The following is a 41201-nucleotide window of genomic DNA, read 5'->3' as shown; positions in this document are numbered from 1 at the left end:
TGTGGGAGCGAGTTGTTAGTTAGAAGAAGCCCAGCGGATTGATGTCGTAGCTCACCAGCAGGTTTTTGGTTTGCTGATAGTGATCAAGCATCATCTTGTGAGTCTCACGGCCTACACCGGACTTCTTGTAACCACCGAACGCGGCATGCGCCGGGTACAGGTGATAGCAGTTGGTCCACACACGCCCGGCCTTGATCGCCCGGCCCATGCGGTACGCGCGGTTGATGTCGCGGGTCCACAGGCCGGCACCCAGGCCGAACTCGGTGTCGTTGGCGATCGCCAGGGCTTCGGCTTCATCCTTGAAGGTAGTGATGCTCACCACCGGGCCAAAGATTTCTTCCTGGAACACCCGCATCTGGTTGGTGCCCTTGAGCAGGGTAGGCTGGATGTAATAGCCGGTGGCCAAATCGCCGGTCAGCTTCTCGACCTTGCCGCCGGTCAGCAGCTCGGCGCCCTCGCCCTTGGCGATTTCGAGGTAGGACAGGATCTTGTCGAACTGCTGCTCGGACGCCTGGGCGCCGACCATGGTGTCGGTGTCCAGCGGGTCGCCGCGTTTGATCGACTCGACCTTCTTCATCACCACTTTCATGAAGTCGTCGTAGATCGACTCTTCCACCAGTGCGCGGGAAGGGCAGGTGCACACTTCGCCCTGGTTGAAGAATGCCAGCACCAGGCCTTCGGCGGCCTTCTCGATGAATTGCGGCTCGGCTTTCATGATGTCGGCGAAGAAGATGTTCGGCGATTTTCCGCCCAGCTCAACGGTGGACGGAATGATGTTCTCTGCCGCCGCATGCATGATGTGCGAGCCCACTGGCGTGGAGCCGGTGAAGGCGATCTTGGCGATGCGCTTGCTGGTGGCCAGGGCTTCGCCGGCTTCTTTGCCGTAACCGTGCACCACGTTCAGCACGCCCGGCGGCAGCAGGTCGCCGATCAGTTCCATCAGCACGTTGATGCCCAGCGGGGTTTGCTCGGCGGGCTTGAGCACCACGCAGTTACCGGCGGCCAGGGCTGGCGCGAGTTTCCAGGCGGCCATCAGCAGCGGGAAGTTCCACGGGATGATCTGGCCGACCACGCCCAGCGGCTCGTGGAAGTGGTAAGCGGCGGTGTGTTCGTTGATTTCGGCGCTGCTGCCTTCCTGGGCGCGGATGCAGCCGGCGAAGTAGCGGAAGTGGTCGGCGGCCAGCGGGATGTCGGCGTTCAGGGTTTCGCGAACAGCCTTGCCGTTGTCCCAGGTTTCGGTGATGGCCAGCAGTTCGAGGTTCTGTTCGATGCGGTCGGCGATTTTCAGCAGCACCAGCGAGCGGTCCTGGGCCGAGGTCTTGCCCCAGGCGTCAGCGGCGGCGTGGGCGGCGTCCAGGGCCTTGTCGATATCCTTGGCCGTGGAGCGCGGGAATTCAGCAATGGGCTTGCCGTTGACCGGCGAGGTGTTGGTGAAATAGTTGCCATCGACCGGCGCGACAAACTCACCGCCGATGTAGTTGCCGTACTTGGCCTTGAACGAAACGATAGCGCCTTCAGTACCGGGGTGTGCGTAACGCATGGTGAGTATCTCCTGGCTTTTTGTGTTTATTGGAGGACGCACGGTTGTGCTTGTTAAAGCGTAGAGCAAAGGTTGGGCCAGTGCCTCGCAGTGCCCGTAAATCAAGGGGTTGGAGGTTGTTGCAAACCGTTGCTGTGACACACTTGATACAACCCGAGTGACAGTTTGTGCCACAAACGGTACAGCCTGTGACCGGTGGGTCTGCCCGGGATTGCAATGGTCGGGAGGCTGGAGGATGCTGGGCACTCGCGCGCGGTTTGTAGTTCACGCAGGGAGAATAATAAGAACATGCAAAACGATCATTTCAGTCGCCATGCCCAGCAAGTCTTGACCGTCACCCGTGGCCAGGACCCGCTGCACGGCCCCGGCAGCGATCCGTCCATCGCCCGCTCCTGGCTGCGTTGCCTGGAGGACTATCACCTCGACCCCGCGCTGACCATGGCCCCCACGGTGCTCGAACATGGCCGGCTGCTGGAAAGCCGCGAACGCCTGCAACAAGTGCTGAGCATCGCCGGCAGCGAAATGAACAGCCTGCATCAACAACTCTCCGGTGCCGGCCACGCGGTGCTGCTCACCGATGCTCGCGGGGTGATCCTCAACTGTGTCACCGCTCCCAGCGAGCGCAAGATTTTCGAGCGCGCCGGGTTGTGGCTGGGCGCGGATTGGAGCGAGGCCTGCGAAGGTACGAACGGCATCGGCACCTGCCTGGTGGAACGCCAGTCCCTCACCATTCATCGCGATGAACACTTCCGTGGCCGCCATACCGGCCTTACCTGCTCGGCCAGTCCGGTGTTTGATCCCCATGGTGAGCTGCTTGCGGTGCTGGATGTGTCGTCGGCGCGCGAGGCGGTGTCGCGCCAGAGTCAGTTCCACACTATGGCGCTGGTCAATCTTTCGGCGAAGATGATCGAGAGTTGTTACTTCCTGCGGCATTTCGAGAATCACTGGTTGCTGCGTTTTCATTTGCAGGCCGAATCCGTGGGCCTTTTCAGTGAAGGGCTGCTGGCGTTCGATGGCGAAGGGCGCATTTGTGCGGTGAACCAGAGTGCATTGAACCTGCTTGGGCAAATTCGTGGTGGGTTGTTGGGGCAGCCGGTGGAGGCGTTTTTCGATTGCTCCCTGGATGAGTTGCTCGGGCGTGCCAGCGCGAATGCCAGCGCCAGTTGGCCCCTGCGTACCCGCGATGGCCGTGGGTTGTTCGCGGTGTTGCGCGGCCAGCCACGCAGTGTGCCGGCGCCGGTTCCTCAGCCGATGCCCGAGCGGGCGCGGCTGCCGGGCATTTGCCTGGGGGACGCGGCGCTGCAAAACGATTTCCGCAAGGCGTTGCGTGTGTTTGAGCGCGACGTGCCGTTGCTGGTCAATGGCGAAACCGGCTCTGGCAAGGAGGCATTTGCCAAGGCGGTGCACCATGCCAGCCTCAGGGCCGACAAAGCGTTTATTGCACTGAACTGTGCAGCCATCCCGGAAAGCCTGATCGAAAGCGAGCTGTTCGGCTACCGCGGCGGCAGCTTCACCGGCGCCCGCAAGGAGGGCATGCGCGGCAAGCTGCAGCAGGCGGACGGCGGCACGTTGTTTCTGGACGAAATCGGCGATATGCCCTTGGCGTTGCAAACCCGGCTGTTAAGGGTATTGGAAGACCGGCTGGTAGTGCCTATCGGCGGCGAGCCACAGGCGGTGAACGTCAGAATCATCAGCGCCACCCACCGTAATTTGCTGGAGCGGGTACAGGACGGCAGCTTTCGCGAGGACCTGTACTACCGGCTGAACGGTCTGGAAATCGCCCTGCCACCCCTGCGTGAGCGTAGCGACAAGTCGCAGTTACTGGATTTTCTGCTGGCGGAGGAGGCGGGCGATCAGTCGGTGTTGCTTGACAGTCCCGCGCGGCAGGCACTGCTGGCATTTGCCTGGCCGGGCAATGTGCGGCAGTTGCGCACCGTGTTGCGCACGTTGGCGGCGTTGTGTGACGACGGACGTATCGGGCTTGAAGACTTGCCGGCAGTGATTCGCCAGGCGCGCCCGCAGCCCGCGAGGGCGGACGAGCTTTCGGACTCGCCCCTGGACGACGCAGAGCGCCTGGCGCTGCTCAATGCCTTGGAGCAACAGCGCTGGCATATGAGCCACACGGCCGAGCAACTGGGTGTCAGCCGTAACACCCTGTATAGAAAGCTGCGCAAACACGGGATTGCCCGTTAGCTAAAGGGTGCGATTTGTTCCTCCCTACGCTAACCTGCCTCGATGTTTTACGAGGTCGACTATGCACATTCATATTCTCGGTATTTGCGGCACGTTCATGGGCTCAATGGCAGTGTTGGCCAAAGAACTGGGCCATCACGTTACTGGCTCCGACGCCAACGTTTACCCGCCCATGAGCACGCAACTGCAGGCCCAGGGCATTGAGCTGACCCAAGGTTACGACCCGGCGCAATTCGACCCGGTTCCGGACCTGGTGGTGATCGGCAATGCCATGGTGCGCGGCAACCCGGCGGTCGAATATGTACTGAATAAAGGTTTGCCGTACGTGTCTGGTCCTCAATGGCTGGCCGACCATGTGCTGCAAGGCCGTTGGGTGCTCGCCGTTGCCGGTACCCACGGCAAGACCACCACCAGCAGCATGCTGGCTTGGGTGCTGGAGCATGCGGGCATGAGCCCGGGCTTCCTGATCGGCGGTGTGCCACAAAACTTCTCGGTGTCGGCGCGCCTCGGTGACACGCCGTTTTTTGTCATCGAGGCGGATGAGTACGACAGCGCGTTCTTCGACAAACGCTCCAAGTTTGTTCACTACCGCCCGCGCACGGCGATCCTGAACAACCTGGAGTTTGATCACGCTGACATCTTCCCTGATCTGCCAGCTATCGAGCGGCAATTCCACCACTTGGTACGTACCATTCCCAGCGAAGGCCTGGTGATTCACCCGACTACCGAACCGGCCTTGCAGCGGGTGATCGAGATGGGTTGCTGGACCCCGGTACAAACCACGGGCGCGGGCGGGCAATGGCAGGTCAAGCTGCTGAGCGAAGACGGCTCAAAATTTGAAGTCCTGTTCGAAGGCGTCGCCCAAGGCATCGTCGAGTGGGACATGACCGGCCAGCACAACGTCGCCAACGCCCTGGTCACCCTGGCGGCCGCGCGGCACGTCGGCGTGGTGCCGTCCATGGGCATTGCCGCCTTGAGCGCGTTCAAGAGCGTCAAGCGCCGCATGGAAAAAGTCGCTGAAGTGAACGGGATTACCATCTACGACGACTTTGCCCACCACCCGACGGCCATCGCCACCACCCTGGATGGCTTGCGCAAGCGCGTGGGGGACGCCCAGGTAATCGCGATTATCGAACCGCGCTCCAACTCCATGAAGCTCGGCGCCCACCGTGACGGTTTGCCCGAAAGCGTCAACGATGCCGACCAAGTGGTGTGGTATGCACCGGCCAACCTTGGCTGGGACCTGCCCGCCATCGCTGCGCTGTGCACCGTGCCGTCGATTTGCTGCGACTCGCTGGACGGCATCATCGAGCACGTGAAACACCAGGCCAAGCCCGGCACCCATGTGGTGATCATGAGCAACGGCGGCTTCGGCGGCCTGCACGGCAAGCTGGCCGAGGCCCTGAAGTGAGCGGCCCGGAGCGCGTCACCCTGGCGATGACCGGTGCGTCCGGCGCGCCCTATGGCTTGCGCCTGCTTGACTGTTTGGTGCGCGAAGACCGCGAGGTGCACTTCCTGATCTCCAAGGCGGCGCAACTGGTGCTCGCCACCGAGACCGACGTTGCGTTGCCGCCCAAGGTGCAGATGATGCAGGCCTTCCTTACCGAGTACACCGGTGCGGCGGCGGGGCAGATCAAGGTCTATGGCAAGGAAGACTGGATGTCGCCGGTGGCCTCTGGCTCCGGCGCGCCGGCCGCGATGGTGGTGGTGCCATGTTCCACCGGGACCCTGTCGGCGATTGCCACCGGGGCCTGCAACAACCTGATCGAACGTGCGGCGGACGTGACCTTGAAGGAGCGTCGCCAGTTGATTCTGGTGCCGCGCGAGGCGCCGTATTCGAGTATCCACCTGGAACACATGCTCAAACTGTCGAACATGGGCGTGACTATCTTGCCTGCGTCGCCGGGCTTTTATCACCAGCCGCAAACCATCGATGACCTGGTGGACTTTGTGGTGGCGCGGATTCTCAACCTGCTGAATATCCCTCAGGACATGCTGCCGCGCTGGGGCGAACACCATTTGAGCAGTGATGAATAAATTTCTGATGCTGTTGCTGGCGTTGCATCTGACCGGTTGCGCCACTGCGCGCACGCTGGACGCGGCGCAACCCGGCGCGCCGGTGGTGTATGCCGGGACGCGCCTGGATATGTATGCGATTCAGGGCGGGTGCTGCGCGATGGACCGTTTCGGAGCCGAGGCGCCGAGCTATCCCCATGTCGATCTACCGGCCAGCGCCTTGCTCGACACGCTGCTGTTGCCACTGTCGGTGCTGACGGTGCTGGGGGTTGGATTTAACGCGACGGGCGGGCTTTAGGGGCTGAAAGGGGCGGCTGGCCTCATCGCAGGCAAGCCAGCTCCCACATGAGACTGGGTTCGCCATGACAGCGCGGTCAGTGTGGGAGCCGGGCTTGCCCGCGATGAGGCCAGCCGGCCCACTGCAAAACTACTTGCCGAGCTTGCGCAACTCATCCGACTCCACAACCCGCACCCCATCCTGCTCTTCCAGCGCCAGCCGCCACATCGCCCGCGCCAGTTCGCACACTTCAATGCCGTGGTACTTGCCCGGAATCAGTCGCGACAATGGGCCAGCCAGTTGCTCGGCCAACCTTGGCTCCAACCGTTCACCCAGCAGCAACGAAGGCCGGACAATGGTCAGTTGTGGCCAACCCTGAGCTTTCAACGCCTGTTCCATCTCACCCTTGACCCGGTTGTAGAAGATCGAGGATTTCGGGTCGGCGCCAATCGCGCTGATCACGATCAGGTGCCGCGCGCCCATTTCCCGAGCACGCTTGGCGAAGGCCACGACCATGTCCAGGTCGACGGCACGGAAGGCTTCTTCGGAGCCGGCCTGTTTGATGGTGGTGCCCAGGCAGCAGAAGGCGATGTCCACCTGGCCGCTCAGTTGCGGCAGGAACACCGCCGGGTCACCCACCGGGTTTTCCAGGTGTGGATGCTCGGCCAGCGGTTTGCGGCTGGGTGCCAGCACGCGGGTCACGGTCGGTTCGTTGAGCAGGCGGTCCAGCAGGTGTTCACCGGTCAGGCCGGAGGCTCCGGCGAGCAAGATATGCTGAGGCGTCAGGTACATGATGTTTCCCCCTTGGTACAGATTCAGCTTAGTTGCTCTTGGCTTCCTTGCTATTCATTGAGACGCTTTCCAGCGCTTTTCGTGCCTGCTGTTTGCGTAATAATTGCCAATGGGCAATGACGCCTTTGGGGGCCCAGATCTGCGGCTCGGAGGCTTCGAAGTTATCCGCCTGCTCGCGTTCGGCCACGTGGGTTTGCGCCAGCTTGAAGGCTTGCTGCAAATCATCGGTCTGGTTGAAGGCCTGGGCGAAGAGGGCGTCGCCGAAGTAGGTGAAGTCGGCCTCTTCGGAGCAGCCGAACGACACGCGGTCGGCGCGTGAGGCGGTCATGATCAGGGTGTGTTCGTCTTTGAGGGCCGGGATGAAACCCCCGGAGTAGCAGGCTGAAATCACCACGATCTTGTCGCGGTTTTTCAGCGGCGCCATTACCGCGGCCAGCTCATCGGCGGGCAGGTCGGCCAGTTCCATGCGCGGCTGGTCGAGCACCAGTTCGTGTTCGTGGGTGCCATGGCTGGTCAGGTAGATGAACACCAGGTCTTGCGGGCCGCTGCGTTCGGCGAGGGTCTGGACCGCACGGCGCAGGCTTTCGCGGGTGGCCATGGGGCGGTCGGCGATATGGTCGCGGTGGTTGACCAGGCGGATCTGGCCATAGGCTCCGAATCGTGTGGCGAGCATGTTGCTGACGTAGTCGGCTTCACGCAGGAATACGCTTTGTTTGCCGTCGCCGGCCACCACCAGGGTGTACAGCTCCACCCCTGATTTGGAGGCGGGCACCGCGGCGAGGGCCTCATCCAGCAGGCGGCCCTGGGCAAACAGGCCGATCTCCAGCGGGTCAGGCAACAATTTGCCATCGGCGTCGCGCACCCGCATGCCGTTGACCCAGGTGCCGGCCTGCACCGTGCCGTCGGTCAGCACCAGGGTGCCGCGCCCTTGATAACTGTCGCTGTCGAAGCCGCCAATATAGAAGCTGCCGTCAGTGAGGTTCAGGCGGCCCTGGCCGGTGAAGCGCCAGTCGACGAATTGGCCCACGTAATGGCTGCCGTCCACCCCAATCAGTTCGCCCTTGCCGCTGAGGGCGCCTTCCTTGAACTCGCCGATCCACACGTCGCCGTCGGCGTTTTCATAGCGGCCCTTGCCGTTGAGCTGGTTCTGCTTGAAGTGGCCTATGTACATGTCGCCGTCGGCGCTGTTGAAGGTGCCGTTGCCCTCCAGCTGGCCATCGACGAAGTGGCCGCTGAACTGGTTGCCGCTGTCGTCGTTGCGCTGGCCTTCACCGTTGGGTTTGCCGTGGGCGAACTGGCCCTGGTACTGGCTGCCGTCGGCCAGTTCGAGGCGGCCGAGGCCGGAATACTGGTCGTCCTTGAATTCGCCGCGATAGGTCATCTGCCCTTCTTTGAGGGTGCCTTCGCCGTTGCGCTTGCCTTGCTTGAAACCGCCGACGTAGCTGTTGCCCGCCGTGGTCAGGCTGCCTTGGCCGTCGAACAGGCCTTGCTGGAACTGGCCTTTATAGACTTCGCCGTTGCTGCCATGCCATTCGCCCTGGCCGTGCCACTGGCCTTTGTCGAACTGACCGGCGTACCAGCTGCCGTTGGGGTAATCCACCCGGCCCTGGCCTTGCAGCAAGCCATTGACCACATCGCCCCGGTAACGACCGCCATCGGGCAGCCGCGCATCGGGCGGCAACAGCGATTCGCCGTCGCCGCACGCGGTGAGCAAAAGGACAAGAGCAAGGGGAGCGAGTGGGCGCATAGCGGGATCCGGATAATTGAGCGCCGAGTATGCCGCAGCTGCGAGATCTATACATAAATTTACATGAAATGTGGTGAGCAGACGGGCTCACCACGGCCCGGCTCAGACGAAGCAGAGTGACAACGACTCCGCAATGTACGCCGGTTTTTCCTGGCCATCGATTTCCAGGGTGCAAGTGGCTTTAAGCAGCCATTGCCCGGGCTTTTTCTCGGTGGCGTCGGTCAGGGTCACGGCCAGGCGCACCCTGGAATCCACCTTCACCGGCTGGATGAAACGCACGCTGTCCAGGCCATAGTTGACCGCCATCTTCAGGCCCTCGGGCATGATCAGGATGTCTTCGATCAGCTTGGGTATCAGCGACAGCGACAGGAAACCGTGGGCGATGGTACCGCCGAACGGGGTCTGGGCGGCTTTCACCGGGTCGACGTGGATGAACTGAAAATCGCCGGTGGCCTCTGCGAACAGGTTGATGCGCTCCTGGTCGATGGTGAGCCATGCGGAACGTCCCAGTTCCTTGCCGACATAATCCTTGAGTTGCGCTACGGGTACTGAGGGCATTGCGACTCTCCTTAGTTCGTCATTTTGTATTTTTTGGACAGGTCCAGAGAACCAATGTAGATCATCATGGGCACTTGGCCCGGTCAACCCACCATGCTTTTGGCGAATGCCGTTCCATAGAGGCGGCGTGCTTATAATGCCGACACGCTTTTGGGGAGAAGAACGGATGCTGTTACGCGGTCTGACATGGCTGGTGCTGTTTCAATTGCTCGGCACGGCCATCAATCATTTGTTTGTCCCGGTGTTGCCGGGGCCGATCATTGGCCTGTTGCTGATGCTGGCATACCTGGTTTGGCGCGGCGAAGTCGGTGAGCCCCTGAGCCTGGCGGCCAGCAGCCTGCTGCGTTACCTGCCGTTGCTGCTGGTGCCGCCGGCGGTGGGGGTGATGGTGTATGCCAAGGACATCGCTGCCGACTTCTGGGCCATCGTCGGCGCGTTGGTGTTGTCGCTGGTGGTGGCCATGGGCTTTGTCGGTGTGCTGATGCAAAAGCTGGTCAAGCGTCAGGCGCAGCGGGAGGAGGGCCAATGACCGTGGATTGGCAGGGCGCCTGGGCTGCGGTGATTCATCATCCCCTGTTCGGCATCGGCATCACCCTCGGCGCCTATCAACTGGTGCTGGCCGGTTTCGAGAAAACCCGCTGGATCTTCCTGCAACCGGTGCTGGTGTCGATGCTGCTGGTGATCGGCGTGCTGCTCGGTTGTGGTTTGACCTACGTCGAGTACCGCAAGAGCACCGAGATCATGAGCATCCTGCTCGGCCCGGCGACGGTAGCCCTGGCGGTGCCGCTTTACCTGAATCTGCGACGGATTCGCCAATTGTTCTGGCCGATTTTTACTACGCTGGTGATAGGTGGCGTATTGGCCACCGGCCTGTGCGTGCTGTTGGGCTGGTGGTTTGGCGCGGAACACATGATGCTGATGACCATGGCGCCCAAGTCGGTAACCTCGCCGATCGCGATGCTGGTGGCTGAGCAGATCGGTGGTGTGGCCGCCTTGGCGGCGGTGTTTGTGCTGATCACCGGGGTGATCGGCGCGATGATCGGGCCGGCGTATTTGTCGCGCCTGGGCGTACACAGCCCCGAGGCGCGCGGCATGGCCCTGGGCATGACCGCCCACGCCGTGGGTACGTCGGTGGCCTTGCAGGAAAGCGAAGAGACCGGCGCCTTTGCCGCGCTGGCCATGAGTCTGATGGGCGTGGCCACGGCAGTGTTCCTGCCGTTGGCCGTGTCGCTGGTTATTTAAGTCGGGTTTAAGGAAACCTTTATGAGTCTGGCGCTTTTCCCGCTCAATACCGTGCTGTTTCCCGGGTGCACCCTCGACCTGCAACTGTTCGAGGCGCGTTACCTGGACATGATCAGCCGCTGCATGAAAAAGGGCGAAAGCTTTGGCGTGGTGTGCATTCTCGACGGCAAGGAGGTCGGGCTGGCACCGGATGGTTATGCGTTGATTGGCTGCGAAGCGCTGATCCGTGACTTCAAGCAGCAGGACAATGGACTGCTGGGGATTCGGGTCGAGGGTGGCCGGCGTTTTCGCGTGCGTGACACCGGTGTGCAGAAGGACCAACTGTTGGTGGCCGAAGTGCAATGGCTTGACGAACACCCGGAGCAGCCCTTGGAAGAAGAAGACGCCGACTTGCTGGCGTTGCTCCACGCCCTGGCCGAGCACCCGATGGTGGCGTCCCTGGACATGGGCACCCACGCCGATGGCCAGCAAGCCTTGGGCAACCAACTGGCGTACCTGCTGCCCTTCACCGAAGCCGACAAGATCGACCTGTTGCAGCTCGATGACCCGCAGCAACGGCTGGATGCGATTCAGCTATTGCTGGATGAGCTGCAGGGCGAGCTGTTCACCTGATCAGAGAGTTTTCCGCTGCGATCTTCAGATTTTTCGTCGTTGTCCTGATCCCGTTGCCTGAAATAGTTGGCAATCACGTAACGATGATCAGGGGAAAAGGATGATTCGGCTTTCGCAGGCAGAGCAGGTGGTATGGGATGCGTTTTTTATGGCCATCACCACGCAGATACTTCATTTGAACGACAGTCGCGGCGCGGAGTACATCGCCGAACGCGCCGCGGATATTGCTGACGAAATGCTTCTGGAGCGGCGCGAGCGCAGTGTGGAACGCCGCGCTGCCCCATCGGATTGGCTGGGCCCTGCTTAGTAGGCATACCTGAGTAGCGCGTGGGACGTGCCGGTAAACGCAATGAAGCCGAGCACCGCCCCACATACCGGCAATATCAACCACCAGACTTTCGGCGGCATCGGCGGCAACAGGCTGCGGTGCTGGCTGAAGTGCAGGCTGAAGGCGCATACCGTCATCGCCAGCAGGGTGCCCGCGAGGATGTCCGTGGGCCAGTGGGCGCCCAGGTACACCCGGGACACGGCGATGGTGGCGGCGGGGATGCAACCCAGCACCAGCCAGGTCAGGCGCAGGCGGGTAGGTTGACCGCGACCGGCCAGCACCGCCAACGCCAGGAAGAACGCAAACGAACCGGACGCATGGCCACTGGGCATGCTGAAGCTGGTGAGCGGGTCGGTCAGCACTTCGGGGCGCATCCGCGCAAAAAACAGCTTGGTGCCGGTATTGATCAGCGCGGCGCCCAGCAGGGTGGCGCCGACAAAGATTGCCTGGCGCCATTGCCGCGCCACTACCAGCAGGCCAGTCAGCACCGCGCTGGCGACGAACATCTTCTTGAACTCACCGAGCTGGGTCACCATCACCATCGCCCGGTCGATCGCCGGGCCGCGGTGTTCCTGCACCAGGGCCATCAGCCCCTGGTCAAAGTCGTTCAGGTAGGGATAGCCGATAAACAGCGCAATCAACAGTGTGCCGCCGATACAACCCATCCACAGGGTGGCGCGCCGGTGACCGCGCAGGCTGCTGTTGAGGCTCACGCCGATCAGCACCGCAAGGCACGCGACGACAATCCCGGCCTCCGGCCAGAACCCTTCGGGCAACGGCAGGCGGAAGGCCGCGCCGGTGGCCCAGCCCGGCAGCAGATACGCCACCGACCAGCCCGCGCCGGCCAACAGGCTCACGGCTGCAAAACGCGGGAAGGGCATGTCGCACATGCCGGCGACCATCGGCAGCATTGGCCGCAGCGGGCCAATGAAGCGTCCTACCAGCAGGCTGGCGATGCCGTACTTCTGGAAGTAGGTCTCGGCGCCGCTCATCCATTCAGGGTGATGCCGCAGGCCCGGAAGGCGCCGGATGTTCTGGTGGAAATGGCGACCAAGGAAGTAGGAAACAACGTCGCCCAGTAGGCCGCCAAGGAAGCCCAGCAACAGCGTTTCCCCCAAGGACAACGCGCCGCTGCCGGCCAGTGCGGCGATGGCAAACAGCAACACCGTGCCCGGGACAATCAGGCCGGCAATAGCCAGGCACTCCACGCACGCCACGATAAACACCGCCACGGCCAGCCATTGCGGGTTCAGGGTCAGCCAGCCGGTAATGCCATCGAGCCATGGGCCCATACAATCAACTCCCTTTTGTAGATCGTCCTTGTAGGAGTCCGGCTTGCCGGCGATGGCGTCCTTGAGTCCGCTATCGCCGGCAAGCCGGGCTCCTACAGGTTTATGTAGGTTTTCAAATCAAAAAATAGTCGCGGCCTTCGACCTGGCCCCGGCGCAGCGGGTTCCGTGTGCAATACGGCGCATAGCCGGCATCGACGAAGCGGTACATCAGGTGTTCATCGCGACCGCCGGGAATGCCCAGGCGGGTGGTCTGGATAACCTGGCCGGGCGCCAGGCCTACGTCTTCGACGTACAGCAACTCTTGATCAAAGCGCTTGGCGTCCCACATCGGCACCTTCAAACCCAGGGCCTTGCACAGCAAGGTCTGGCCGGCACACAGCTTTTGCGAGGCGCGTGGCCTGCCGCTGGCGTCCGGGTTGTTCAACAGCATCTGCGCCAGGCTGGCCGGGCCGGACACTTCATCGACCCATGGATAGGCCGATTTGATCAGCACCGCATTTCCCGGGCCGTGAGCGCTGAAGTTCAGCGAGTCACCGCCGCGGGCGTAGTACATATAGATGTGGCCGCCGTCCAGAAACAAAGCCTTACGCTTTTCTGTGTAGCCCAGCGACGCGTGGCTGCCTTTTTCGGCGAGGTAATAGGCTTCGGTTTCAATAATTCGCGCTGACAGCCACAAATCGCCGACGCGATGGCGAATGACTTTTCCGAGCAATTCCCGCGCGAGCAATTGCGCGTCACGGTCGAAAAAGCCGTCGGGCAGGGCGTTGGGGGGGATCAGCGGGGCAAAACTGGACATGGCGATCAAAGGTGACAGGGCTAAATGTGACAGGATGATAACAACTCCAGCCTTAATTCCCGCTGAACGTCAGGTTTTTACAGTTCATTTCGACCATCCGCCCCTCACCGCTGTCCGTAGGACGGCGTCACAGCTATAATCTGCCGCTTTCCTCTTTGCCAAGACCCCACCAGACCATGACTGAGTCCGTTCTTGACTACATGACCCGCCTGGGTCGCGCTGCCCGTCAGGCCTCGCGGTTGATCGCCCGTGCGAGCACCGCGCAGAAGAACCGCGCCTTGCTGGCGGCCGCCGACGCTCTGGATGCTTCGCGCTCCGAGCTCAGCGCGGCCAATGAACAGGATTTGGCCAACGGCCGGGCCAATGGTCTGGAGCCGGCGTTGCTGGATCGCCTGGCGCTGACGCCGGCCCGTATCGACGACATGATCGAAGGTTTGCGTCAGGTGGCCAAGCTGCCTGACCCCATCGGTGAAATCCGCGATATGCGCTACCTGCCGTCGGGCATTCAAGTCGGCAAGATGCGCGTGCCCCTGGGCGTGATCGGCATCATCTATGAGTCGCGCCCGAACGTGACCATCGACGCGGCGAGCCTGTGCCTCAAGTCCGGCAACGCTACCATCCTGCGGGGCGGTTCCGAGGCGATCAATTCCAACCGCGCCATTGCCGCGTGCATTCAGCAGGGCCTGGCCGTGGCCGAACTGCCGGCCGAAGTGGTGCAAGTGGTGGAAACCACCGACCGCGCCGCCGTTGGCGCGCTGATCACCATGCCGGAGTTCGTCGACGTGATCGTGCCGCGCGGCGGCAAGAGCCTGATCGAGCGCGTGAGTCGCGATGCCAAGGTGCCAGTTATCAAGCACCTGGATGGCGTCTGCCACGTGTTCATCGACGTCGCCGCTGACCTCGACAAGGCGATCCGCATTGCCGACAACGCCAAGACTCATCGCTACGCCCCGTGCAACACCATGGAAACCCTGCTGGTGCACGCCGGCATTGCCGAGCGCGTGCTGCCGCCGCTGGCTGCCATCTACCGCGACAAGGGCGTCGAGCTGCGCGGTTGCGAACGTACCCGAGCGATCCTCGGCAGCGACGTGATCGAAGCCACCGAGCAGGATTGGTACACCGAGTACACGGCGCCGATCCTGTCGATCCGCATTGTCGACGACCTGGACCAGGCCATCGACCACATCAATAAATACGGCTCCAAGCACACCGACGCCATTGTCACCGAGCATTTCAGCGATGCCCGGCGTTTCCTCAACGAAGTGGATTCCGCTTCGGTAATGGTCAACGCCTCGACGCGCTTTGCCGACGGCTTCGAATATGGCCTGGGGGCGGAGATCGGTATCTCCACCGACAAGCTCCACGCACGCGGCCCGGTTGGCCTGGAAGGGCTGACCAGCGAGAAGTACGTGGTCTTCGGTGACGGTCATGTGCGCACTTGATGGGTAAACGCATCGGGCTGCTCGGCGGTACCTTCGACCCCGTGCACATCGGCCATTTGCGCAGCGCCCTGGAAGTCGCGGACGCCCTCGGGCTGGATGAGCTGCGCCTGGTGCCGAATGCCCGGCCGCCCCATCGCGACACGCCGCAGGTGTCTGCGCAGCAGCGCCTGGAGATGGTCCGCCTCGCTGTGGACGGCATTGCACCGCTGGTGGTGGACGACCGCGAACTCAAACGCGACAAACCGTCCTACACTGTCGACACCCTGGAACTGATGCGGGCCGAGTTGGCTGCGGATGACCAGTTATTTCTACTTTTGGGCTGGGACGCGTTTTGCGGCCTGCCCACTTGGCACCGCTGGGAAGAGTTACTCCAGCATTGCCACATCCTGGTGCTGCAACGCCCGGATGCCGACGCAGAATCGCCGGATGCCTTGCGCAACCTGCTGGCAGCGCGGTCGGTAAGTGACCCTTTGGCCCTGACCGGGCCGAGCGGGAATATTGCATTCGTCTGGCAAACCCCGCTTGCGGTGTCTGCCACCCAGATCCGTCAACTGCTGGCCAGCGGGAAGTCGGTACGTTTCCTGGTGCCTGACGCGGTCCTGGCCTACATCGATGCGCACGGGCTTTACCGTGCGTCGAACTGAAAAGGCGCGCTTGAACGCACGAACAGTCGTGCAGCGAGCGCCCGAACATACGAGCAAAACGAGTTTTATATGACGAACAAAGACGTAAGCAAAGTTAAGCGCAAAGGCACGTTCAAGAGCGCTCCTCTGCCAGTAGAAGCCCACACCGGCCCTGAGCTGGCTGGCGAAGAGCTGGTCAAGGTTGCCGTGGCTGCCCTGGAAGACGTGAAGGCCCAGGACATCCAGGTCCTGGACGTGCGCGACAAGCAGAGCATCACCGACTTCATGATCATCGCCACCGGTACCTCCAACCGCCAGATCGGCGCGATGCTGGACAAGGTTCGCGAAGCGGTCAAAGCCCAGGGCGTCAAGCCATTGGGTGAAGAAGGCAAGGGCGACAGCGACTGGGTTCTGTTGGACATGGACGACGTGATCGTTCACATGATGACCAGCAACGCCCGTCAGTTCTACGACCTGGAGCGTCTGTGGAAAGGCGCCGAGCAGAGCCGTGCCGCTGATGGCAAGCACCACAGCCCTGAAGTTGGCCACGCGCACTTCGACAAGCTCAATAAAGACCAGGAATAAGGAACGGCTGTGCGCCTGCGTCTGATCGCTGTCGGTTCACGCATGCCCAAGTGGGTGGAAGAAGGTTGGCATGAATATGCCAAGCGCCTGCCATCCGAATTGGCGCTTGAATTGGTGGAAATACCGCTCAACACCCGGGGCAAGAATGCCGACGTGGCCCGCTTCATCCGTCAGGAAGGCGAAGCCATGTTGGCCAAGGTCGGGCCCAACGAGCGGATCGTGACCCTCGAAGTGCACGGAAAGCCCTGGAGCACCGAGCAGTTGGCGGTGGAACTGGATCGCTGGCGCCTGGATTCGCGCACGGTCAACTTCATGGTCGGCGGCCCCGAAGGGCTGGCGCCGGAAGTGTGCGCGCGGGCGGACCAGCGCTGGTCGCTGTCGCCCCTGACACTGCCGCACCCGTTGGTAAGAATCCTGATCGGTGAACAGCTGTATCGCGCCTGGACAGTTCTGTCCGGGCACCCTTACCACAAATAATCTGCGCCCTGCCTGATGACCCAGCCGATCCGCATCAAGGACCACGAGAAAGACGCACGTCTTGTACGCGCGCGGGTGGTGTTCGGCGCGATTTTGGTGGTGGTACTGCTGGGCGTGTTGATTGCCCGCCTGTATTTCCTGCAGGTGATCCAGTACGACTATCACTCCACGCTGTCGGAAAACAACCGGGTGCACGTGCAGCCGATTCCGCCGACCCGTGGGCTGATTTTCGACCGCAATGGCGTGGTGGTAGCGGATAACCGGCCCAGCTTCAGCCTGAGCATGACCCGCGAGCGTTCCGGCGACTGGCAGCAAATCCTCGATGTAATCGTCGAAGTGCTGCAACTGACGCCGGAAGACCGAGTGATCTTCGAAAAACGCATGAAGCAGGGGCGCCGGCCATTCGAGCCGGTGCCGATCCTGTTCGAGCTGACCGAAGAGCAGATCGCCCGGATCGCGGTGAACCAGTTCCGGCTGCCGGGTGTGGAAGTGGTGGCACAGTTGGTGCGGCACTACCCGCAAGGGGCGCACTTCGCACATTCGGTGGGCTACATGGGCCGGATCAACGAGAAAGAGCTGAAGACCCTCGACCCGGTCAACTACAGCGGCACCCACCATATCGGCAAGACCGGCATCGAGCGTTTCTACGAGCCGGAACTGCACGGGCAGGTGGGTTACGAGGAAGTCGAGACCAACGCCCGTGGCCGCGTGCTGCGGGTGCTCAAGCGCACCGACCCGGTGCCCGGCAAGGACATCGTGCTGAGCCTGGACATCAAGTTGCAGGAAGCGGCGGAGATGGCCCTGGGCGGTCGCCGGGGTGCCGTGGTAGCGCTGGACCCAAGCACTGGCGAAGTGCTGGCGATGGTCAGCCAGCCAAGTTTTGACCCGAACCTGTTTGTCACCGGGATCAGCTTCAAGGCCTATGCCGAGTTGCGTGATTCCATTGACCGGCCGTTGTTCAACCGCGTGCTGCGCGGCCTGTATCCGCCGGGCTCGACCATCAAGCCAGCGGTGGCGATTGCCGGCCTGGATTCCGGTGTGGTCACGGCATCGAGCCGCGTGTTTGACCCCGGTTACTACATGCTGCCCAACTACGATCACAAATACCGTAACTGGAACCGCACCGGCGACGGCTATGTGGACCTGGACACGGCGATCATGCGTTCCAACGACACCTACTTCTATGACCTGGCCCACAAGCTGGGGATTGATCGGCTGTCGGCCTACATGGGCAAGTTCGGCCTCGGTCAGAAAGTCTCCCTGGACATGTTCGAAGAATCTCCGGGCCTGATGCCTTCCCGTGAATGGAAGCGTGCGACCCGCCGCCAGGCCTGGTTCCCGGGCGAAACCCTGATCCTGGGGATCGGCCAGGGTTATATGCAGGCCACGCCGCTGCAACTGGCCCAGGCCACTGCGCTGGTGGCCAACAAAGGTGTGTGGAACCGTCCGCACCTGGCCAAGACCATCGAGGGCGAACGCCCGCTGGATGAAAACCCGATTCCCGACATTGTGCTGCGCGACCCGTCCGACTGGACCAAGGTTAACCACGGCATGCAGCAAGTGATGCACGGCGCCCGGGGTACAGCGCGTAAAGCGGCAGTGGGCGCGCAGTACCGGATTGCCGGCAAGAGCGGTACGGCCCAGGTGGTCGCGATCAAGCAGGGCGAGAAATACGACCGCTCCAAAGTTCAGGAACGTCACCGTGACCACGCCTTGTTCGTCGGCTTTGCCCCGGCCGACAACCCGAAAATCGTCGTGGCGGTGATGGTCGAAAACGGCGAGTCCGGCTCCGGCGTGGCCGCGCCCGTGGTGCGCCAGGTGATGGACGCCTGGCTGTTGGCCGACGACGGCAGGCTCAAGCCCGAATATGGCGGCCCCCCTTCAAGCACCGAGGTTACGGCCAGTGAAGAGTAATTTTGATCGCATCCTTTCCAGCGAGGATGTGATGCGCCGACGCGCCACCTTGCTGCAGCGCATGCACATTGATGGCCCGTTGCTGATCCTGCTGCTGACCCTGGCGGCGGGCAGCCTGTTCGTCCTGTATTCGGCCAGTGGCAAGAACTGGGACCTGCTGATCAAGCAGGCGTCCTCGTTTGGCCTGGGCCTGTTGTCGATGGTGGTGATTGCCCAGTTGGAGCCGCGCTTCATGGCGCGCTGGGTGCCGCTGGGTTACGTCGCCGGCGTGTTGCTGCTGGTGGTGGTGGACGTGATGGGCCACAACGCCATGGGCGCCACTCGCTGGATCAATATCCCGGGGGTGATTCGCTTCCAACCGTCGGAATTCATGAAGATTTTGATGCCGGCGACCATCGCCTGGTACCTGTCAAAACGCACACTGCCGCCCCAGCTCAAGCACGTGGGCATCAGCCTGATATTGATTGGCGTGCCGTTTATCCTGATCGTGCGCCAGCCCGACCTCGGTACCTCGCTGCTGATCCTCGCGGGCGGCGCGTTCGTGCTGTTCATGGGCGGCCTGCGCTGGCGCTGGATCCTCAGCGTGCTGGCTGCAGCGGTGCCGGTGGCCGTGGCCATGTGGTTCTTTTTCATGCACGACTATCAGAAGCAGCGAATCCTCACGTTCCTCGACCCCGAGAGCGACCCGCTGGGCACCGGCTGGAACATCATCCAGTCGAAGGCGGCCATCGGTTCCGGCGGCGTATTCGGCAAGGGCTGGCTGCTGGGCACCCAGTCGCACCTGGACTTTTTGCCGGAAAGCCACACCGACTTTATTATCGCGGTGATGGGCGAGGAGTTCGGCCTGGTAGGCATCTGCGCACTGTTGCTGATTTACTTGCTGCTGATCGGTCGCGGCCTGGTGATTACTGCCCAGGCGCAGACGCTGTTCGGCAAATTGCTTGCCGGCAGCCTAACAATGACGTTTTTTGTTTACGTTTTCGTCAACATCGGTATGGTCAGTGGCCTGTTGCCGGTGGTTGGGGTGCCGTTGCCGTTCATTAGCTACGGCGGAACTTCGCTGGTGACATTGCTGTCAGCGTTTGGGGTTTTGATGTCGATCCATACCCATCGTAAGTGGATCGCACAGGTTTGAATAAGGTGAAGATGTCAATGCAAGTAATGCGCGGCTGGGCTGCTCGGCACGTGTCCTGGATGGGCCTGCTGGGCCTGCTGGGAGCCGCTGTGCAGGAAGCGCAGGCCGGCGACTACGACGGTTCGCCCCAGGTTGCCGAGTTCGTCGGTGAGATGACCCGTGACTATGGTTTCGCCGGTGAACAGCTGATGGGCGTGTTCCGCGAGGCCCAGCGCAAGCAGGCGATCCTCGACGCCATTTCCCGGCCCGCCGAACGCGTGAAGCAGTGGAAGGAATATCGCCCGATGTTCCTGACCGACGCCCGCGTGGCGCGTGGCGTGGACTTCTGGCGCCAGCACGAGGCCGTGCTGGCCCGCGCCGAGCAGGAGTACGGCGTACCGGCCCAGGTGATTGTGGCAATCATCGGCATCGAAACTTTCTACGGCCGCAACACCGGCAGCTACCGGGTGATCGACGCCTTGTCGACCCTGGGCTTCGATTACCCGCCGCGCGCCGAATTTTTCCGCAAGGAACTGCGCGAGTTCCTGTTGTTGGCCCGTGAAGAACAGGTCGACCCGTTGACCCTCAAGGGCTCCTACGCCGGGGCCATGGGCCTGCCGCAATTCATGCCAAGCAGCTTTCGCGCGTATGCCGTGGATTTTGACGGCGACGGCCATATCAATATCTGGAGCAACCCCGATGATGCCATCGGCAGCGTTGCCAGCTATTTCAAGCGTCACGGCTGGGTGGGCGGCGAACCGGTGGTGATTCGTGCCGAGGTGACCGGTGACCGTGCCGACGAAGGCCTGACCCAGGGTATCGAACCCGTCAAGACGGTCGGGGAGTTGCGGGCGCTGGGCTGGTCGAGTCAGAATGCGCCACGCGATGATATGCCGGTGACGGCGTTCCGCCTTGAAGGCGAGAACGGCCCGGAATACTGGATGGGCCTGAAGAATTTCTACGCAATCACGCGTTATAACCGCAGTGTGATGTACGCCATGGCCGTGCATCAGCTGTCAGACATGCTGGTCCAAGCACGGGGCAACAAGTAATGCGGGCATCGCCGTTCAATAAACCGCTCAAGCTGGTGGCGTTCGCCGCGTTGTCCTTGCTGGTTGTCAGTTGCTCCACCAGTCGCGGTCCGGCACAAAAGTCCGGTGGTACCGCGATCCGTTCCCAGCCGGGCCTGGACATCAACCGCGCCCACAAAGACGGCGCGCCGTGGTGGGACGTGGATGTTTCGAAAATCCCGGATGCCACGCCGACCCTGCACACCGGTCCTTACAAGGCCAACCCCTATACCGTGCTGGGCAAAAACTACTTCCCGCTGCAAGACTCCAAAACCTACGTGCAAACGGGCACGGCGTCCTGGTACGGCACCAAGTTCCATGGCCAGAACACCGCCAACGGCGAAGTGTATGACCTGTACGGCATGAGCGCAGCCCACAAGACCCTGCCGTTGCCCAGCTACGTTCGCGTGACCAACCTGGACAACAACCGCACGGTAATCCTGCGGGTCAACGACCGCGGGCCATTCTATTCGGACCGGATCATCGACCTGTCCTACGCGGCCGCCAAGAAACTCGGTTATGCCGAGACCGGCACCGCGCGCGTGAAGGTAGAAGGGATCGACCCGGCGCAGTACTGGGCCCAGCGTGGCAAGCCGGCACCGTTGATGCTCAACGAGCCGCAAACCCCGCAACCGCAAGTCACCGCGTCGGCCGGCAAGATCGAGCAGTGGACACCGCCACCGGCGCAGCACGCCCCGGACACGGTCGTCGTACCCCATGCAGCGCCTGGGGCTTCGACAGTGGGCGGGCAGTACCTGCAAGTCGGCGCTTTCGCCAACCCGGATGCAGCAGAGCTGTTAAGGTCCAAGCTCAGCGGGATGGTCAGCGCGCCGGTATTTATCAGCTCTATTGTGCGTAACCAGCAGACCCTGCACCGTGTGCGGATGGGCCCGATCGGCTCGCCGAGCGAAGTTGCGCAAGTGCAGAACAGCGTGCGCCTGGCCAACCTGGGGCAACCCAGCGTGGTCACCGCCGAATAAGCAAGACAAAGGATTGATGGTTCAGGCTCGCATGCGGGTTTGAGCCCTGGTTGTTGGCTCGTTGAACAATAAAAACCCAGGGGCAAGGGGTGGGCGTACAACCGAACACGCGACAGTCTGGCGACGGGCTGTCTGAATAGTTTTGCCCGCGAGGGCAAGTTTCCATAAGCAATTTCGAGAGACGGATGAACATCACCACCTTAGCCAAACGCACGTGCCTGCTTCTTTCGCTGATCATCACCCCGGCCGCCTGGGCGGTTGAAATGGTGCCGGCTTCCCCGCAACTGGCTGCCAAGGCCTGGGTCCTCATGGACGCCGCCAGCGGCAACGTGCTGGTGGAGAACAACGGTGACCAGCGCCTGCCCCCAGCCAGCCTGACCAAGCTGATGACGGCCTACATCGCGACCCTGGAAATCCGTCGCGGCCAGATCGGTGAAAACGATCCGGTGACCGTCAGCGAAAACGCCTGGCGCACCGGCGGTTCGCGGATGTTCATCAAGGTCGGCTCGCAGGTGACTGTCAGCGACCTGCTGCACGGCATCATCATCCAGTCCGGTAACGACGCCAGCGTGGCCCTGTCCGAGCACATCGCCGGCAGCGAAGATGCGTTCGCCGACATGATGAACAAGACAGCCGGCGATCTGGGCATGACCAACAGCCACTTCATGAACCCGACCGGCCTGCCGAACCCTGAGCACTACTCTTCGGCCCATGACATGGCGCTGCTGGCTCGCGCGATCATTCGTGTCGACCCGGTGCACTACGCGATCTACTCCCAGAAAGAGTTCTTCTGGAACAACATCAAGCAGCCTAACCGCAACCTGTTGCTGTGGCGTGACAAGACCGTCGATGGCCTGAAAACCGGTCACACCGACGAAGCCGGCTACTGCATGGTGTCGTCTGCTGTGCGTGACGGGCAGCGCCTGATTGCCGTGGTATTCGGTACCAACAGCGAGCAGGCCCGTGCGGCCGAGACGCAGAAGCTGCTGACTTATGGCTTCCGTTTCTTCGAAACCCAGACTTTCTACCAGAAGGGCACCGAGCTGGCTCAAGCCCCTGTATGGAAAGGCGCGACCCATCAAGTCAAGGCCGGCCTGGCTGAAGACCTGACCCTGACCATGCCTAAAGGCCAGCTCAAGAAGCTCGCTGCCAGCATGACCATGAACCCGCAACTGGTCGCACCGATCGCCAAGGGCGATGTCATCGGCAAGGTCGAAGTGAAACTGGACGATAAAGTGATCCACAGCGCCGACCTGATCGCTCTGGACGCCGTCGACGAAGGTGGTATCTTCCGACGCGTGTGGGATAGCATCCGTCTATTCTTCTACAGCTTGTTCAACTGATAGTGTGCACCTGCATGACCCTGCGCTGATCCGGCGCGGGGTTATGCCCGTCGCCACGGCTTACGCTTACGAGGCCGTTACGCCATGACCGATACCGAAGTAAAGGCGCCAAAGATCGAATTCCCGGTGAAGGATTACCCCATCAAGGTAATCAGCGACACGGGCGTGGGTCGCAAGGACACGATCATTGAGATCGTCAAGAAACATGCGACGATCAATGATGAGCGCGTGGATGAGCGTTCCAGCTCCAGTGGCAAGTACACCACCATTCAGTTGCACATCGTGGCGACTGACCAGGACCAGCTCTACAACATCAACAGCGAACTGCGGGCTACCGGCTTCGTGCACATGGTGTTGTGATGTCACAGACCCTGGGCTTTCGCGAGCTCGGCCAAATGGCATACGAACCGGTGTGGCACGCCATGCAACGGTTTACCAACGAGCGCGGCACGCAAGCCCCGGATGAGATCTGGCTGGTGGAGCACCCGCCGGTTTTCACCCAGGGCCAGGCCGGCAAGGCCGAGCATTTGCTGCTGCCGGGAGAAATCCCGGTGGTGCAGGTCGACCGCGGCGGGCAGGTGACTTACCATGGCCCAGGCCAATTGGTGGCTTATCTGTTGCTGGACGTGCGCAGGCTGGGTTTTGGCGTGCGTGAGCTGGTCAGCCGCATGGAGTCATGCCTGATCGAGCTGCTGGCCAGCTACGGTGTGACCGCAGTGGCCAAGCCGGACGCACCGGGGGTTTACGTCGATGGCGCGAAAATCGCCTCCCTGGGCCTGCGGATTCGCCACGGGTGTTCCTTTCATGGCCTGGCCTTGAACGTGGACATGGACCTGGCGCCGTTTCGACGGATCAATCCCTGTGGTTACGCCGGTTTGGCGATGACCCAGTTGAGTGATCACGCAACACCACTAGAATTTGCCGAGGTAAGTGCCCGGCTGCGCGCGCAGCTCGTCAAACACCTCGACTATGCTGAGCAGACGACCCTAACGGGCGGAATCGACTGATTATGACTACTGATGCAGTGCAAACCATGATCCCGACGCTGGATATCACCGAGCGTCCGGCCCCGCGTGCCAAGGTAGAAGCCGGCGTGAAGCTGCGCGGCGCCGAGAAGGTTGCACGCATCCCGGTGAAGATCATTCCGACCACCGAACTGCCGAAAAAGCCTGACTGGATCCGCGTGCGCATCCCGGTTTCGCCGGAAGTCGACCGTATCAAGGCCCTGCTGCGCAAACACAAACTGCACAGCGTTTGCGAAGAAGCGTCCTGCCCGAACCTGGGCGAATGCTTCTCCGGCGGCACCGCCACCTTCATGATCATGGGTGACATCTGCACCCGTCGCTGCCCGTTCTGCGACGTTGGCCACGGCCGGCCGAAGCCACTGGACGTCAATGAACCGGAAAGCCTGGCCATCGCCATTGCCGACCTGAAACTCAAGTACGTCGTGATCACCTCCGTAGACCGCGATGACCTGCGTGACGGCGGTGCCCAGCATTTTGCCGACTGCATCCGCGAGATCCGCAAGCTGTCGCCGAACGTGATGCTCGAGACTCTGGTCCCGGACTACCGTGGCCGCATGGACGTCGCGCTGGAAATCACCGCTGCCGAGCCGCCGGATGTGTTCAACCACAACCTGGAAACCGTGCCGCGCCTGTACAAGGCTGCGCGCCCGGGTTCGGATTACCAGTGGTCGCTGACCCTGCTGCAGAAATTCAAGCAGATGATGCCGCACATCCCGACCAAATCCGGCCTGATGCTGGGCTTGGGCGAAACCGACGAGGAAGTGATCGAAGTCATGAAGCGCATGCGCGAACACGACATCGACATGCTGACCCTCGGCCAGTACCTGCAGCCGTCCCGCAGCCACTTGCCAGTACAGCGCTTCGTGCACCCGGACGTGTTCGCCTGGTTTGCCGAAGAAGGCTACAAGATGGGCTTCAAGAACGTCGCTTCCGGCCCGCTGGTACGTTCCTCGTACCACGCCGACGAGCAGGCGAAACTGGTCAAGGCCAGCCTGGTCTCGTAAGCCTCGCCCTCACTGTAGGAGCGAGCTTGCTCGCGAAGAACTCAAGAGCACCGCGCGCATCCAGGATGCGCGCGTTATCGTTTACGACCTTCGCGAGCAAGCTCGCTCCTACATGTTGCGGTTAAGTCATCCTCTTCTGTTTGCAACCATTGCTGTTTAGAGTGCCTTGGGCAATCCACACGAGGAGAACCATGGATGACGACTCAATTAACCACTTGTGCGGTACCTGCGCTGCGCGCCGAAGGCGTGATCGGGCTGATTGCCCCTGCCGGGCCGGCCGAGCTGGATATCGACAAGGCCACGCAATGGATGCGCGCCCGGGGCTACACACTGCGGATTTTCCCCGGTGTGGGGCAGCGTGATGGCTACCTGGCCGGCAGTGATGATGTACGCCTGAACGACCTGCACGCGGCGTTCGCCGACCCGTCCATCGACGCGATTTTTTGCCTGCGGGGCGGCTACGGCACCCCACGCCTGCTGGACCGCCTGGACTTTGACCTGCTGCGGGCCAACCCCAAGCCATTTGTAGGCTACAGCGATATCACCGCGTTGCACCTGGCGATCAACCGTTACGCCGGCTTCGTCACCTTTCACGGGCCGATGTACAACGCTGACTTGTTAGGTGAAAAGCAACAGCCTACCGAGTCATCGCTGTTCAGTATGCTGCGCGGGCAGGTGAAGGCCGGTACCCAGCTGACTCACCCTGTGGCCTATCCATTGACCACCGTCGAGCCTGGCATCGCCTGCGGGCGGCTGCTGGGTGGCAATCTATCGATGATCGCCGCGGTAATGGGCACGGATTACGAGATTGATGCCGAGGGCATCATTTTGTTTATCGAGGATGTGAACGAGCCGCTGTACCGCATTGACCGGTTGCTGACCCATTTGCGCCTGGCGGGCAAGCTCGCCCAGGTGGCGGGGGTTGTAGTGGGGGATGTGGCCGGGGTTGATAGCATTGCGCTTGAGCGCCTGCTGAAGCAGACCTTCGAACCGTTGTGCATTCCTGTGCTGTCTGGCTGGCGCAGCGGGCACTGCAACCCGAACCTCACGTTGCCGATGGGCGCGAGGGTGCGGTTGGATGCGGGGGAGAAGCGGTTGGTGTTGGAGCAGGATGTGGTGTTTAAGGCCTGAGCCTTCAGTTGTTTCTGAATGCCTCATCGCAGGCAAGCCAGCTCCCACAGTTGACCGCGTACATCATGAACGACGTGGTCAACTGTGGGAGCTGGCTTGCCTGCGATGGCGATAGTCGCCATACAACGATCTAGCGGCTCTGCAACGACTCCAGTAACTTCACCGTCGGATACCCATCCGCCGGCCAGCCCAGGGACTGTTGCGCTGCACGAATCGCCTTGCGGGTATTGGCGCCGATGATGCCGTCCGGGTTGCCGGCATCGTAACCATTGGCACTGAGCACTGTCTGCAAATCCATCCGCTGCGAGCGAGTCAATGGCAGCTCGTCCTTCGGCCAACTCCCACGAATCACGCCGCCACCGCCGAACCGTTCCGACAACAAGCCAACGGCCAATGCATAGGACGACGAGTTGTTGTACTTGAGGATCGCGCGGAAGTTATCCAGCACCAGGAACGCCGGGCCACGATAGCCGGCCGGCAGCAGCAGGGCTGCGGAAAGCTGGTCCACGTTGGCCGGGACGCTGGCGCCCGGTGGCACCTGGATCCCCAGTTTCAACCATTCGCCAACGGTCTTGCGCACGCTGCCGTCGGCCAGGGCGTAGTCGAAGTTCAACGGCAGTTGCTGCACCTCGAAGCCCCACGGCTGGCCCTTCTGCCAGCCGGAGCTTTGCAGGTAGTGCGCGGTGGAGGCCAGGGCGTCGGCGGGGCTGTTCCAGATATCGCGGCGACCGTCACCGTCGAAGTCCACAGCGTGGGTGTTGTAAGTGGTCGGGATGAACTGGGTCTGGCCCATGGCGCCGGCCCAGGAGCCTTTCATCTGGTCGGCGGCGATATCGCCATGCTGGATGATTTGCAGCGCCGCCAGCAGTTGTGCCTGGGCGAACGCGGGGCGACGGCCCTCATAGGCCAGGGTCGCCAGGGAGCGGATCACCGAGTTGTTGCCCTGGAACTGGCCGAAGTTGCTCTCCATGCCCCACACCGAGACCAGCGCCTGGCGGTCAACGCCATAACGTTCCTCAATGCGTTGCAAAATGTCGGCGTATTTCACCAGCAGCGACTGGCCGTTGCGCACCCGTAGCGGCGACAGTGCGCCATCGAGGTATTCCCACACCGGGCGGGAGAACTCCGGCTGGCTGCGGTCGGCGCGAATCACTGCCAGGTCGGGTACGACGTTGGCGAAAGCGGTGTCGAACACCTGAGGCGTGATACCGGCCTTCAGGGCTTCCACGCGAAACCCCGCCTGCCATTCGGCAAAGGTCTGGGTCGGCTGGATATCAAGATTGTCCACCGCCAGTGGCGCAACGACGGCAGGCGCAGCTACCGGTGCAGTCTGGAGCGGGGGCAGGGGTTGGGCATCGGCGGCGGTAGGTTTTTCTGCGCAGGCGACTAATAGAATGAGGCTGGAGGCAGCGATCAGCTGGCGAAGGTGCCAACGACGGGAAAGACTAGAGGGCATGCACGGGTCCAGGGAATACGAATCAGGTACAGACCTTATCATGCCGGAGGGGCGCTTGCCTTCAGGCAGCCAGAAAGTAAGAAGCCTCCCAGCTATTAGACTGGAAGGCTTCGCGGCGGTAGCTGCCTTTGCCTTTGCCGGCTCGTTCCTGGCGACTGCGGAACAACGGCTGGGCGATGATGGATTTGGCCTTGTTGGGGCCATGCTTGGATGGCTTTTTGCTCATGATGGGTACTCTTTGGCGGGTTGATGATGCGGTGCGAATCATCGGCCGAAGTTTGGATTCTGTCCAGCCCAGTGATACGTAGGACTATTCAGCAGGCAACGCCAGGCGCTGTCCTGACATCAAAAGTGACAAACGACTCAAGCTCATCCAGGGTGAACCCGCGGCCTGGCCCTTGATCTGCGCGTCAATGCGCTGGGCTTCCAGCAGCAATTGCGCCCAGCGTTGTGCCGAGTGCCGTTGCAGGGCTTTGCTGATCAGCGGCTTGCGCTTGTCCCAAACCGGTGGCCGGGCCTGGCTGAAGGCCTTGTCCAGCGGGATACCCTGGCTGTATTGCAAGGCAATGTTGGCCAGCAGGCGCAGTTCCCGAGCCAGGGCCCAGAGTATGACCGGCGGCTCCACGCCTTCGCCCCGCAGCCCTTCGAGCATACGCAGGGCGTGGGCGGGTTCGCCGTTCAGGATCGCATCCACCAGGCCAAATACGTCAAAGCGCGCGCTGTCAGCCACGGCGCCTTGTACGGTTTCAACCGTGATCTGGCCGCCTTCAGCCATCAGCTTGAGCTTTTCGATTTCCTGGGCCGCCGCCAGCAGGTTGCCTTCCACCCGCGCCGCAATCAGCTCTACCGCGTCATGGCTGGCGGTGAGTCCGGATTGGGACAGACGCTGACGAATCCACTGTGGCAGTTGATTGCTGTCCACCGGCCAGATCTGGATGAACTGGGTCTGTGCCCCTTCCACCAGTGCCTTGCCCCACTTGGTCTTCTGCGCGCTGCCATCGAGCTTGGGCAGGCTGATCAGCAGCAGCGTGTCTTCGGCAGGACGTGCGCAGTACTCCATCAACGCCGCCGCGCCTTTGTCGCCGGGCTTGCCCGAAGGCAGGCGCAGTTCCAGCAGGCGTTTCTCGGCGAACAGCGACATGCTTGCCCCGGCTTGCAGCAGCGTACCCCAGTCGAAACTGGCGTCGGCGCTGAACACCTGGCGTTCATCGAATCCCTGTTGGCGGGCGGCGGTGCGAATCGCGTCCGCGGCCTCCTGGCACAGCAGCGGGTCATCACCGCTGACGATGTAGACGGGCGCAAGGCTGCCTTGCAGGTGCTTGGCGAGTTGGGCGGGGGCGAGTTTCATAGGCAGGGCGAACGGGGCGCCAGTGGCGCCCCGTCTGGCTTACTCAGCTGGGACTTCGACAGGCGATTGTTTCGGCTGGCTGTTTTCATACTCTTGCGCAGCTTTCAGCGCATCGGCATCTGCCTTGGCCTTGTTATCTGCCGTCTGTTGCAGTTGATCCAGTTTTTCCGGGGTGATCAGTTGCAGGCGCAGAAGCATGCGCTGCACCAGCTCACGACGCATTTCCTTGCGCACCTGGATGGTTTCGGAGTCCGAACCCACCAGGTTGTTGCCGTCGTGGCTCACGACTTTCTGTACCTGGATCTTGTCGCCCATCAACGGCAGGTGGTCGTGGCCCTGGATTTCGAAGAAGAGCGTGGTGCTCAGCTCGATGTCCGAAGCACGCCCGGCACTGGCATAGCTGAGGTTGCGCTGCTCTTCTTTCTCATCCAGCAGGTTCAGTTTGTAAGCCGCGCCTGAATAGACTTTGACACCACTGCTTTCCAGGACCTGGCGCAGCTGTTGCACGGTCTCGCCGTAGGAGTTACGGGCGGTGACGTCCAGTTCCTTGATCGCCAGTTCGGTGGTGCCGGTGCCGCGCAGCTGGAAGCCGCAAGCGCTCAGTAGCACGGCAAGGCCCATAACCAGCAGATTGCGTTTGATCATTTTGATGCTCCCCTTGAAACCATGTGGGCCTTATCGAGGCCCTGGAGGTTTTGTTCGGCGCCAGGGTAATGCCCTGGCGCCCGATCCGATTAGCTAGCGACGATATTGACCAGTTTGCCGGGCACCACGATCACTTTGCGGATCGTCAGGCCTTCGGTGAAGCGCAGCACGTTTTCATTGGTACGGGCAGCGGCTTCGACGTCTTCACGGCTGGCGCTGGCCGGCATGTCGATCTGGCCACGCAGCTTGCCGTTGACCTGAATTACCAGTTGCAGCGTGTCTTGTACCAGCGCGCTGTCATCCTGTACCGGCCAGCCGGCATCGATGACGGCACCGCTGTGGCCCAACCGGCTCCACAGGTCGTGGCTGATGTGCGGCGTGATTGGCGCCAGCAGCAGGACGACGGTTTCCAGGCCTTCCTGAATCAGTGCGCGATCCAGGTCGGTGGCTTGCGGCGCTTTTTCCAGCACGTTCATCAACGTCATCACCTGGGCAATGGCGGTGTTGAATTTGTGATTCTGGCCCACGTCCTGGCTGGCCTGGCGGATGGCCAGGTGTGTGCTGCGGCGAATGGCTTTCTGTTCATCGCTCAAGGACGCTACGTCCAGCTTGTCCGGCAAGCCCTGGCTGACATGGGCGTGCGCCAGGCGCCAGACGCGCTTGAGGAAGCGGTGCGAGCCTTCAACGCCGGAGTCGGACCATTCGGCGCTCATGTCAGGCGGCGAGGCGAACATCATGAACAGGCGGCAAGTGTCTGCGCCGAACTGGTCGATCATCGACTGTGGGTCGACGCCGTTGTTCTTCGACTTGGCCATCTTCTCGGTGCCGCCGATTTCCACCGGCAGGCCGTCGCTGATCAGTTTTGCGCTGATGACCTTGGCCTTGCTGTCACGCACCAGTTCGACGTCCGCCGGGTTGAACCAGGTGTAGGCGCCATTGGCTTCGCGACGGTAGTAAGTCTCGGCAATCACCATGCCTTGGGTCAGCAGGTTCTTGAACGGCTCGTCGGAGCTCACCAGGCCTTCATCACGCATCAGCTTGTGGAAGAAGCGCGCGTACAGCAGGTGAAGGATGGCGTGCTCGATACCGCCGATGTACTGGTCTACCGGCAGCCAGTGGTCGGCTGCGGATTTTTCCACCAGGCCACCTTCATAGTGCGGCGAGGCGTAGCGGGCGTAGTACCACGAGGACTCGACGAAGGTGTCCATGGTGTCGGTTTCGCGCTTGGCAGGCTGGCCGCATTTCGGGCAAGCGCACTCGTAGAACTCGGGCATGCGCGCCAAGGGCGAACCGGCGCCGTCCGGCACCACGTCTTCTGGCAGTACCACCGGCAGTTGGTCTTCCGGCACCGGCACGTCACCGCAGGTTTCGCAGTGGATGATCGGGATTGGGCAGCCCCAGTAGCGCTGGCGGCTGATGCCCCAGTCGCGCAGGCGGAACTGGGTGCGCGAGGCACCGAGGTTTTTCTTGATCAGCGCCACTTCGATGGCGTCGAAGGCACCTTCGAAATCCAGGCCGTCGAACTCGCCGGAATTGATCAGGGTGCCGTGTTCGTTGTACGCGTCCTGCCACGGAGCCGGGTTGGTGTCACCGGAACTGGTGCGCACCACGGACTTGATCGGCAGGTTGTATTTCACGGCGAATTCAAAGTCGCGCTCGTCGTGAGCCGGCACAGCCATTACCGCGCCATCGCCATAGTGCATCAGCACATAGTTGGCGACCCATACCGGCAGCTTCTCGCCGCTCAGCGGGTGCTCGACGAACAGGCCGGTCGGCAGGCCTTTTTTCTCCTGGGTGGCGACGTCGGCTTCGGCCACGCTGCCGCCTTTGCATTCGGCAATAAATGCCTGCAGCTCGGGGTTGTTCTGTGCGGCCTGGGTGGCCAGCGGGTGTTCGGCGGCCACGGCGACGTAGGTCGCGCCCATCAGGGTGTCCGCACGGGTGGTGAAGACTTTCAGTACGCCCGCCGCGCCGATGGAATCGACGTTATACGGGAACTGTACTTCCATGCCCTTGGACTTGCCGATCCAGTTGCGCTGCATGGTCTTGACCTGCTCGGGCCAGCCCGGCAAATCGTCGAGGCTCGACAAGAGTTCATCCGCGTAGGCGGTGATCTTGAAGTAGTACATCGGGATTTCGCGTTTTTCGATCAGCGCGCCGGAACGCCAGCCGCGACCGTCGATCACTTGTTCGTTGGCCAGTACGGTCTGGTCCACCGGGTCCCAGTTCACGGTGCCGCTCTTCTTGTAGATCACACCTTTTTCGAACAGGCGAGTGAACAGCCATTGTTCCCAGCGGTAGTAATCAGGCTTGCAGGTGGTCACCTCGCGGGACCAGTCCACCGCCAGGCCCAGGCTGCGCAGCTGGGTCTTCATGTAGGCGATGTTTTCGTAGGTCCACTTGGCGGGCGCTACGTTGTTTTTCATCGCGGCGTTTTCCGCCGGCATGCCGAAGGCGTCCCAACCCATGGGTTGCAGGACGTTCTTGCCGAGCATGCGCTGGTAGCGGGAGATTACGTCGCCGATGGTGTAGTTACGCACGTGCCCCATGTGTAGCTTGCCGCTGGGGTAAGGGAACATCGATAGGCAATAGAAAGTCTCCTTGCCTGGCTGTTCACTGACTTCAAAGGACTTTTGCTCATCCCAGAACGACTGGGCGGCATTTTCTATTTCACGGGGCTGATATTGTTCGTGCATGGCTACTTTTGAACTGAATAGGGGTGGCCTAATCCTCTTCGGTGCAACGTTCAGGTTGATCGACACCAAAAAGTGGCGCGTCCGTGCCCAAACCCTGCGGGAAGTGGAGTTACAGGAAGCGCCGTAGCATACATGACCCCACTCTATCGAGGGAAACCCTGATTGCGCCGCCGAGGCCGTTGGTCGCGGCGTCAGGCAGGCAGGGCCAGCAGGACTACGCTGTTTAGTGGGGAGTGAGTCTTATCTTCAATGAGGTGAGGGATGGTTGATTCGCAGCGAACTTTAACGAAACCGCAGGTGTACGAAGGACTGATCGACCGTTTGGGTCGAGCACTGGATGCAGCAAAAACCGCAGGCCGATTGTGTGATGAACGGCCTCTGGAGTTGGAACTGCGTGGCTTGAGCCAGGCAGAGCTGGAAGTGATCAGGGTGTATCTGGAGTTAAATGAGCATCGCGCGTCCCATGGCATGGCCTCCCCGCCGGCGCAGGAGCCTTCACGCTCGGCCAAGGTGGTATGGCTCAAGGATTTGTCGGCCGGCCGCAGCCCGGAAAAACTCCGGTCCGTGCGTTTCAAGTGAATACCGCGTAATCGGTAGCCTTCTCGAACGTGTGTTCTTGTAAAGATTGTCGCTAAACCCCGTTACACCTTAGGCTTCGGGCATCTTTGGAGATGCCCGATGCCTATTCGTTATTTCATTAAACAATTGCTGTTGCCGCCCGGCATTCTGTTGCTGTTGCTGGCCCTTGCCTGGTGGTTTCGTCGCAGTCGCCCACGACTGGCGGGGGTGTGCTTTGCCTTGGGCTTCGGCGGGATGTGGCTGATGAGCCTGCCGGTGGTGGTGCAGTGGGGGGCAAAGGCCTTGGAGACCGAGCCGCCCTTGGCCCGTGACGCATGGGCGACCCTGGCGCAGCGGGCTGATGCAATCGTGATATTGGGTTCGGGGCGTGAACGCGGGGATCCGGCGTGGGGCTCTGATCAGCCTACGGGTGTCGGCCTTGAACGCCAGCGTTACGCGGCGAGATTGGCCAAGGCTTCGGGCTTGCCGGTGCTGACCACCGGAGGCTTGCATTACGGTACGCCGCCCAGCGAGGCGGAGTTGATGGCGGTGTCGATGCAGGATGACTTTGGCGTGAGCGTGCGCTGGAAGGAAGAGCGCAGCCGCACCACGTGGGAAAACGCGCAGATGAGTGCAGAGATTCTGTTGCCGCAAGGCATCAAGCGTGTGGTCGTCGTGACCCAGGCCTGGCACATGCCGCGTTCGCGCTGGAGTTTCGAAAAGGCCGGGTTTACGGTCGTTCCGGCGCCGGTGGGGTTTCTGGGCGTAGACAATGCCCGGCCACTGGGTGGCTGGATGCCGGAATTCAAGTCGGTATGGCAGAACGGTCAGTTGCTGAACGAAGCGGTGGGGCAGGTGGGTTACCGGTTGTTTTACAGGTAACACCGCAACGCAAATGTGGGAGCCGGGCTTCTGTGGGAGCCGGGCTTGCCCGCGATGCAGGCACCTCGGTGTGTCAGTTACACCGAGGTGATGCTATCGCAGGCAAGCCAGCTCCCACCTTCAGACTGTTTTCGACATCCGGCCCGCCAGCAAGGCCCAGCCAAACAGGCCAAGGCACAGGATGATCAACGGCCACGAGCGCCATTGCAGGTACGGCGTGAGGTTGTGCATCGGTACCACCTCACCGTAGAGGATCCCGCGTTCAAACTGCGGGATCTGCACGGTGATCTGCCCGTACGGGTTGATCAGGCCGGTGACGCCGTTGTTGGTGGCGCGGATCATCCAGCGACCGGCCTCCAGGGCGCGCATCTGGGCCATCTGCAAATGTTGCAGCGGGCCGATGGAGCGGCCGAACCAGGTGTCATTGCTGATGGTCAGCAACAGGTCGCTGCGGGCCGACAGGCCGGCGGCGAATTCCGGGTACACCACTTCATAGCAAATGAACGGCGCAATCTGATAGCCCTTGGCTTGCAGCAGCGCCTGGTCGGCCGGCCCGCGGGCGAAGTCCGACATCGGCAGGTCGAAGAAGGCGATCAGGCCACGCAACATGTCCTGCAACGGCACGTACTCGCCGAACGGCACCAGCTTCTGTTTCAGGTAAGTGCCATCGCCTTCACCCACCACGGTGATGCCATTGAAAAAGCGCTTGTGGTGGTGCACTTCCTGACGAATCGGCACGCCGGTGATCAGCGCGGTGTGCCGGTCAGCGGCGAACTTGCCCATCATGGCCAGGTAGCCTTCGACGGACTCCTTGAGTACCGGCACCGCGGTTTCCGGCCATACCAGCAGGTCCACGGGCTTGGAGGTGAAGCTCATGTCACGGTACAGCGCGAGCTGCGCATTGAGCTGCTCGGGGTCCCATTTCATGCTTTGTTCGACGTTGCCCTGGACGGCCGCTACGGTCAGCGGTGCGCCGGCGGGGGTGGTCCAGGCGTGATGCTTGAGTGCCAGGCCGATGGCCCATGGCGCCACCAACAGCAGCAAACCGGCACCGATGAACAGGTTGCGTTTACCCGCCAGCAGGCGCGGCAGGTTGCAGATCAGCGCGGCGGTCAGCGCCAGGGCAAAGGAAATCAGCCACATGCCACCCAGTGGCGCGAGGCCGGCAAGGGGAGCGTCGAGCTGGCTGTAACCGGAGTAGAGCCAAGGGAAACCGGTGAGGAACCAGCCGCGAAACGCTTCCTGGCCCACCCACAAGGCCGCGAAGGCCAGGGCGTCGGCCAATGGCGCCTCATTGCGCCGCAGCCAGCGCGCCCAGAGCCAGGCAGGCAGGGCAAAGAACCAGGCAATGGCTGCGGTAAACGCCAGCATCAGCATGCCCGCCAGCAGCACCGAAGCGCCGCCGAAGTGGTGAATGCTGTAGTAGATCCAGCTGGTGCCGGCGCCAAACAGACCGAAACCGAAACACCAGCCACGCCACAAGGCCTGGCGTGGTGTCAGCTCACGCAATCCCGCATAAAAGAACCCGACCGCCACCAGCGCAAACGGCCAGAGATCGAACGGCGCCAGCGCCAGGGTAGTGATGGCGCCGGCCACCACGGCCAGCAGGTTACCGGGCCAGCCGGGTGCAATCATACGGCGCATGTCAGTCCTTAGCGGGCAATAGGTGTCAGGCGAATGAGGTGGATCCGGCGGCTGTCGGCATTCAGGATGCGAAAGCGATAGGCGCCGATCTCGGTGGTCTCATTCCGCTTGGGCAGATGCCCGAACGCGCTCATTACCAGGCCGCCGACGGTGTCGAATTCATCATCGGAGAATTCGCTGTCGAAGAACTCGTTGAAGTTCTCGATCGGCGTCAGGGCCTTGACCAGGAAGTCACCGCTGGGCAGCGGCTTGATGTAGCTGTCTTCTTCCACGTCGTGTTCGTCTTCGATATCGCCGACGATCTGTTCCAGCACGTCTTCGATGGTCACCAGGCCAGCCACGCCGCCGTATTCGTCAATCACGATGGCCATGTGATTGTGGTTCGCACGAAATTCGCGCAGCAGCACATTCAGGCGCTTGGATTCGGGGACGAAGGTGGCAGGACGCAGCAGGTCCTTGATGTTGAAGCTGTCGCCGTTCTCCTTGAGGATCAGCGGCAGCAGGTCCTTGGCCAACAGGACGCCCATGACGTCGTCATGGCTTTCGCCGATCACCGGGTAGCGCGAGTGCGCCGAGTCGATCACGGCCGGGAGGAATTCCCGTGGGGTCTGTGTCGCCTTGATGCTGATCATTTGCGAGCGCGGAACCATGATGTCCCGTACTTGCAGGTCAGCCACCTGGATGGCGCCTTCGACGATGGCCAGCGCTTCGCTGTCCAGCAACTTGTTCTGGTGTGCCTCGCGCAGCAGCTCCAGCAGCTCCTGGCGGTTTTTCGGCTCGTGGGCAAAGGCCTGGGTGAGTTTCCCCAGCCATGACTTTTGCCCGTTGCTCGATCGGTCTTCGCTCATAGCGATTACTCTAAATCCTTTATTGTTTCAGTTAGGTGTAGTTGCAATTTCGTCGTCTGCATACGGGTCACGATGACCCAATTCTGCAAGCAACGTTCGTTCCAGCGCTTCCATTTCTTCGGCTTCGTCATCGTCTATATGGTCGTAACCCAAGAGATGCAAGCAGCCGTGGATGACCAGGTGGGCCCAATGGGCCTCAAGTTCCTTGCCTTGTTCCTTGGCTTCGCGCTCGACCACCTCGACGCAGATCACCAGGTCGCCCAGCAATGGGATATCCAGTAACTCATCGGGTACGTCGGCGGGAAACGACAGCACGTTGGTCGCGTAGTCTTTTTGTCGCCAGGTGTGATTCAGCTCACGGCCTTCAGGTTCGTCCACCAGACGAATGGTCAGTTCCGAGTCGGCGGTGCGCTGGCGCAGGGCCAGGGTGCACCATTGGCGGAACTGCGCTTCGCTGGGGGCAGGCGCATCGGTGGCCAGCTGCAGGTCAAGCTCAAGCATCGCGGCGAGTGTCCTTGGCCGGTTGGTCGTCGCGGTGTTCGAAGCGCTCGTAGGCTTCGACAATGCGCTGCACCAGCGGGTGACGTACCACGTCTTTGGGCATGAAGTGGGTGAAGCTGATCCCCGGCACGTCCTTTAGCACGTCGATCACCTGGGCCAGGCCCGACTTGGTGCCTTTGGGCAGGTCGACCTGGGTGACGTCGCCGGTGATCACGGCTGTGGAGCCGAAGCCGATCCGGGTCAGGAACATTTTCATCTGTTCGACGGTGGTGTTCTGGCTTTCGTCGAGGATGATGAAGCTGTTGTTCAGCGTACGGCCGCGCATGTAGGCCAGCGGGGCGATCTCGATCACCTGGCGCTCGATCAGCTTGGCCACGTATTCGAAGCCGAGCATCTCGTAGAGCGCGTCGTAGAGAGGGCGCAGGTACGGGTCGATCTTCTGGGCCAGGTCGCCGGGCAAAAAGCCCAGTTTCTCGCCGGCTTCCACCGCCGGACGCACCAGCAGGATGCGTCGCACCTGCTCGCGCTCCAGGGCGTCGACCGCACAGGCCACGGCCAGGTAGGTCTTGCCGGTACCGGCAGGGCCGATGCCGAAGTTGATGTCGTTGCCCAGAATCTCTTTGACGTAGCGCTGCTGATTCAGGCCGCGGGGGCGAATCATGCCTTTCTTGGTGCGCAGGGCCACGCTGGCTTCGGCCACCGGGTTGTTCGCCAGGTCTTGTACCGCAGATTCCTGCAGGTACAGGTGCACCGTTTCCGGCGACAGCTCGCTACCTTTGGTTTCCCGGTAGAGGCGGCGCAGAAGGTTTTCTGCCGAGGTGGTGTGTTGGGGTTCACCAATGAGCTCGAATTGATTGCCGCGGTTGCGGATCTCGATGCTCAGGCGTTGTTCGATCAGGCGCAGGTGCTCGTCGAACTGTCCGCACAGATTGGCGAAACGGCGAGCCTCAAAGGGCTCGAGGAGAAAACGATGTGGTTCTATGGGTGCGTTCAAGGTCGCTTTTAGCCGCCCTGGGGCAATTAAGATGAAATCAAGGATAACGCCAGCAGGCGGTGTGCGAAAGCACTTATATAGCCCGGACCCGCTCTCAAGAACAAACGCGATCCAGTGTGGGAGCTGGCTTGCCTGCGATGAGGCCGGCACGTCCAAAAGAGAGGCTGCCTGTTATATCGCTATCGCAGGCAAGCCAGCTCCCACATTTGATCTTCATTTGCCTTGAACGCCGGGCTCTCAGTTAACCAGCGAGCCGCGCAGCGAGTGCGGTTGCGCCGCGTCGATGTGTACGTCGGCGAACTGCCCGATCAGCGTCGGATTATCGCAGCGGAAGTTGACGATCCGGTTGTTCTCGGTGCGGCCCTGCAATTCGCCAGGATCCTTTTTCGAGTAATCGGTGACCAGGATGCGCTGGGTCGAACCCACCATCTGTCGGCTGATCTCGAAACCCTGCTGGTTGAGGCGGTGTTGCAGGGCGTTCAAACGCTCCTTCTTCAACGCTTCCGGGGTTTCGTCGAGCAGGTCGGCCGCCGGGGTGCCCGGGCGCTGGCTGTAGACGAAGGAGTAGGAGAAGTCGAAACCGACGTCTTCAATCAGCTTCATGGTCTGCTGGAAATCTTTCTCGGTCTCGCCCGGGAAGCCGACGATAAAGTCCGAACTGATGCAAATCCCCGGCACTGCCGCACGCAATTTTCGCAGTTTGGATTTGTATTCCAGGGCCGTGTGGTTGCGCTTCATGGCCGAGAGGATGCGGTCGGAGCCCGACTGCACCGGCAAGTGCAGGTGTTTGACCAGCTCCGGCACTTCGGCGTGGGCCTGGATCAGGCTGTCGGAGAATTCCAGCGGGTGCGAGGTGGTGTAGCGAATCCGCTCGATCCCGTCGACGGCCGCCACCACGCGGATCAACTCGGCGAGGTCCGCCAGGCGTCCGTCGTGGGTCTGGCCGCGATAGCCGTTGACGTTCTGCCCCAGCAGGGTCACTTCACGCACGCCGTTCTCGGCCAGGTGAATGATCTCCGCCAGCACGTCATCGAACGGGCGGCTGACTTCTTCGCCGCGGGTGTACGGCACCACGCAGAAGGTGCAGTACTTGCTGCAACCTTCCATCACCGACACATACGCGCTCGGGCCGTCGATGCGCGGCTCGGGCAGGTGGTCGAATTTTTCGATTTCCGGGAATGAGACGTCGACCTGCGGCAGCTTGGTGATGCGGGCGGCGTCGATCATTTCCGGCAGGCGGTGCAGGGTTTGCGGGCCGAAGACCACATCCACATAGGGCGCGCGGTCGCGAATCGCGGCGCCTTCCTGGCTGGCCACGCAACCGCCGACGGCGATCACCATGTCCGGGTTGGCCAGCTTCAGTTCGCGCCAGCGGCCCAGCTGCGAGTAGACCCGGTCCTGGGCCCGCTCGCGGATCGAGCAGGTATTGAGCAGGATCACGTCGGCATCTTCAGCGCGGGCGGTGACTTCCAGGGCCTGATGTTCACCCAGCAGATCGACCATGCGCGAGCTGTCGTACTCGTTCATCTGGCAACCGTGGGTTTCGATGTAAAGCTTCTTGGCCATGGGGATCGTCAACTGGTGGTAAAGAACCGCGCATTATAGGGGGCATGCCGATAGGTTCCTAGCACTGTGCATCGGGTGCCATGCTATAGTTCGCGCCCTCTTTTATATCCCCCGATGTGTTACCCGCCCACCATGACCAAACGTGAAGCTCCAATCTACAAGGTGATTTTCCTTAACCAGGGCCAGGTGTTCGAAATGTACGCCAAGCAGATCTATCAAAGTGATCTGTGGGGCTTCCTGGAAGTGGAAGAGTTCGTCTTTGGCGAGCGCACACAGTTGGTCGTCGACCCGGGCGAGGAAAAACTCAAGGCTCAGTTCGAAGGCGTGGTGCGCAGTTTTGTGCCGATGCATTCGATCGTGCGCATCGACGAAGTCGAGCGCCTGGGCACGCCGAAAATCAGCGAAGCCCGTGGCATGAGCAATGTCATGCCGTTTCCGATGCCGATGCCAGAGAAGTAAGACAGTTGAAGGCTCCCATGCCTGGCACGGGAGCAGTCAGTCAGCGTGAAGGATCAGGCAGTGGCGAGAATGGCGAGCTGCCATCTGCGCTCTGCAGTTCCTGCAGGTAGTTGCGGAAAATCTGCCCCAGTACCTGGGTCGCCACTTCCAGTTCGTCCCGCTGCATGTGTTCGGCCACTTCATCGGCCGTGTCCAGCGCATCTTCAGCGCCATTGACCGCCGCCATTTTCAGCACGATGTACGCCTGAACGTTATTGGCCGGTACGCCTTCGCCATGGAAAAACATGGTGCCCAGCTGGAATTGCGCCTGGGCATGGCCCTGCAACGAGGCTTTCTCGAAGTAGCTCAAGGCCTTGTTGAGGTCGCGTGCGGGATTTTTACTGTCGTAGAAGTACTCGCCCAACTCGTATTGCGCCTGCGCATCCCCGCCGTCGGCCTGTTTCTGGCACGCGCTCAGGGCTTCGGCCTGGCTTTCTGGCTGGGTATTGAGGGTGCAACGACCCATCGCTGGGATTAACAACGAGTTGCCGCCTGCCTGGGCAAACGCCAGCAGCGGCTGAAGGAGCAACAGGCAGCCCAGAACCAGGGTGCGGCCGGTGCGTTTCATGGGAATCGACTTACCTCTGACGGGGCGCGGGACCCACGGGGGGATCCAATAAGCGCGCATTATGAAATAAGCAGGCACCTGCTTACAAAGTCTTTACTCGTTTTTCTGCTGCGTGGGCAAGTTATCTGCCGGATTGCAGGTAAATTCTCGAAAAAAGACGGAAATGTGTGTAAGCAAAGTAGCAAATCTGACGCCGCCAGTGGCAACGTCAGATTTTTGAGGCGCTTATTTCAAGGCAGCGAAGGCGCGTTCAGCGGCATCGAGGGTCAGTTTCAGCTCGGCATCACCATGGGCGATCGAGGTAAAACCGGCTTCAAAGGCGCTCGGTGCCAGGTATACGCCACCTTCCAGCATCAGATGGAAGAAGCGCTTGAACAGATCGGCATCGCTGCCCATCACGTCGTCGAAGGTGACGATGTCATCGGCGCCACTGAAGTACAGGCCGAACATGCCGCCCGCCTGGGTGGTCACGAACGGAATGCCGGCGGCATCGGCGCGCTGTTGCAGGCCGTCCAGCAGGCGGGTGGTGTAGTCGGTCAGCTCGGCGTGGAAGCCCGGGCGGCTGATCAGGCGCAGGGTGGTCAGGCCGGCGGCCATAGCCAGCGGGTTACCCGACAGCGTGCCCGCCTGGTACACCGGGCCCAGCGGCGCGATGTGCTGCATGATTTCGCGCTTGCCGCCGAAGCAGCCCACTGGCATGCCACCACCGATGATCTTGCCGAAGGTGCTCAGGTCCGGCGTCACGCCGTAGTAAGCCTGGGCGCCGCCGAGGGCAACGCGAAAACCGGTCATCACTTCATCAAAAATCAGCACCACGCCGTGCTTGTCGCACTGTTCCCGCAGGCCTTCCAGAAAGCCCGGTGCAGGCGGCACGCAGTTCATGTTGCCGGCCACCG

General features: G+C 61.6%; 42 protein-coding genes (1 of these 42 only partly in view). 24 read left to right on the top strand and 18 right to left on the bottom strand.

What is annotated here, in order from left to right:
- Positions 1-19: 19 nt before the first annotated feature.
- Positions 20-1540 carry an acetaldehyde dehydrogenase ExaC gene (gene exaC, locus V3W39_RS27930; RefSeq protein WP_177043289.1) on the bottom strand — a complete coding sequence of 507 codons (1521 nt, stop codon included), beginning with the start codon at positions 1538-1540 and terminating at the stop codon, positions 20-22.
- 288 nt (positions 1541-1828) lie between these two features.
- On the opposite strand from exaC, the gene V3W39_RS27925 reads away from it, so the two are divergent.
- From V3W39_RS27925 to V3W39_RS27910, 4 genes are all read left to right on the top strand, one after another.
- On the top strand, positions 1829-3733 hold the full coding sequence (locus V3W39_RS27925) for a sigma-54-dependent Fis family transcriptional regulator (protein WP_330213773.1): 1905 nt from the start codon (positions 1829-1831) through the stop codon (positions 3731-3733).
- A gap of 61 nt (positions 3734-3794) precedes the next feature.
- Positions 3795-5144 (top strand): UDP-N-acetylmuramate:L-alanyl-gamma-D-glutamyl-meso-diaminopimelate ligase, encoded by a 1350-nt coding sequence (mpl, locus tag V3W39_RS27920; RefSeq protein ID WP_177078036.1) that lies wholly within the window; start codon positions 3795-3797, stop codon positions 5142-5144.
- Positions 5141-5770: a flavin prenyltransferase UbiX gene (gene ubiX, locus V3W39_RS27915; RefSeq protein ID WP_003219402.1), complete on the top strand. Its 630-nt coding sequence runs from the start codon at positions 5141-5143 to the stop codon at positions 5768-5770. The genes mpl and ubiX overlap by 4 nt, the downstream gene beginning before the upstream one ends.
- A complete protein-coding gene (locus tag V3W39_RS27910; RefSeq protein WP_177043292.1) occupies positions 5763-6047 on the top strand; it encodes a YceK/YidQ family lipoprotein in 285 nt (94 codons plus the stop codon). The genes ubiX and V3W39_RS27910 overlap by 8 nt, the downstream gene beginning before the upstream one ends.
- Positions 6048-6176: 129 nt before the next feature.
- On the opposite strand, the gene V3W39_RS27905 is transcribed toward V3W39_RS27910, so the two are convergent.
- From V3W39_RS27905 to V3W39_RS27895, 3 genes are all read right to left on the bottom strand, one after another.
- Positions 6177-6818 (bottom strand): oxidoreductase, encoded by a 642-nt coding sequence (locus V3W39_RS27905; protein ID WP_010174756.1) that lies wholly within the window; start codon positions 6816-6818, stop codon positions 6177-6179.
- A 28-nt stretch (positions 6819-6846) separates the two neighbouring features.
- A complete protein-coding gene (locus V3W39_RS27900; protein ID WP_177043293.1) occupies positions 6847-8565 on the bottom strand; it encodes a C13 family peptidase in 1719 nt (572 codons plus the stop codon).
- A gap of 102 nt (positions 8566-8667) precedes the next feature.
- Entirely contained in the window at positions 8668-9123 is a 456-nt protein-coding gene (locus tag V3W39_RS27895) for a MaoC family dehydratase (protein WP_010174760.1), read from the bottom strand.
- Positions 9124-9289: 166 nt separating this feature from the next.
- Here V3W39_RS27895 and V3W39_RS27890 point away from each other — a divergent pair, with 166 nt between their 5' ends.
- The 4 genes from V3W39_RS27890 to V3W39_RS27875 all read left to right on the top strand — a co-directional run bounded on the left by V3W39_RS27890 (position 9290) and on the right by V3W39_RS27875 (position 11284).
- Entirely contained in the window at positions 9290-9652 is a 363-nt protein-coding gene (locus V3W39_RS27890) for a CidA/LrgA family protein (RefSeq protein WP_177043294.1), read from the top strand.
- Positions 9649-10365, top strand: a complete 717-nt coding sequence (locus V3W39_RS27885) for an LrgB family protein (protein ID WP_177043295.1) — start codon at positions 9649-9651, stop codon at positions 10363-10365. Before V3W39_RS27890 ends, V3W39_RS27885 begins: the two co-directional genes overlap by 4 nt.
- A 21-nt stretch (positions 10366-10386) precedes the next feature.
- A complete protein-coding gene (locus tag V3W39_RS27880; protein WP_177043296.1) occupies positions 10387-10977 on the top strand; it encodes an LON peptidase substrate-binding domain-containing protein in 591 nt (196 codons plus the stop codon).
- A gap of 100 nt (positions 10978-11077) precedes the next feature.
- A complete protein-coding gene (locus V3W39_RS27875; RefSeq protein ID WP_177043297.1) occupies positions 11078-11284 on the top strand; it encodes a hypothetical protein in 207 nt (68 codons plus the stop codon).
- On the opposite strand, the gene V3W39_RS27870 is transcribed toward V3W39_RS27875, so the two are convergent.
- Together V3W39_RS27870 and V3W39_RS27865 are read right to left on the bottom strand one after the other, a co-directional pair.
- Positions 11281-12597, bottom strand: a complete 1317-nt coding sequence (locus V3W39_RS27870; protein WP_177043298.1) for a bifunctional DedA family/phosphatase PAP2 family protein — start codon at positions 12595-12597, stop codon at positions 11281-11283. The genes V3W39_RS27875 and V3W39_RS27870 overlap by 4 nt on opposite strands.
- A 112-nt stretch (positions 12598-12709) precedes the next feature.
- Entirely contained in the window at positions 12710-13393 is a 684-nt protein-coding gene (locus V3W39_RS27865; protein ID WP_330213772.1) for a DNA-3-methyladenine glycosylase, read from the bottom strand.
- A 176-nt stretch (positions 13394-13569) separates the two neighbouring features.
- Here V3W39_RS27865 and V3W39_RS27860 point away from each other — a divergent pair, with 176 nt between their 5' ends.
- The 13 genes from V3W39_RS27860 (at position 13570) to V3W39_RS27800 (ending at position 26101) form a co-directional block, all read left to right on the top strand.
- Positions 13570-14835, top strand: coding sequence for a glutamate-5-semialdehyde dehydrogenase (locus V3W39_RS27860; protein ID WP_259196730.1), 1266 nt, complete (start codon positions 13570-13572; stop codon positions 14833-14835).
- On the top strand, positions 14835-15479 hold the full coding sequence (gene nadD / locus V3W39_RS27855; RefSeq protein WP_177043301.1) for a nicotinate-nucleotide adenylyltransferase: 645 nt from the start codon (positions 14835-14837) through the stop codon (positions 15477-15479). The genes V3W39_RS27860 and nadD overlap by 1 nt, the downstream gene beginning before the upstream one ends.
- A gap of 69 nt (positions 15480-15548) precedes the next feature.
- Positions 15549-16043 carry a ribosome silencing factor gene (rsfS, locus tag V3W39_RS27850; RefSeq protein ID WP_003215432.1) on the top strand — a complete coding sequence of 165 codons (495 nt, stop codon included), beginning with the start codon at positions 15549-15551 and terminating at the stop codon, positions 16041-16043.
- Positions 16044-16052: 9 nt separating this feature from the next.
- Positions 16053-16520, top strand: a complete 468-nt coding sequence (rlmH, locus tag V3W39_RS27845) for a 23S rRNA (pseudouridine(1915)-N(3))-methyltransferase RlmH (RefSeq protein WP_003185785.1) — start codon at positions 16053-16055, stop codon at positions 16518-16520.
- Positions 16521-16535: 15 nt separating this feature from the next.
- Complete coding sequence (gene mrdA, locus V3W39_RS27840) at positions 16536-18434, top strand: penicillin-binding protein 2 (protein ID WP_010174783.1); 1899 nt, start codon at positions 16536-16538, stop codon at positions 18432-18434.
- A 31-nt stretch (positions 18435-18465) separates the two neighbouring features.
- Positions 18466-19569: a rod shape-determining protein RodA gene (rodA, locus tag V3W39_RS27835; RefSeq protein WP_050442794.1), complete on the top strand. Its 1104-nt coding sequence runs from the start codon at positions 18466-18468 to the stop codon at positions 19567-19569.
- Between the two features lie 17 nt (positions 19570-19586).
- Positions 19587-20600 carry a lytic murein transglycosylase B gene (gene mltB, locus V3W39_RS27830; protein WP_177043511.1) on the top strand — a complete coding sequence of 338 codons (1014 nt, stop codon included), beginning with the start codon at positions 19587-19589 and terminating at the stop codon, positions 20598-20600.
- Positions 20600-21598, top strand: a complete 999-nt coding sequence (locus V3W39_RS27825; RefSeq protein WP_177043302.1) for a septal ring lytic transglycosylase RlpA family protein — start codon at positions 20600-20602, stop codon at positions 21596-21598. Before mltB ends, V3W39_RS27825 begins: the two co-directional genes overlap by 1 nt.
- A 185-nt stretch (positions 21599-21783) precedes the next feature.
- Positions 21784-22941: a D-alanyl-D-alanine carboxypeptidase family protein gene (locus V3W39_RS27820; RefSeq protein WP_177043303.1), complete on the top strand. Its 1158-nt coding sequence runs from the start codon at positions 21784-21786 to the stop codon at positions 22939-22941.
- Positions 22942-23025: 84 nt separating this feature from the next.
- A complete protein-coding gene (locus V3W39_RS27815) occupies positions 23026-23301 on the top strand; it encodes a DUF493 domain-containing protein (RefSeq protein ID WP_177043304.1) in 276 nt (91 codons plus the stop codon).
- Positions 23301-23948, top strand: a complete 648-nt coding sequence (gene lipB, locus V3W39_RS27810; RefSeq protein ID WP_177043305.1) for a lipoyl(octanoyl) transferase LipB — start codon at positions 23301-23303, stop codon at positions 23946-23948. The genes V3W39_RS27815 and lipB overlap by 1 nt, the downstream gene beginning before the upstream one ends.
- Before the next feature lie 2 nt (positions 23949-23950).
- Positions 23951-24970 carry a lipoyl synthase gene (gene lipA / locus V3W39_RS27805; protein ID WP_371132027.1) on the top strand — a complete coding sequence of 340 codons (1020 nt, stop codon included), beginning with the start codon at positions 23951-23953 and terminating at the stop codon, positions 24968-24970.
- 195 nt (positions 24971-25165) lie between these two features.
- A complete protein-coding gene (locus V3W39_RS27800; protein ID WP_330213771.1) occupies positions 25166-26101 on the top strand; it encodes a S66 peptidase family protein in 936 nt (311 codons plus the stop codon).
- A gap of 130 nt (positions 26102-26231) precedes the next feature.
- Here V3W39_RS27800 and V3W39_RS27795 read toward each other — a convergent pair whose 3' ends face one another.
- The 5 genes from V3W39_RS27795 to leuS all read right to left on the bottom strand — a co-directional run bounded on the left by V3W39_RS27795 (position 26232) and on the right by leuS (position 32246).
- Positions 26232-27557, bottom strand: a complete 1326-nt coding sequence (locus V3W39_RS27795; protein ID WP_177078028.1) for a lytic murein transglycosylase — start codon at positions 27555-27557, stop codon at positions 26232-26234.
- 61 nt (positions 27558-27618) lie between these two features.
- Positions 27619-27783, bottom strand: a complete 165-nt coding sequence (gene arfA, locus V3W39_RS27790) for an alternative ribosome rescue factor ArfA (protein WP_003176285.1) — start codon at positions 27781-27783, stop codon at positions 27619-27621.
- Between the two features lie 84 nt (positions 27784-27867).
- Positions 27868-28905 (bottom strand): DNA polymerase III subunit delta, encoded by a 1038-nt coding sequence (holA, locus tag V3W39_RS27785; protein WP_177043308.1) that lies wholly within the window; start codon positions 28903-28905, stop codon positions 27868-27870.
- A gap of 39 nt (positions 28906-28944) precedes the next feature.
- Complete coding sequence (locus V3W39_RS27780) at positions 28945-29550, bottom strand: LPS-assembly lipoprotein LptE (RefSeq protein ID WP_177043309.1); 606 nt, start codon at positions 29548-29550, stop codon at positions 28945-28947.
- A gap of 89 nt (positions 29551-29639) precedes the next feature.
- Positions 29640-32246: a leucine--tRNA ligase gene (gene leuS / locus V3W39_RS27775; protein ID WP_330213770.1), complete on the bottom strand. Its 2607-nt coding sequence runs from the start codon at positions 32244-32246 to the stop codon at positions 29640-29642.
- A 261-nt stretch (positions 32247-32507) separates the two neighbouring features.
- Here leuS and V3W39_RS27770 point away from each other — a divergent pair, with 261 nt between their 5' ends.
- Complete coding sequence (locus V3W39_RS27770; protein ID WP_177043311.1) at positions 32508-32825, top strand: hypothetical protein; 318 nt, start codon at positions 32508-32510, stop codon at positions 32823-32825.
- A gap of 99 nt (positions 32826-32924) precedes the next feature.
- Entirely contained in the window at positions 32925-33686 is a 762-nt protein-coding gene (locus V3W39_RS27765; protein WP_330213769.1) for a YdcF family protein, read from the top strand.
- A gap of 120 nt (positions 33687-33806) precedes the next feature.
- On the opposite strand, the gene lnt is transcribed toward V3W39_RS27765, so the two are convergent.
- From lnt to miaB, 5 genes are all read right to left on the bottom strand, one after another.
- Complete coding sequence (gene lnt / locus V3W39_RS27760; RefSeq protein WP_177043313.1) at positions 33807-35330, bottom strand: apolipoprotein N-acyltransferase; 1524 nt, start codon at positions 35328-35330, stop codon at positions 33807-33809.
- An 8-nt stretch (positions 35331-35338) separates the two neighbouring features.
- Positions 35339-36178: an HlyC/CorC family transporter gene (locus tag V3W39_RS27755; protein WP_005791724.1), complete on the bottom strand. Its 840-nt coding sequence runs from the start codon at positions 36176-36178 to the stop codon at positions 35339-35341.
- A 27-nt stretch (positions 36179-36205) separates the two neighbouring features.
- On the bottom strand, positions 36206-36679 hold the full coding sequence (ybeY, locus tag V3W39_RS27750) for an rRNA maturation RNase YbeY (RefSeq protein ID WP_177120504.1): 474 nt from the start codon (positions 36677-36679) through the stop codon (positions 36206-36208).
- Entirely contained in the window at positions 36672-37673 is a 1002-nt protein-coding gene (locus tag V3W39_RS27745) for a PhoH family protein (RefSeq protein WP_177043315.1), read from the bottom strand. The genes ybeY and V3W39_RS27745 overlap by 8 nt, the downstream gene beginning before the upstream one ends.
- A 237-nt stretch (positions 37674-37910) precedes the next feature.
- Positions 37911-39239, bottom strand: coding sequence for a tRNA (N6-isopentenyl adenosine(37)-C2)-methylthiotransferase MiaB (gene miaB / locus V3W39_RS27740; RefSeq protein ID WP_010174799.1), 1329 nt, complete (start codon positions 39237-39239; stop codon positions 37911-37913).
- Between the two features lie 132 nt (positions 39240-39371).
- Here miaB and V3W39_RS27735 point away from each other — a divergent pair, with 132 nt between their 5' ends.
- Complete coding sequence (locus V3W39_RS27735) at positions 39372-39698, top strand: DUF1820 family protein (RefSeq protein ID WP_003215457.1); 327 nt, start codon at positions 39372-39374, stop codon at positions 39696-39698.
- 40 nt (positions 39699-39738) lie between these two features.
- Here the strand turns inward: V3W39_RS27735 and V3W39_RS27730 are convergent, their stop codons facing one another.
- Positions 39739-40305, bottom strand: a complete 567-nt coding sequence (locus V3W39_RS27730; protein ID WP_063026921.1) for a tetratricopeptide repeat protein — start codon at positions 40303-40305, stop codon at positions 39739-39741.
- Positions 40306-40530: 225 nt separating this feature from the next.
- Positions 40531-41201, bottom strand: partial view of a glutamate-1-semialdehyde 2,1-aminomutase gene (gene hemL / locus V3W39_RS27725; RefSeq protein ID WP_177043317.1) — the 3' portion only. It continues 613 nt past the right edge of the window; 671 of the gene's 1284 nt are visible here — the last part of the coding sequence; its start codon lies beyond the right edge, outside the window; it ends in the stop codon at positions 40531-40533.

Origin of the sequence: Pseudomonas sp. Z18(2022) (genome assembly GCF_036346535.1) — a bacterium.
In the GTDB taxonomy this organism is placed as follows: Bacteria; Pseudomonadota; Gammaproteobacteria; order Pseudomonadales; family Pseudomonadaceae; genus Aquipseudomonas; species Aquipseudomonas yamanorum_A.
The sequence above is the reverse complement of the archived record's forward strand: the minus strand, read 5'-3'. Positions and strand labels throughout refer to the sequence as shown.

What these genes read in the sequence shown, in the direction of transcription:
- lipB (WP_177043305.1), top strand. Translation starts at nt 23,301, where the DNA reads ATGTCACAGACCCTGGGCTTTCGCGAGCTCGGCCAAATGGCATACGAA.
- mltB (WP_177043511.1), top strand. Translation starts at nt 19,587, where the DNA reads ATGCAAGTAATGCGCGGCTGGGCTGCTCGGCACGTGTCCTGGATGGGC.
- V3W39_RS27860 (WP_259196730.1), top strand. Translation starts at nt 13,570, where the DNA reads ATGACTGAGTCCGTTCTTGACTACATGACCCGCCTGGGTCGCGCTGCC.
- V3W39_RS27730 (WP_063026921.1), bottom strand. Translation starts at nt 40,305, where the DNA reads ATGAAACGCACCGGCCGCACCCTGGTTCTGGGCTGCCTGTTGCTCCTT.
- mpl (WP_177078036.1), top strand. Translation starts at nt 3,795, where the DNA reads ATGCACATTCATATTCTCGGTATTTGCGGCACGTTCATGGGCTCAATG.
- V3W39_RS27870 (WP_177043298.1), bottom strand. Translation starts at nt 12,597, where the DNA reads ATGGGCCCATGGCTCGATGGCATTACCGGCTGGCTGACCCTGAACCCG.
- V3W39_RS27815 (WP_177043304.1), top strand. Translation starts at nt 23,026, where the DNA reads ATGACCGATACCGAAGTAAAGGCGCCAAAGATCGAATTCCCGGTGAAG.
- V3W39_RS27820 (WP_177043303.1), top strand. Translation starts at nt 21,784, where the DNA reads ATGAACATCACCACCTTAGCCAAACGCACGTGCCTGCTTCTTTCGCTG.
- mrdA (WP_010174783.1), top strand. Translation starts at nt 16,536, where the DNA reads ATGACCCAGCCGATCCGCATCAAGGACCACGAGAAAGACGCACGTCTT.
- V3W39_RS27765 (WP_330213769.1), top strand. Translation starts at nt 32,925, where the DNA reads ATGCCTATTCGTTATTTCATTAAACAATTGCTGTTGCCGCCCGGCATT.
- V3W39_RS27755 (WP_005791724.1), bottom strand. Translation starts at nt 36,178, where the DNA reads ATGAGCGAAGACCGATCGAGCAACGGGCAAAAGTCATGGCTGGGGAAA.
- V3W39_RS27875 (WP_177043297.1), top strand. Translation starts at nt 11,078, where the DNA reads ATGATTCGGCTTTCGCAGGCAGAGCAGGTGGTATGGGATGCGTTTTTT.
- V3W39_RS27895 (WP_010174760.1), bottom strand. Translation starts at nt 9,123, where the DNA reads ATGCCCTCAGTACCCGTAGCGCAACTCAAGGATTATGTCGGCAAGGAA.
- ybeY (WP_177120504.1), bottom strand. Translation starts at nt 36,679, where the DNA reads ATGCTTGAGCTTGACCTGCAGCTGGCCACCGATGCGCCTGCCCCCAGC.
- V3W39_RS27795 (WP_177078028.1), bottom strand. Translation starts at nt 27,557, where the DNA reads ATGCCCTCTAGTCTTTCCCGTCGTTGGCACCTTCGCCAGCTGATCGCT.
- V3W39_RS27800 (WP_330213771.1), top strand. Translation starts at nt 25,166, where the DNA reads ATGACGACTCAATTAACCACTTGTGCGGTACCTGCGCTGCGCGCCGAA.
- exaC (WP_177043289.1), bottom strand. Translation starts at nt 1,540, where the DNA reads ATGCGTTACGCACACCCCGGTACTGAAGGCGCTATCGTTTCGTTCAAG.
- miaB (WP_010174799.1), bottom strand. Translation starts at nt 39,239, where the DNA reads ATGGCCAAGAAGCTTTACATCGAAACCCACGGTTGCCAGATGAACGAG.
- rodA (WP_050442794.1), top strand. Translation starts at nt 18,466, where the DNA reads ATGCGCCGACGCGCCACCTTGCTGCAGCGCATGCACATTGATGGCCCG.
- V3W39_RS27735 (WP_003215457.1), top strand. Translation starts at nt 39,372, where the DNA reads ATGACCAAACGTGAAGCTCCAATCTACAAGGTGATTTTCCTTAACCAG.
- V3W39_RS27925 (WP_330213773.1), top strand. Translation starts at nt 1,829, where the DNA reads ATGCAAAACGATCATTTCAGTCGCCATGCCCAGCAAGTCTTGACCGTC.
- lipA (WP_371132027.1), top strand. Translation starts at nt 23,951, where the DNA reads ATGACTACTGATGCAGTGCAAACCATGATCCCGACGCTGGATATCACC.
- V3W39_RS27890 (WP_177043294.1), top strand. Translation starts at nt 9,290, where the DNA reads ATGCTGTTACGCGGTCTGACATGGCTGGTGCTGTTTCAATTGCTCGGC.
- holA (WP_177043308.1), bottom strand. Translation starts at nt 28,905, where the DNA reads ATGAAACTCGCCCCCGCCCAACTCGCCAAGCACCTGCAAGGCAGCCTT.
- V3W39_RS27900 (WP_177043293.1), bottom strand. Translation starts at nt 8,565, where the DNA reads ATGCGCCCACTCGCTCCCCTTGCTCTTGTCCTTTTGCTCACCGCGTGC.
- V3W39_RS27825 (WP_177043302.1), top strand. Translation starts at nt 20,600, where the DNA reads ATGCGGGCATCGCCGTTCAATAAACCGCTCAAGCTGGTGGCGTTCGCC.
- V3W39_RS27910 (WP_177043292.1), top strand. Translation starts at nt 5,763, where the DNA reads ATGAATAAATTTCTGATGCTGTTGCTGGCGTTGCATCTGACCGGTTGC.
- V3W39_RS27880 (WP_177043296.1), top strand. Translation starts at nt 10,387, where the DNA reads ATGAGTCTGGCGCTTTTCCCGCTCAATACCGTGCTGTTTCCCGGGTGC.
- V3W39_RS27865 (WP_330213772.1), bottom strand. Translation starts at nt 13,393, where the DNA reads ATGTCCAGTTTTGCCCCGCTGATCCCCCCCAACGCCCTGCCCGACGGC.
- V3W39_RS27770 (WP_177043311.1), top strand. Translation starts at nt 32,508, where the DNA reads ATGGTTGATTCGCAGCGAACTTTAACGAAACCGCAGGTGTACGAAGGA.
- leuS (WP_330213770.1), bottom strand. Translation starts at nt 32,246, where the DNA reads ATGCACGAACAATATCAGCCCCGTGAAATAGAAAATGCCGCCCAGTCG.
- V3W39_RS27885 (WP_177043295.1), top strand. Translation starts at nt 9,649, where the DNA reads ATGACCGTGGATTGGCAGGGCGCCTGGGCTGCGGTGATTCATCATCCC.
- rsfS (WP_003215432.1), top strand. Translation starts at nt 15,549, where the DNA reads ATGACGAACAAAGACGTAAGCAAAGTTAAGCGCAAAGGCACGTTCAAG.
- V3W39_RS27780 (WP_177043309.1), bottom strand. Translation starts at nt 29,550, where the DNA reads ATGATCAAACGCAATCTGCTGGTTATGGGCCTTGCCGTGCTACTGAGC.
- arfA (WP_003176285.1), bottom strand. Translation starts at nt 27,783, where the DNA reads ATGAGCAAAAAGCCATCCAAGCATGGCCCCAACAAGGCCAAATCCATC.
- nadD (WP_177043301.1), top strand. Translation starts at nt 14,835, where the DNA reads ATGGGTAAACGCATCGGGCTGCTCGGCGGTACCTTCGACCCCGTGCAC.
- lnt (WP_177043313.1), bottom strand. Translation starts at nt 35,330, where the DNA reads ATGCGCCGTATGATTGCACCCGGCTGGCCCGGTAACCTGCTGGCCGTG.
- V3W39_RS27905 (WP_010174756.1), bottom strand. Translation starts at nt 6,818, where the DNA reads ATGTACCTGACGCCTCAGCATATCTTGCTCGCCGGAGCCTCCGGCCTG.